This is a genomic window from Streptomyces sp. NK15101 (assembly GCF_020400725.1).
Lineage (GTDB): Bacteria > Actinomycetota > Actinomycetes > Streptomycetales > Streptomycetaceae > Streptomyces.
In genome coordinates this window covers 1-57,255 of record NZ_JAINVG010000041.1, presented here as the reverse complement: position 1 = coordinate 57,255, position 57,255 = coordinate 1, and the positions used below count along the sequence as shown (strand labels likewise).

Genomic DNA, 57,255 nt, shown 5'->3' with positions numbered 1-57,255 from the left:
TTCCGCTTGATGGTGTCGCTGACCTGCAGCCAGGACGGTTCGTCGACCGGGTAGAGCTGGGCGCTGCGCAGTGCGGTCAGGAACTGCTCGGTGCCGGGATCGGCCGAGCCCTCGGACGCCTCGGAGGCGGTCACCGTCGCCGGCAACAGGTGGTAGCGCCCCGCGAACTCGCTGAGGTTCTTGTCCTGGTAGACGAACTCCAGGAAGGAGCCCACCAGTTCGCGATTGCCGTCCCGCCTGAAGCCCATCATCCAGTCGGCGACGCCCGCCGCCGGCGGGGTCTTCCCGTCGCCCAGCGTGTCCGACACCGGCATGCTCAGGGTGCCGACCTTCATCCCCCTCGCCTTCGCCTCGTGGAGGAGCGACGGGTAGCCGTTGACCATGCCGACGTCGCCGCGGAGGAAGGCGTCGAAGGCGTCCTGCCGGTTGAGCTTGGCCGGCGGGACCGGGCCCGTCAGGCCGGGCAGGACCAGGTTGTCCTTGATCCAGCGGAACGTCTGCGTGTTCTGCTCGGAGGCGATGTTGTACTCGCCGTTGAGGTCGGTGTACCCGCCGCCGTTGCTCAGCTCCCATATCAGGGCTTCGGCGTGCGCCTCCTCGGGGCCGAGCGGCAGGGCGTACGGATAGAGCACGCCCTCCTTCTTCAGGGCCTCGGCCGCGTCCTTCAGGTCCGACCAGGTCTTCGGCGGCTTCGCCCCCGCCTTGTCGAACAGGGCCTCGTTGTAGAAGAGCAGTCGGCTGCTGGCCACGAAGGGCAGGCCGTACAGGGTGTTGTCGACCGAGCCCGCCGCCGCGAGCGGCCGCAGGAAGTTCGCCTCCGCCCTGATCGACAGCAGTTCGTCGGCGGGGTAGAGGCGGCCCTGCGCGGCGAAGTCGGAGTACGCGCCCATCAGGGCGACGTCCGGCGCGTTGTCCTCCTGGACCATGCGGATGACCTCGCGGTCGACGTCGGCCCAGGGGTAGAGCGTCACCTCGACCTTCTTGCCGGGGTGGGCGGCGGTGAAGGCGGCGGTCAGCTTCTCCCAGTACGCCTTGGAGCTGTTCGCCGGGCTGTCCCCGTACTCGGGGGCCACCAGGCGCAGCGTCGTCCCGGCGCTCTCGGAGGAGCCGCAGGCGGTGACGAGCGAGCCCAGCAGTCCGAATGCGGCCACGGAGACGGTCATGCCGAAGATTCTTGGTCGCACGGATTTTCCCTCTTGCTTCTCTGGACGGTGCGTCCGGGATTCTCTCCTGGTCAGGGCCGTATTTCGCCCCCCTACCCGACGGTTGTGGCCTACCTCCAGCCGGGCGGACTCCGAATGGTGTCTTCCGATAGGAGGGCGCTGACTCTGACACGCGTAGAACCTTCCACGAAGTCCACCGTGACTCCGGTGAGGAGCATTGACGAGGGGTCGGCCGGCCGTGCGCCAGTCGGGCCGGCGGCCGCTGAGGCCGATCACGCGGTCCAGCAGGGGCGCTGTGTCCGGCACCGCGACGACGGGGCCGAAGAAGCCCTCGCCGGAGGAGCCGTCGGCCGGGGTCGGCAGAGCCTCGGAGACCCTCAGTTCCTCCTCGCTCACCCCGTACGCCTGACCGCTCGCCGGGCCAGGTCCCAGCCGTGGACCAGCAGTTCGTCGCCGGTCGGTCTTTTCCTCCGGATTGCCTGCGTGACGATGTCTTGCCGCAGTCTTGGCGGCGCTTTGGCGGCCGACGTCGTCCCCCGCACCAGCGTTCCCGTCATGCCGTCATACCCCCCACGCCCCGGCACCCTTCGGGTCCTGCCGTACCGCAGGCCCACGCGCGACCGGGACTACTGGATCCTGGACGATGTCCTGCCCGACCCCGACGCCGTACGGGCCCGTGTGCTGGAACGGGACGACTGGGTGGAGAGCCACCCCCACAGGCCCGAGCCGTGGCCGGGCCTGCGCACGATGCCCGGACTCGAACCGGCGGAACTCGCGCACGTGGAGAAGTTGGTGCGCAGGGCCGTCGGGGTGCGGAGGCTCTGGACGGTGGATCCCGCCGGCGGCGGCACCTTCAACCACAACTGCGTCCAGGTCGTCGGCGAGGACGAGTGCGAACCGCGCCCGCACACCGATTCCCGGAGCCTGTGCCGCTACGCGGCGGTGCTGTACCTCAGCCCCGACCTGCCCGAGGACCGCGGCACCAGCTTCCACCGCCAGAACCTGCCCGGCGGTGTGCTCGGCGGCAACCAGGTGCTCGCCCCGCACGACAACCTGGTCGACGCGCTGGGCGCGCGCTTCGTGCCGGAGGACTCCTTCACCGAGGATCTGCGCGTCCCGCCCCGCTGCAACCGCCTGCTGCTGTACTCGGCCAACCTCATCCACACCGCGACCGGTTACACGGGCACCACCTTGCGGGACAAGCGGATGACGGCCGTCTTCTTCTGGATGGCCTGGCGTTCCGGACGGCCTGGCGGATGTCCTGCCGGCCGGGCCGGGCCGGCCCCCGCCGTCAGCGTCCGAGCGAGGCGAGCAGGGGGCGCCAGTCGATGTGGCGCTCCTCCGTGCCCTGGGGGACCAGGGCGAACGTCTCCCGCACCACCGCGGTCAGCCGGTCGGCGTCGACCAGGACGTCGGCACGGTGCCCGGCGGGACCGAGCCGGAGCAGGAGCCTGCCGCCGTCGGCGGGCCGCAGGTGGACCTCTCCGTCACCGGTCGGCGTGAGCGAGCCGGCGAGGACCATCTCCCGGTCCAGGTGCCAGACGACGGGGTCGGGATCCATGAGGTGGAAGGTGACGCTCAGCGCGTGGGGGCTGCGGGAGGTGTAGTCGAGGGTGGTGTCGATCCGGACCGCCGCGTCCGGGGTGAGCAGTTCCATGGGCATGCTCCGCGTCAAGGTCTTCAACGCGGGGAGCGACTGGGACATGAGATCCTCCGGCTTCGTGCCTCGGAAGCGGGTGTGCTGTGCTCCTGACCCCTCCGTCCTTCCTTACTCCTCGCCTTCGTGAGGCGGATGCGATGACCCTGTCGTGATTCTGTGGAGACCGTCCGCGTCCGAGCGCCTCCCGGTCCTCGCCGAGGCCCGCGCGCGCCGCGGGCCGCCGACGGGTCAAGGAGGCGTCAGGTCGTCGAGCCGCGCGGCGAGTTCGGGGTGCGTGGTGAGGTGCGGGCGGGTGGCGGTGAGGGGGTCGACGAGCTCCGCCGGGTCGTTGTGGGCAAGGGCCGCGTGGAGCCGGCTCAGCGGCAGGTCGGCCGCCGTCGGCAGGTCGGTCAGGGCGATGATCCGGCCGGCGATGCTGCGGAGGTCCGCCGCGTTGCGGCGGGCCCAGCCGGCGGTGGTGCGTTCGGCCGCGCGGCGCTCGCGGGTGGCCTGGACGCGTTGTTCGCCGGTCGTGCCGACGGGGCCGGGCCGGTTGCGCAGGTAGCGGCGTTCGGCGGCCTGGCGGCTGGCGACGCCGAGGGGGTGGGCGAGGTCGGCCCAGCTGGCGCCCGCGTGGCGGGCGGTCTCGATCAAGCCGGTCTCCCATCCGGCGAGTTCCTCGCGCACCTGCCGCAGCAGCAGAAGCGAGGCCAGGGCCTGGTCCGTGCCGACGGCGGGAGCCTCACCGGCGCCGGGCGCCGAGTGCCGAGCGGCCCGCAGGGCCTCGTCTATGGCTCGGAGGGCTGCCGCGGCGGCGAGGAACGACGCCGGGCTCTGTGCGTCGGCACCGGACGGTTCCGGTCGGTCGGCCGGGGTCATGGGCATCTCCCTCGGTGGTCATCCTTTGGATGACGTCCTCGCTTGTCATCCATTGGATGACATGTTACAACGGTTTCAGTGAGGCGCATTGGCAGCAACTGCCCGAACCTCTGGAGGTGTTTTCCGGTGTTGATGCGCACTGACCCCTTCCGCGAGCTCGACCGGCTGGCCCAGCAGATGATGGGACCGGGGACCTGGACGCGACCGTCCCCCATGCCCATGGACGCCTACCGCGAGGGCGACGAGTACGTGGTGGCCTTCGACATCCCCGGCGTCGACTCGGACGCGATCGACATCGACGTCGAACGGAACATGCTGACCGTCAAGGCCGAGCGCCGCCCCGTCACGAAGGCCGACGACGTGCAGATGGAACTCTCGGAGCGACCGCTGGGAGTCTTCTCGCGCCAGATCGTGCTGGCCGACACGCTGGACACCGAGCGGATCCAGGCCGACTACGACGCGGGCGTGCTCACCCTGCGCATCCCGATCGCCGAGCGGGCCAAGCCCCGCAAGATCGCCATCGGCGTCGGCGGCGGCCGCAAGGAGATCTCCGGCTGAGCCGGACGCGCAAGGGCCGAACAGCGGCGGAGGACGGGCATTCGATCTCCCCCTTCCCGTCCTCCGCGCCCCTGGAACGAGGAAAGGCGGCGGCCGACGTGACCGTGCGACGGGAAACGTTTCTCGATCAGGTGAAGGAACGCGGTAGGTACGACACCGTGCAGGAGGCCGAACGGGCGGCCCGCGTGGTGCTCGCCCTGCTGGGCGCACACCTGGTGGGCGAGGTGCGCGCGCGGTTGGCCGCACGCCTGCCGGAGGGCTTCGCCCTGATCCTGCTCAACCCGCTGCAGAGCGCCGAGCCGCTCTCGCCCGAGCGGTTCGTACGGGCGACGGCGGCCTGGATCGAGGGCGCGACGGAACGGACCGCGGCCTGGGACGTCAGCGCCGTGCTCTCCACGGCCGCCGACGCCGCCGGCGACGACCTCCTCAAGGAGGTCCTCCTCCAGCTGCCCGCGGGCTACGACCTCCTCTTCGGCCGTCCCCGGCTCACCTGACCACCCCACATCCGGTGGCCGCGCACCGGCCACCACGACCCTGGTGACAGAAAGGCAACCACCGCAGTGATGTCCGACCAGAGCGCACCGGTCCGGCAGCCCTACGGAAGGGCGTACGAGCAGATGCTGGAAAAGGTCCGCTACGACGGCGCCTACCCCGACCGCGAGAGGGCCGAGGAGGCCGTCCGCCTCGTCCTCGCGGGACTGGGGCGCCAGCTGACCGGTGACGAACGCGTCGAACTGGCCGCCTGCCTGCCGTTCGAAGCCGCGTGCATCCTCACCGCCCAGATCCCCGACCCCCGGCCGCTGGGGGGCTGGGCGTTCGTCAAGGACCTCGCCGCCCGCACCGGCGCCTCCCTGGCCACCACCCGCTGGGACACCGGATCGGTCTTCTCGGCCGTCGCGGCCTACGCCGGCCCCGACCTCCTGACCCGCATCCTCCACCAGCTCCCCACCGGCTACGCGCTGTTGTTCGGCCGCGCCGAACTGGCCCCCGCCGCGTAGGGCTCCCCGCGGGTGCCCGGGGCGGACGCGACCCACGTCCGGCTGTCCGCCCCGCGCCGGGCCGGGTGACCGGCGCCGGAACCGGGAGCCCTCACCGGCCGAAGTCCCGTCAGGCCGGGCGCGCCCGCCCGGTGGACTCCAGCACGGCGGCCAGGAAACGGCGCACCGTCTCCAGCTCGCCCGCCTCGAAATCCTCCGCGACCCCCACCACTTCGCCGATCACCGGCCCGAAGAACGCCCACCCGAGTTCCCTGGCCCTCTCCTCCACCCGCAGCAGCACGCGTCGCCGGTCCTCCGTGTCCCTGCTGCGCGAGACCAGCCCGAGCCGCTCCAGCCGGTCCACCAGGGAGGTGGTCCCTGCGGAGTTCAGCCGCAGCTGCTCGCCGAGCCGGCCGGGCGTGGCCCGTACGCCGGCGCGTTCCGCGTCGAGCAGGTGGATCAGCGCGCGCACATCGGTGGGATGCAGCCCGTGGCGCGCCGCGAACTCGGCGCCGAGCAGGTCGAACTCCACGGTGACCGCCCGCAGCAGGTGCACCAGCCCCATCACCGGACTCTGATCGTCCACGCACGCTCCTCGGCCCCGCGGCTAATATCTCGCTGAGCGAGATTATCGCCCAGCGAGAGGAATCGCCGTGTCCCCGTCCGAGTTCGACCGTGCGTACGACGAGCTCCGGGCCCGCTGGCCCGAGTCCACCGAGGAACGCGACGTCGCCACCCCGTACGGACCCACCCGCGTCCATGCCTACGGTCCGCCGGACGGCAGCCCCCTGGTCCTGCTGCCCGGCGGCTCCGCGACCGGCCTCGTCTGGTTCGCCAACGCACCGGCCCTGGGGGAGCGGTACCGGATCCACGCGGTGGACCTGATGGGCGACGCCGGCCGCACCCGGCGCCAGGGCAGGCCGCTGAGGAACGCCGACGACCTGACGGCCTGGCTGGACGCCCTCCTGGACGGCCTCGGGCTCACCCGCACGCACCTGTGCGGCCATTCGTACGGCGCCTGGCTGGCCGCCCGGTACGCCTCGCACGCACCGTCACGGGTGGACCGCCTCGCCCTCGTCGACCCCACCCGGGTCTTCGCCGGCTTCAGGCCCGGCTACCTGCTGCGCGCGCTGCCCGTCCTGATACGCCCGAGCGAGGCCCGCGCACGCGCCTTCCTGGCCTGGGAGACGGCGGGCACCCGCCCGGACGAGACCTGGCAGCGGCTCTACGCGCTCGCCGCCACCGCTCCCGGCCGCAAGCCCGTCACCGGCACCCGCCCCCGTACCGCCGACCTCGACATGCCGGTCCTGGTCCTGCTCGCGGAGGACAGCCGCACCCACCACGCCGCCGAGGTCGCCGACCGGGTCCGCCGGGCGCTCCCGCACGCCGAGGTGGCCCTGCTCCGCGGAGCCACCCACCACTCCCTGCCGCTCACCGCGCCGAAGGAACTCGACGACCGGCTGACGGCCTTCCTGGACGGAGGAACCCGCTGAAGGCCGCTGCTCCGCGCCGCCGCCGGGCCGGCCGGGGGCGCGGAGGCGACGTCTCCGCCGTGGCTCAGCGGCGGAGGAACAGCGGTGCCAGGCTCTCGGCGGCCGCCGCCACCCCCCGCAGGGGAACGGCGTTCATCCCGGGCACGGCCGACAGCAGCGTGCTGGAGAGACAGGTGTTCCGCGGCCGGGAGGCATAGCGGCCGGCGGCCCGGGGGACCGGCTTCACCAGGTCCGCGGGTACGTCCAGGACGCGTGCGATCTCGCGGGCCCACGCCGCCCGGGAGACGCGCTCCGGACCTCCCAGGTGCAGCACGGGAGGAAGATCGCCCTCGTGCGCGAGGAGACGGGCGACCACCAGGGCGACATCGTCCACGAGGACCGGCGTGGTCCACTGGTCGTCCGGCGCCTCCACCGTCTCGCCACGGGCCAGGCGGTGAGCGCAGGACGAGAAGAAGTTCAGCCACTTCCCGCCGTCCGCGGGCTCGTGGCCGTAGACGAGGCTGACGCGCAGGGCCGTCGCCGGAGAGAGCGCCCGGGACAGCAGGAGCTCCTCGGCGGCGCGCTTCGCCGCCCCGTAGGCGTTGGCGGGGGCGACGGGGGTGGACTCGACGTTCTCGGCCCGCCCGCCGTCGAACACGTTGTCCGTCGAGATCATCAGGACGCGGTCCAGACCCGGCAGCGCGGCGAAGTGGGCGGTCGCGGCCCTGTGCGCCGCGGCCGCCTCCTCGGGATGAGCCTCGCACCAGGTGACGTCGGACGGCCCGTGCACCAGGACGACCGTGCGGGGTCCGACCGCCGCCGCGACCCCGGCGCAGGCCCTCGCGTCGGTGGCGTCAAGCGCCCTCCACCGCGCCCCGTACGACTCGGGTGCGAGCGCGGGCCGTCCTCGTGAGCAGAGCGTCACCTCATGGCCCTCGAGGACGAGCCGGCGGGCGATCTCGGAGCCGACGAACCCGCTGCCGACCACCAGCGCCCGGCGGGCCGTGCCGGGCGGCGCGACCGCGGCGGACGCGGAGTCCTCCGTACGGACGGACATCAGAGGGTCACCTTCTCCCGGTGTGCCGCGAGCCGGCGGCCCATGAGCCGGCCGACCCCGATCAGGCCGTGGTCGTCGTCGTCCTCGCCCAGCACGACCATGGCGTCCACCTGGGCGGCCGACAGTCCGAAGCAGCCCTGCCGCACGAGTTCCTCCACCAGCAGCTCCCGGTAGCGCTCGCCGACCGCGAGGGCGAAGCCTCCCATCAGGACGTAGCGGCGGATTCCGATCGAGGCGAACACCGCGCCCACGGCCGCCGCCAGGTGCACGAGGGTGGAGCGCAGCACGGCCGTCGTGAACGGGTCCCCGTTCCGTACGGCCTCCGCGATCTCCGGATTGCCGAGGAACAGCGGATCGGCCGCCCCGGCGCGGGCCGGTGCCGACCGGGCGTATCCCGCCGGGTCGGCCGCCGCCGCCCGGCGCACCGCGGCGAGGACGCCCCGCCCCGAGGCGATCGCCCCCAGGTGCCCGCGCCCCCCGCAGTCGCACGGCGGGGCGTCGGGGGAGCGGTCGCAGGTCCAGTGACCGAGCTCCCCGCCGTACCCCTCGGCGTCGAGGAGCACGTCGCCGTCGCGGAACACCTTGTTCCCGATGCCGGAGCTGACGGTCAGCAGACAGAACGGGACCGCGCTCTCCGTCCCGTACCGCCAGGCGGCCGCCGTGAGGTCGTTGACGACGAGCACCGGCACGGCCAGCCGGGCGCTCAGGATCTCCCGGAGCGGGAGGGGCTCACCGCCTTCGCCCCACACCGTCGGGGCGCCCAGGACGGTCCCGTCCCGGGCGACCGGGCCGGCGAAGGCGACGGCCAGGGCGGCCGGAGCGGGGCCGGGGCGCGCCCCGGCCCGCCGCTCCGCCTCGCGCACGATCTGGTCGACCACCTGCCGCTGGAGCACGGGCACGGGCCTGCCGGGGTGACGGTCCATGCCGTCCACCCGCATCCGGGCCACGTCCGACAGCCGTCCGCCGCCCCGGACGTCGAAGGTGCCGACGCGCAGCGTCGTCCCCCCGACGTCCATGACGGTCAGGGGCCGGCCGGTCTCCGTCACCGCCGGGTCACCGGGCGGGATCGCCATCGGGGTCCTTCCTGTCGCCGGCCTCCACCTCGAAGACGAGAAGCGCCAGTTCCGTGTCCGTGTCGTTGCTCAGGCCGTGCTCGCCGAAGGGCTCGTTGGGGATGACGTCCCCGGTCCCCACCCGGAACGCCTCCCCGTCCCGGTACATCACGCCGCTGCCGCTGAGCACGACGTACGTCTCGCGGTCGTGACCGTGCCGGTGCCGTCCGATGGACGTCCCCGGCGGCAGGACGGCCAGGTCGATGAAGTCGGCGCCGGCCCCCTCGCCCCGGGCGAAGATCCGGTGGGCGAGGATCGTCCCCGTCCCGCCGTGGTCGCGGGGTTTGGGGGACAGCAGGTCCCGCAGGTTCACGAGGGGCCGCGCGGTCCCGGTACCCCCGGTCACGGCCGGGTCCCCTCGGCGACGCCGCCGGCTCTCAGGGCGAGTTCGTCCAGGGCGAGGCGGAGCACGTCACCGGGCACGTCGGCGAGGTCGTCGACGAACGTCGCCTTGCCCGCGGCGATGGGGACCACCAGGTGCAGCCGGCGGCCGCGCCGTTCCCAGGACTCCTCCAGCGCCCGCGTCATCAGTTCCGGCGTGCACGTCTCCGCGTCGAAGACGGGCAGCCCGATGCGGGCGAGGAGGCCGATGATCCGGTCGCACTCCCGCTCCTCGACCAGACCGAGCCGCAGCGCCAGACAGGCCGAGAGCGCCATGTCGACGGCGACGGCCTCGCCGTGCTCGAGGCGGTGGTCGCCGGCCGTCTCGATCACGGGGCTGAAGGTGTGGCCGAAGTCCACCAGGCGGGCGAGCTGGTGCTCCCGCAGGTTCGGGCACAGCTCCTCCATCATCAGCCGCATCGAGGTGCGCAGGACGTACGTCTCGACCTCGGGGGGCGTCGGGGTTCCGCCCCGCCGGAACGCGTCCGGATACCGCTCCAGCGTGCGGAACAGCTCCTCGTCCAGGATCACGGCCATCTTCACGATCTCGGCGAGACCGCACCGGATCTCCCGCACGGGCAGGGTGGAGAGGAACGCGGGATCGCTCAGCGAGGCGTGCGCGGGGTGGTAGGCACCGAACATGTTCTTCGTGTGCAGGGCGTTGACCCCCGTCTTGACGCCGACGCCGACGTCCACCTGGCCGACGAGGGTGGTGTTGACCCGGATGTAGCGGATCCCCCGGGAGTACATCGAGGCGGCGAAGCCCACGACGTCCGAGACGATCCCGCCGCCGAGGGCCAGCATGACCCCGTGCCGGTCGAGCCCCGCCGCCTTGGCCAGCGTGCAGACGCGCTCCGCCATGGCCAGGGTCTTGTTCTTCTCCCCGGTGGGGATCGTGTGCAGCGTCCACGTCCCCGGGGCCAGGTTCGCCCCCAGGTAGTCGCGCAGCGCCCGCCCGTACAGGCGGTCGACGGTCGGCCCCGTGAAGGCGACGACCCGGCGTCCGCCCACGGCGCGGGCGAGTGCGGGATTCCCGGGGGAGAGCACCCCCGGGACGAGGTCCGACCGGTACCCGGTGCCGTCCGGCGCCAGCAGGCTGAAGCCGTCGGCGTCCTCCCACACCCCCGACAGACGTGCCTCGTCAACTAGAACCCGGCTTGACATGCCTCTCCTCGTTGGTCACTCGGTGTGCTTGCGGCCGGCGTGCGTACACCTCGGCCAGGTGGCGGACGAGCGGAGCCTCCGACAGCTCCTCCAGGGACACGGGACGGCCCTGTCCGTCGGCGATCGGCAGGCACCAGTTGGGGTGGACCCCCGCCGTGCCCGGCAGGTTCTGCGGCCGCCGGTCGCCGGTCGTGTCCGGAAGCCAGACGCCGATCATCCGGGCCGGCGTCAGACTCAGGTACGTGTGCAGGGCCGCGACCTCGCCGGCGGGATCGGGCAGGAGCCCGAGGCGTTCCAACTCGTCGAGCCAGCCGTCCCGTTCGGCGGCGGCCTCGGCCTTCTCCCGCTCGGCCGGCCGGGTGAGCAGCCCCAGCGAGGCCCGCAGGTCGACGTGTTCGCCGCTGAGCCAGGCCGCCGTGGTGGGCAGGTCGTGCGTGGTCAGGGTGGCCAGGCAGTGCTCACGCCACCGCTCCGGCGGCAGAGGGCCCACCCGGCCCTCGGAACCGCCCTCGAACTCGAAGCGCTGCACGGCCGTCCCCAGCACGCCCCGGTCCGCGAGCTCCTCGCGGACCTCCGGCTCGACCGTGCCCAGGTCCTCCCCGATGACGAACGCCCCGGCGGCCTCCGCCTCGGCGCCCAGCACGGCCAGCATCGCCGCGCCGTCGTACCGCACGTAGGTGCCGTCGGTCGGGGGCCGCCCCTCGGGCACCCACCAGAGGCGGAAGAGCCCCATGACGTGGTCGACGCGCAGGGCGCCGGAATGCCGCAGCCCCGCACGCAGCAGACGGGCGAAGGGCCGGTAGCCCTCCGCGGCCAGCGCGTCCGGACGCCACGGCGGCTGGCCCCAGTCCTGACCGGCCGGATTGAAGTCGTCCGGCGGGGCCCCCACCGACATGCCCTCGGCCAGACAGTGCTGGAGCGCCCAGGCGTCGGCCCCCTCGGGGGCCACGCCCACCGCCAGGTCGTGCACGAGCCCGACGCGCATCCCCGCCTCCCGCGCGGCGCGCTGGGCACCGGCGAGCTGCTCGTCGGTGATCCAGGCGAGCCACCGGTGGAAGTCGACGGCGCCGGACAGGACCCGTCGGGCGGCGGCCACGTCCGCCGACCGCGGATCGCGCAGTGCGGCGGGCCAGGAACGCCAGGCCGGGCCGTGGACCTCCGCCAGCGCGCACCAGGTGGCGAAGTCCGTGAGGTCGCGGCCCTCCCGCGCCGTGAACGCGGCGAACGCCGCCTCGCGCCCCGGCGGGCGGGGCACCTCGTACACCTCGCGCAGGGCCGCCAGCTTCAGGTCGCGCACCTCCTCGCGGCGGATGAGCGAATCCCCGGCGAGGACGGCGGAGTTGAGGGACGCGGCCCGGTCCGCCAGCTGCCGGACGCGGGTGCGCGACCCCTCCGCCAGGTACGCGAACTCGGGGACGGCCTCGACCCGCACGTGCATCGGGTCGGGGAAGCGCCGGCTGCTCGGGCGGTAGGGCGACGGATCCGGCAGCGGACCGGGCTCCATCGCGTGCAGCGGACCCAGTTGCACGAAGTCCGCCCCCAGGTCCCGTCCCGCCCAGGAGACCAGCTCGGCGAGGTCACCGAGGTCGCCCATGCCCCAGGAACGGCGCGAGAGCAGGAAGTAGAGCTGGACGAGGAAGCCCCAGGAGTACGGTGCCGCGACCGACCGGTCCGGCGCGACCAGCAGCACCGCCGCGTCCTGCCGTCCGTCCCGCTCCACGCTCAGGGTGTGGGACCCCACCGGCAGCGGCTCGTCGAGCCCCCGCGTACGGCCGTCGGCGCAGAGCACCTCGGCCCTGGTTCCGGCCGGCAGCTTCGGGCGGGGACCACGGGGCCCCCGCACCACGACGCACGGCGGAACGAGCCGCCGGTCCCGCTCGGCGCGGTGGGCCGCGAGGGCGGCCTCCGCGGCGGCGGGCGTCGAGGCGTCGACGCCGCACGCGGCGAGCACCGAGACCAGGGTGTCCCGGGGGACGTCGACCTGGCGCCCCCGGTCGGTGCGGTAGCCCGTCGCCACGCCGTGGGCCTCGGCGAGACGGGAGAGCGGGTCGCTCACGCGCCACCTCCCATGGGCGTCACAGGAGTGCCGAAGAGGCGCTCCAGGACCGCCGCCACGCCGTCCTCCTCGTTGCCCGGCGCGATCTCGTCCGCGACGGCCCGCAGCGCCGCGTGCGCGTTGGCGACCGCCACACCGCGGCCGGCCAGGGCGAGCATGGGCATGTCGTTGGGCATGTCGCCGAAGGCCACGGTCTCCTCGCCCGTGGCACCGAGGAGCTCCAGGGCCCGCGCGACGCCGGTGCCCTTGGTGATCCCCCGGGGCAGGACCTCGACCATGCCCCGGACGGAGTGCACGACGGTCACCTCCGCACCGCAGAGCCGGCGGGCCGCCTCGGCCAGCTCGTCGTCCCCGAGGACACGGTGGTGCAGCACCAGCTTGTCGATCGGCGACTCCCACAGCAGCGACCGGTCGGCCGTGACGTCCCAGCCGTGCCGCACCCGCTCGCCGAAGCCCGGTGTGACCTTGAACCGGCTCTCCGGGGGAGAGGTCACCACCCCCAGCTCCAGCGGACCGACGAGGTCCTCGACGCGGGCGACGACCGAGCGGGCGAGTCCGGTGTCGAGCCGCTCCGCGGACAGCAGCCGGTCCGCGCCCGCGTCGTACAACTGCGCGCCCTGTCCGCAGACGGCGAGCCCCGTGTAACCGAGGGAGTCGAGCAGTCGGCGGCACGCGGCGGCCGGACGGCCGGTCACCACGAGGTGCCGGGCCCCCGACGCGGCCACCAGATCGAGCGCGCGCCGGGTCCTCGACGAGACCGTCAGGTCGTCGCGGAGCAGCGTGCCGTCGAGGTCCGTGGCCACGACGCGGTAGGGCGGCGCCTCCGGGAGGGGGACGTTGTCCCAGGTCACGCGGCCGCCGGTGAGCGTGAGCCGGAGGACGAGGCCCGCCCGCAGGCCGTCGGCCCGGACGGGGCCCCGGAAGACGCCGTCGGCGTCCCGCCGCAGCGCGGCGGTCCGGGTCGTGCCGGCCGGCGGCACCGGCTCGTCCGACAGCGCGGCCTCGGCCGCCGATTCGAGGGGTTCCGGACCGGACGGGTCCGTGCCGCCGGGGGCCGTCGTCACCTCCCCCTCGACCACGACGTCGACCGCCGCCACCTCCGGGTGCCGGTACTCCACCAGGAGCGTCCCGTCCGGCCGGGCGGGCGAGACGCGGCAGCGGTGCCGGACCGGGGCCATCAGCGCCTCGCGGCCCGCCGCCTCCGCCAGTTCGGCGCAGCGCGGGAAGTCCGCCCGTCGGAACGCGGCGGCGAACAGGGCCTCGTACGCGGCACCGTCGAGCTCGGCGCACCGCCCGTAGGCGGTGGCGTCCCCCAGTTCGAGGGCGCGCCGGGCGATCGCCTCCCGGTGCTCGGCCCACTCCGCCCCGTCGAGCAGATCGAACCATCCGTACCGGATCGCGTCCCCCGCCGGCAGCCGGCGGGGGACGTCGTCGAGGAGCTCCCGGAACACGGCGAGGCGGCGGCGCGCGCTCTCGCCCCAGGTGAAACCGCGGGCGGTCTCGGAGGCCGCGGCGGACAGGCGCGCGTACTCCTCCGGTGCCCCGCGGAACATCCGCTCCGCGGCACGGATCCGGTCCGCGAGCAGCGACGCGAGTTCGCGGTCGTCGTCGCGGAACGAGCCGCGGACCGCGAAGCCCGTCGCCGCCGGGTCCTCGTGGGGGAGCGCGTGCCCGAAGTGGGCGGTGGTCCGCTGCGAGGTGGCGATGGGCACGGCGCCGCAGGCCATCGCCTCGGCCTGCGCGATGAGGAATCCGTCGAGCTCGAACTTCGACGGATAGACGCAGAAGTCGGCGCAGGCGGCCTCCGCGAAGAGCGCGTCCTCGTCGACGAGCCGCCAGTCCAGCCGCACCCGGTCCGGATACGCGTCCGCCACCCGCTGGAAGTACGCGTTGGCGGGCGACACCTCGGCCACCCCGCCCGCGCCCGTCGCGCACCGCAGGAGGAAGCTGACCTCCGCGCCGCCGGCCAGGACCTCCTCCACGGCCCGGATCAGCTCCAGCTGCCCCTTGTGGTGCACGGCGTACCGGGCCGCGTGGTAGAAGACCGGCCGGGCCGGATCGAGCCCCAGGGAACGCAGCACCGCGTCGCGGTCGACCTCCCCCGGGTCCCTCTCCAGCCACGACCCGGAGACTCCGCAGCCCCCGTCGAACAGCTTGCCCGCCTGCTCCCGGAGCAGGCCGGAGACGGGCAGCGAGGCGACGTACCGCTCCATCGGGGTGTCGGCGAAGGTGCTGTAGTGGTCGCGCTGGCCGGGGGAGACGAAATCCACGAGGTCGGCGTGGGCGAGGAGCTGCGGGAAGAGGCCCACGTGGTCGGGGCCGTACTCGGTGTGCAGGCGCGTCGCCGCGAGGGCCCGCACCATGGCGGCGGCCGGCGAGTCCTCCGGCGGCGGCACCTCGTCCCAGGCGTCGAGGGGGACCGCCCCGCCCGCCCCGGCCCCGCCCGCCCCGGCACCGGCCGGTTCGGAGGGCCCGTCGAAGAGGCCCAGCAGGGCGTCGAGCTGGGGCCGGTAGACCTTCTGGGTGATCGGGGCGTTGGCCGCCACCGTGCTGACGCAGCGCCACCGGGGGTCGTCGCGCAGCACCAGCGGGACGCGGTGGTGGTAGGACGGCTCGAAGCCGTGGACGATCGCCGGCTCCTCCCCGCCGAGCCGCTCCCGCAGGAAGCGCAGTCCGGCCACCTGGAAGACCAGCGGCTTGAAGAACGACAGGTCCCGTCCCTCGGAGTCCGGCGGGGGGTACAGCCGGTCGGGCAGCAGGTCCAGCTGGGCGTCGGACAGGAAGTACACGTCCACGCCGTCGAGCCGCAGCAGATGGGCCCGGGTCGTCAGCGACAGCGCCGTCTCGGCGGGCCGCCCGGGCCAGGTCTTCGGATCGAGCACCAGCGGCACCGTGTGGTCGAGCCGGAAGTCCAGGTCCTCGATCGCGTACGACTCGCGCAGCCGGTCGAGGTGCCCGTGCGCGGGGGTGACGACCGACACCCGGTGCCCGAGGGAGGCGTACTCCCGGGACAGGTTCCACACCAGCGGCGAGAGGCCCCCGCGCATCAGCCGGGAGTCGAAGCCGCCGCATTCGTAGGCGAAGTTGACGATGTGCATGGGTGTGCTCCCTCAGCGTGCGGCGTTCGGTGCGGGTTCGACGTGCTGGACGAAGCCGTTCTCCAGGACGACCGCGGAGTCGACGTCGGCTCCGTCGGGCACGACGGCGCCGGGCAGCACCACACTGCGCCGCACCCGCGCCCCCTCGCCGATCCGGACACCGGGGAAGAGGACGCTGTCCTCGACGTGTCCCCGGCTGACCATGTCGAAGGGGACCACGGAGCGGCGGACGCCCGGCGAGTCGACCCAACGCCGGTGCAGATAGGGCGAGATGGTCCAGGGCAGGGCCTGGACCGGCAGGCCGGCGTCGGGGCGGGTCATCGCGAGATGCGCGCGGTGGTAGCGCTCCACCGTGCCGATGTCCTCCCAGTGGCCCTCGACGCGGTGCCCCCGGATCCGTTCCCCGGCCGCGAGCATCGCCGGGATCACGTCCCGGCTGATGTCGTGCTGCCAGTCCGTGCCCTCCAGCTCCTCCAGGTACCGCCGGAGCACCGTGGCGTCGAACACGCAGAAGGCGGCGAACACCAGGTCGGACGTGGGGTGTTCGGGCTTCTCCACGAAGGTGGTCAGGGAGCCGTCCCGGTCGAACGCGACCATGCCGAAGAGGTGGACCCAGCGCGGGTCGATCCGCTGGTAGGCGATGGTGAGCGCCGCCCGCGAGGCGATGTGCCGGCGGATCAGCGGGCCGTAGTCGAAGCGGTAGACGTGGTCGGCGTGGAGCACCATCACGTGCTCGGTCCGGGGGCCGAAGATGTACTCCCCCTTGCGGATGAGGGCGTCGGCCGTCCCCTTCTCCAGGGGCCAGGTGCGGTCGGGAAGCCGTGGGGGCAGCTCCTCGCCCGCGGCGCGGTACGCCGCGTCGTACGGCCCGAAGTGGACCCGGAAGCCGGGCGACGCGCCGTTCCAGGCGGAGTGCAGGTCGTCCATCAGGAGGCGTTCCTCGTACTGCGAGAGCAGGAGCACCTCTCCGAGGCCGGAGTCGCGGGCGTTCGCCAGGCTGAAGTCGATGAGCCGGCAGGCGCCGCCGTACGGCACGAGCGGCTTCAGCCGGCCCGTCCCGAGCCGCCCCATGCGCTCGCCCCGGCCGCCGGCGAGCAGGACGGTGCGGACGGTGTCGAACTCAGCCACGACGCACCTCGTCCCAGGCGATCCGGCCGTTCGAAAGGGTCAGGAGCAGCCGGGCGGCCGTGCCCGCCGGCGGAGCGGCGCCGACGAACTCCCCGGCCGCCCCGCGGGCCCACTCGGTGATCTCCGCCTCCGCCCGGCCCCCGGGATCCCGGACGCCGGGGACGACCAGCTCGACGCGCTCCGCGTGGGCGAGCCGGTACCGCAGGCCCTCGCCGTGGGGCGCGCACCGGTCGTCGAGGCGGGCCACCCGCTCCGGGGGTATCGCGTCCGGCCACCGTCCCGCCACCTCCTCGCACACGGTGAAGTCGGCGCGCTCCCAGGCGGCGTCGAAGAACCGGAGGGCCAGGGCCGAGGCGACGGGACCCAGCCGCTCGGCGGCGGCCAGGTCACCGGCCGCCACGGCCGCGTCGAGCACCTCCCGGGGGCGCTCCTCCCAGGTGCGGGACGGCAGGACGTCGAACCAGCCGTGCCGCAGGGCCGTGTCCGCCGTCGGCCGGGGCGTGACCCCGTGCCAGAGGTCCCGGAAGACCTCCAGGTGGAGATCGGCGCAGTGGTCCCAGGTGAAGGCGCGTGCCACCTCCCGGGCGCGGGCCGACAGGGCCCGGTACTCGTCGGGCTCGTCGTGGAAGAGGCGCACGGCCCGGTGGAAGCGGTCGGCGAGCCCGTCGACGAGGAGCGCGTCGTCCTCGGCGAACGACCGGTTGACCGAGAAGCCGGTCCGCGTCGCGCCCTCGTCGGCGTGCCGGAAGTGGGCCATGCCCCACTGGGCTGTGGCCACCGGCACCGCCCCGCACGCCATGGCCTCGCCCTGGGCGATGAGGAAGGTGTCCATCTCGAACTTGGACGGGAACACGCAGAAGTCGGCGGAGGCGGCGTAGGCGAAGACCCGGCTCTCGTCGACCCGTTCCCACTCCAGGTGCACCCGGCCCTTGTGACGTTCGGCGACGTCGTGGAAGTACGGGTCGTCGATGCCGGTGCCGGTGATGCACCGCAGGACGAAATTGGCCGCGAGACCCTCGGTGAGGACCCGGTCGATCGCCCGGACCAGTTCGACCTGGCCCTTGTGGTGGACCGCGTAGCGGGCGTTGTGGAAGAACGTCGGCAGGGACGGGTCCAGGCCGAGCCCGGAGAGGACGGCGTCCCGGTCCACCGCGTCCGGGTCCGAGGCGAGCCAGCCGTCCGAGATCGCACAGCCGCCGACGAACTGCTTGTGCGCGTTGCGGCGGACCGTCCGGGAGACCGGCAGCGCCGCGAACAGCTCCTCGAACGGGGTGTCGCGGAACCCGTTGTAGAAGTCCCGCTGGCCGGGGCAGAGGAAGTCGATCCGGTCGGAGTGGTCGGCGACCAGACCGTAGACGGTGAGGTGGTCGGCCGGGTACTCGTAGTGCAGGTGGGTACGCGTCTGGTACTGGCGCTGGGCCTCGCGCTCACCGGCCGGAAGCGACGGCTCCTCGTCCGGCAGCGGCGGCGCGCCGAGGAGTTCGAGGAGCCTGCGGACCTCGGGGCCGTACACCTTCTTGGTGATCGGCATGTTGCTCTGGACGGTGGTGACCACGCTCTTCAGCGGGTCGCCGCTCAGTGCCGGCGGCAGCAGGTAGTGGTAGTAGGGCTCGTGGGCGTGGACGATCGCCCGCTCGTCGCCGAACCAGCCGCGCAGGAAGCGCACGCTGTCGACCTGGAAGACCAGCGGTTTGAAGAAGGTGAGGTCCCGGCCCTTCGCCGAGTACGGCGGGTAGAAGGTGTCGGGCAGCCGGTCCAGGTGGTCGTTCGACAGGAAGTAGAGGTCGACGCCCTCCAGGCGTATCCGGTGCGCCGTGGTGCGCAGCGCCACGGGCACCTCGGCCGGGAACCCGCGCCACACCTCGGGGTCGAGGACGAGGGGGAGGGTGTAGCGGTCCTCGTAGTCGAGGTCCTCGACCGTGTGGCGGCGGCGCAGGTCGTCGAGGCGCCCGTGGGCGGGCGTCACGATGGACACCCGGTGGCCCTTGCGGGCGAAGGCGCGGGAGAGGTTCCAGAGGTACACCGAGGTGCCGCCCTGGAGGAAGGTGTGGTCGAACCCGCAGCATTCGAAGTACGTCTCGATGACGTGCAGCGGTTCGTCGGTCACGTCACTCACGTCAGGTCCTCGTGGTCAGGGTGCGGGAGAGCGGGGAGGGGAGACCGAGCGCCATGGCGTGGCGCAGGTCGATCGCGGCGTGGTAGGGCCGGGCGTGCGCGAAGTTGTAGTCCAGTTCGTGCAGCAGCCGGCGCAGGTAGAGCAGCCGCCGCAAGGGCTCGTCGGGGAGGCCGGGCCCGGCGGGGGCCCCGTCGGAGCCGGCGGGCGCGAGCAGCAGGCCGGCGACGTGCCGGCGCCATGTGTCCGCCGCCTCGAACACGAGCAGGAGCACGGACCGCTCGCGCGGCGGCAGGCCGGCGCCGCCGTCGAGCGAGGCGAGCATCGTCTGCGTCGGGTCGACGCCCAGGAGCCGGGCGCTCTCGTACGCGGCCTCGTCGGCGCCGAAGTACTCCAGGGCGCGTTCCAGCGCTACCAGGTCCTGCAGCGGGGACTGCTCGGCCCAGCCGGGGTCGTCCGGGCCCGTGCTCGGAGTGGAGATGTCGATGAGCCGCGGCGGGTCCCACAGCAGGTGCGACAGGTGGAGGTCGCCGTGGCAGGGCCCCGCGGGGTGCGGGCCGGCGTCGTCGAACGCGGTCCGCAGCAGCGCGATCTCCCGGGCGAGGGAGCCGAAGGCGGAGTCCAGGGCGGCCGCGGGGAGGAGCGCCTCCCGGCCGGCCCGCTCGGCGAGCGCGCCGCACCGCTCCTCGGCGGCGCGCAGGGCGCGCTCGACGGGGTAGTCCGGCGGGGGAGTCCCCCGGCCGAGGCGGGTGCGCAGCTCCTCGTGGAATCCGCCGAGGAACGAGCGGGCCGTGCGAAGGGGGGCGGCGAGGGGAGCGAGGTGGTCCCGGACGAGGCCCTCCAGGTCCCCGGCCCCGCCGCCGGCGCGGTGGGGAGCGGATGCCTGGGAACCCGTCAGGCCGGGCCAGAGCGCGCGCAGGTTCGCGCGCAGCGGGGTGTCGATCCCGCTGCCCGGCGCGTACGCGTAGACCACCCCGAGCGCCAGTCGCTCCGCCCCGCCCGGAGGCACGTAGCCGTAGTCGCCGAACCACCGGGGCGTGTGGGCGCAGCCGTCCAGCAGACGCAGCAGCTCGGGCTCCCGCACCTCGGCACCGAGGGAGCGGTAGGTCTTGTGGAGGTGGGGGCGGCCGTCGATGTCGAGCAGCGAGAGGGAGTTCGAGGACCAGCCCTGGGCGAAGGGGAGCGGCGAGACCGCGCGGGCGGCCGGTCCGCCGCCGCGGAAGTCGACGTGACCGCCGCGGGCGGTGCGGATCCGGCCTCCGGCCGTCATCAGCCGCACACAGGCGAGGTCGAAGCCCTCGGAGCCCTGGGCGTCCGCCAGGCGGCCCGTCCCGTCCCTGTGGGCGGGGGCGAAGAGGAGCCTGCCGTGCGCCGGGCCGCCGACGACGGACACCACGAACAGCGTGGTGCCGGAGCCGAGGGGGGCCTCGTCGATCGGCGCGTAGCGGTCGGCCCGGCGGACGTCGTCCGGTAGCCAGGCCGCGCCGCGCAGCAGTTCATGGAGCTGGGTGTCGCTGGTCACGCAGTTCGTCAACTCCCGGTCATCTCGTATCTGGAAAGGCCACGCCGCCAGAGCGACAGCGCGGCGAGCAGGGAAAGGCCGGTCACGACCGGAAGCCACCGGATCAGCCCGGTGGAGCCGTGCAGCAGGTAGACGGCCGGTGCGTACGACGTGAAGGCGAAGGGCAGCACCCAGGTGAGGAGCATCCGCAGCGACGGGTGGTACAGGTCGAGCGGATAGCCGGCGAACTCGGACACCTGGGTGGCCGTCTGCATCGCCGGCATGCTGGTCACCGTCCAGAACGACAGGGACGCGAAGAAGAGCTTCACGGCGGCGTGGACGAGCGCTCCGCAGAGGATCAGCGGCACCACGAGCGCCCACTGCAGGGCGGTGGGGTCGAGCCCCAGCTCGGCTCCGGACCAGAGCACCAGGACGGCGCCGACGGCCAGTTCGCCGAATCCGTCCGGGTGGAAGAAACGTTCCGACAGGAGCGAGAAGAGAGGGTTCACCGGACGGATCAGATAGCGGTAGAACTCGCCCCGCTGGATCAGCTTGCGGCTCAGCTCCCACAGCTGGTCGGTGAAGAGGTGGTCGAGCCCGCGCGGCAGCAGGGAGCAGCCGAGGAGGAAGAGCACCTGGTGGTAGGACCAGCCGGCGACGGCCGGGACGTGGGTGAAGACCACGCCCACCGCCAGGGTCTGGAGTCCCACCCGGACGAGGAAGGCCCCGGAGCCGAGGAGGAAGTCGAGACGGTACGCGGTGAGCCGGTGCAGGCCCACGCCGCCGAGGAAGAGGGCCAGGCGCAGATGGCCGCCGAGGGTCCGGTTCATCCGCCCAGCACCTCCAGCCGGCTCGCCGCGGCGCGCCACAGCACGGCGCACAGCAGGACGAGCCCCACGGCCCAGCCGAGCTGGTGGCCGAGGACGGCGGACGCCCCGCCGACCCCCTCGTACCGGCCGAGCAGCAGGGTGAGGGGTCCGTCCGCCATGGCGCGGAAGGGCAGGACCATCGCCAGGGCGTGCAGGGGGGCGGGCAGCAGGGCCAGGGGGACCATCTGGCCCGCGAAGAAGGCGACGATCCCCTGCTTGACCATGCGGACGCCCCAGGTGTTGGTGGTGACGAACCCGGCCATGCCGGTCAGCAGGTTCACGCAGAAGGCGATGACCGTCGATAAGACGGTGGACAGGACGAAGAGCGCCGCGTCCACCGGCGTGGGGGCGGTCAGCGGGACGAGGGCGGCGAAGAGCACGAGCAGCGGGACGCCCACGAGGAGCGCGTTGGCGGCGATCACGGGGAGACAGGCGGCGAAGCGGACCAGGGGGTAGCTCACGGGGCGCACGAGCATCACCGCGATGTCGCCGCGGTAGACCTCGGCCGCGACCTCGTCGTCGACCCGGTTCGCGTGGACCACGGCCAGGACCTGGGCGACCACCAGGTAGGTGGTGACGCCCGCCGGGGTGAAGCCGCCGGGCCCGGGGCCCGGCGAGCCGGCGTAGACCGCGCGCCACAGGAAGACGGTGACGGCGGCGCCCGCCGCGGCGGTGACGCCGGTGATCAGGAAGGTGGAGCGGTACTGCAGGAGGGACTGCAGCCCGCTGGTGGCGAAGGGCACGTAGGCGCCGGCGCGCAGCGGGGCCCTCACCCGGCACCGCCGTCCCGCGCGGCGGGGACGCCGCCCCGGTAGGTCTGGCGGAGCACGGTCTCCAGGTCGGGCTCGGGGGCGTAGCAGTCGGCGAGCTCGAAGTGGTCCAGGAGGAACCCGAGCACGTGCCGGGAGGTGAAGGACTCCGCGGGGTAGTCGACCCGGATCCGTCCCTCGTTGGTGAGGCCCGCCGTGGCGCCCGGGAGTCCCGTCTCGATGCGGTGCACGGTGTCCGCCACGCCGGGACCGCCGCGGTGGTCGAAGACGACCGACCGGCGGTCGGCGCGGCGCAGCAGCTCGTGGAGCGTTCCCTCGTGCACGACCCTGCCGCCGTCCACGACGAGCGCGTCGTCGCAGATGGCCGAGATGTCGGAGAGGTCGTGGCTGGTGAGCAGCACGGTCGTGCCCAGTTCGGCGTTGGCGCGGTTGACGAGGGTGCGGACGGCCTCCTTGAGCACCATGTCCAGGCCGATCGTGGGCTCGTCCCAGAAGACGACCTTCGGGTCGTGCAGCAGGCTCGCCGCGATCTCGGCCCGCATCCGCTGCCCCAGGCTCAACTGGCGCACCGGGGTGGTCCCCAGGGCGTCGATGTCGAGGAGCTCGCGGTAGAGCGCCAGGTTCCGCTCGTACACCGCGTCCGGTATCCCGTAGATCCTGCGCAGGATCTGGAAGGAGTCCGGCACGGAGAGGTCCCACCACAGCTGGCTGCGCTGCCCGAAGACCACGCCGATCGAGCGGGCGTTGTCCCGGCGCTGCCGGTAGGGCTCGACGCCGTTCACCAGGCACCGGCCGGAGGTGGGGGTCATGATGCCGGTGAGCATCTTGATCGTGGTCGACTTGCCGGCCCCGTTGGCGCCGATGTACGCGGTCTTGGAGCCGGCGCGGAGGCGGAAGGAGATGCCGTCCACGGCGCGCACGGTCCGGTACTCGCGGGTGAGGAGGGTGGAGAGGCTGCCGAGGAGACCCGGCCGCCGCTCGGCGACGCGGAAGTCCTTGGTGAGCCGTTCGGCGACGATCACGCCGTCACCACCCGTTCGAGGGCCTGCCCGAGGATCCGCACGCCTTCGTCGAGGAGCGCCTCGTCCAGCGTGAAGGGGGGCGCGAGCCGGATGATGTGGCCGCCGACCGACGTACGGAGCCCCAGGTCGAGGGCGGCGGCGTACACGGCGCGGGCCGTTTCGGGGGCCGGGGCGCGGGTGGCGCGGTCGCGGACGAACTCGAGGCCGTGGAGCAGGCCGACGCCCCGGACCTCGCCGAGCACGTCGAACCGGGCGTGCAGGGAGGCGAGCTGCTCGCCCAGCCGGTCTCCCAGCACCCGGACCCGGCCGATGAGCCGGTCCCGCTCCACGACCTCGAGCGTCGCCCGCGCGGCGGCTATGCCCAGGGGGTTTCCGGCGTAGGTGGACGCGTAGGCACCGGGCGGGGCGGCGGCGGGGGAGTGCAGCAGGTCGTGCCGTCCCGCGAGGACGGCGAAGGGGAAGCCGTTCGCCATCCCCTTCGACATCGCCACGAGGTCCGGCTCCACGCCCATGAGCTCGGAGGCGAGGAAGGCTCCCGTCCGGCCGCCGCCGGTCGCCACCTCGTCGGCGACCAGGAGGACGCCGTTGTCGCGGCAGGCCTCCGAGACGCGCTCCCAGTAGCCGGGGGGCGGCACGATGACTCCCGCCGCGCCGAGCACCGGCTCGAAGACCAGGGCGGAGACGTTCGGCTTCGACGCGATGTGCCGGTCGACGAGGGCGGCGCACCGGACGTCGCAGGCGGGGTACTCCAGTTCCAGCGGACATCGGTAGCAGTACGGCGCGTAGCCGAGGACGCTGTTACCGGCGAAGGCCTGATGGCCGACGTCCCAGTGGACCAGCATGCGGGCGCCCATGGTCTTGCCGTGGAAGCCGTGCCGCAGCGCGCCGATGCGGTTGCGGCCCGGCTCGGCCGTGGACTGGACGACCCGGAGTGCGGCCTCCACCACTTCGGCGCCGGTGGAGAACAGCGCGTACGTGTCGAGGTGTTCGGGCAGCAGCCGCGCCAACAGCTCGAAGAAGGCGGCCCGTTCGGGGGTGGCGCTGTCGTGCACGTTCCACAGCCGCTCGGCCTGGCGGGTCAGTGCCGCGACGACCTCCGGATGGGTGTGTCCCAGCGACTGCGTGAGCGTGCCGGCGGCGAAATCCAGATATTGGTTGCCGTCGAGGTCCGTGAGGACGGCCCCCCGTCCGTCCGCGAAGACGCGCCTGGCGAGCGCGGCCTCCTCGGAGGCGCCAGGAGCCAGATGCCGTGCCTCTCTGACCAGCAGTTCTCGCTGGTGACCTGCCACCTGTGCCCCCATGGGTCGGACGAACTGAAGTGCGTGGAAAGCCAGTTGATCGTTCCGATGTGCGAGTGAAGCACTTTCGGACGAGGGGTAGCAAGAGATTTCAGAAACTTTCAGACATGGCTTGCAGTCCGGGGCGCGGCTCTGCTTGAGTCGCCGGTGCGACCGCCGACAAGGGCCTCGAAGAGCGAGGAGGGACCGTGCACAGACATCGTCAGGCCGCACCCGACCGAAGGCAGCCGAGGTGAAAGCCCTGGTCCTGGCCGGCGGGACCGGCAGTCGACTGCGCCCCTTCACCCACTCCGGGACCAAGCAGCTCCTGCCGATCGCCAACAAGCCGGTGCTCTTCTACGGACTGGAGTCCATCGCCGACGCCGGCATCAGCGAGGTGGGCCTCGTCGTGGGCGACTACGCGGACGACATCCGACGGGCCGTCGGCGACGGCGGCCCCTTCGGGCTCGACGTCACGTACATCAGCCAGAGCCGCCCGCTGGGCCTCGCCCACGCCGTGTCCACCGCCCGCGCCTTCCTCGCCGACGACGACTTCCTCGTCTACCTGGGCGACAACTACCTCCAGGACGGCGTAAGGGACTTCATTGCCCACGCGACGCTCCACCCCGCCGCCGCCCGACTGCTCGTCACCTCCGTTCCCGACCCCAGCGCCTTCGGCGTGGCGGAGGTCGAGGCGACCGGCCGCGTGACGCGGGTGGAGGAGAAGCCCGCGTACCCGCGCAGCGACCTCGCCCTCATCGGCGTCTACGCCTTCACCCCCGCGCTGCACGAGGCGGTACGAGCCATCCGCCCCTCCGCCCGGGGCGAACTGGAGATCACCCACGCGGTCCAGTGGCTGATCGACGACGGGCAGGACGTCCGCGCCGAGGAGACCACCTCCGTGTGGCGCGACACCGGCAGCGTCGACGACATGCTGGAGGTGAACCGCCACGTCCTGGACGGTCTGAGCGGGCGGCTCGACGGAAAGGTGGACCCGGACAGCGCCGTCGTGGGCCGCGTCAGCCTCGGCGAGGGGGCCGTGGTCCGGGGATCGCGGATCACCGGACCCGTCGTCATCGGCCCGGGCAGCGTCATCAGCAACGCCGTCATCGGCCCCTACACCTCGATCGGCGCCAACTGCCGCGTCCACGACAGCTCGATCGAGGCCTCGGTCCTCCTCGACGGGGCGGACGTCGAGTGCGCCGGCCGCATCGAGCGCTCCTTCATCGGCCGTGACGCCGTCGTGGCGGCCCCCCGATTCCCGTACGCCCACCGCCTCGTCCTCGGCGACCACAGCAAGGTGCAGCTCCATCCATGACCCGACGCATACTCGTCAGCGGCGGCGCCGGATTCATCGGCTCGGCCCACGTCCTGCGGCTCCTCGGCCCCGACGGGCCGCCGGGGGTCTCCGTGACCGTCCTCGACGCCCTGACCTACGCGGCAGGCCCCGTCCATCTCGACCCGGTGCGCGACCACCGGCTCTTCCGGTTCGTCCACGGCAGCGTCACCGACGCGGCGCTCGTCGACCGGATCGTGCCCGGACACGACGAGATCGTGCACTTCGCGGCCGAGTCCCACGTCGACCGGTCGATCGAGAACGGTTCGCTCTTCGTCCGCACCAACGTCCTGGGCACGCAGACCCTCCTGGACGCGGCCGTCCGGCACGGGGTACGGACCTTCGTGCAGATCTCCACCGACGAGGTGTACGGCTCCATCGCCGAGGGCGCTGCCGCGGAGGACGCCCCGCTCCGGCCCAGCTCGCCCTACTCGGCCTCCAAGGCCGCCGCGGACCTGATGGCACTCGCCTACCACGCCACCCACGGCCTGGACGTCCGGATCACCCGCTGCTCCAACAACTTCGGACCGCGCCAGCACCCCGAGAAGCTGATCCCCCGCTTCGTCACCGCCCTCCTGAGCGGCCAGGACGTGCCCCTGTACGGCGACGGCTCCCAGGTCCGGGACTGGCTCCACGTGGAGGACCACGTCACCGCCGTCGAACTGGTCAGGAACGGCGGACGCCCCGGCCGGATCTACAACATCGGCGGCGGGACCTCCCTGACCAACCTGGACCTGACCCACCGCCTCCTCCGGCTCTGCGGTGCCCGGCCCGACCGGATCGTCAGGGTGACGGACCGCAAGGGCCACGACCAGCGGTACGCGGTGGACGACACCCGCATCCGGCGGGAACTGGGCTACGAGCCCCGGGCCGACTTCGCCACGGCCCTCGCCGACACGGTCCGCTGGTACGCGGACCGGCACCCGCGGACGTCCGACGACCGCCCTGCCGACGGGGACGCCCGACCCGCCGACGGGGACGTCCGACCCGCCGACGGAACCGTCCGCCGCTGAGCCCCGTCCGCCGCTGCGCCCCGGCCGGCGCCCCGCCGAGCCGCTTCCGCCTCCCCGGCGCCGGGCCGCGCCGGGCCCGGCCACCCCTTCCGTACGCACGCCCGTCCACGCTCCCGAGGAGCAGCACACCCGTGACCGGACCTCTCCGGCGCTCCGCCATGACCCTGGCGGCCGCCCTCCTGGCGACGGCCCTCACCGGCACGCCGACGACGGCGTCCACGACACCGGCACCGTCGTCGCCCCCACCGCCCCCGTCGGACCGGGCGCTCGCCGCGCAGCCCGCCCGACACGACCTGACCCGCGAACAGTTCTACCTGGCCCTGCCCGACCGTTTCGCCAACGGCGACACCACCAACGACCGTGGCGGGCTCACCGGAACCCGTCTGGAGACCGGCTTCGACCCCACCGAGAAGAAGTTCTTCCAGGGCGGCGACCTCAAGGGCCTGACCCAGCGGCTCGACTACATCAAGGGCCTCGGCACCACCGCCCTGTGGCTGGCCCCCGTCTTCACCAACATCCCCGTCCAGATCAGGGGGGACGCGAAGGACGCCACGGCCGGCTACCACGGGTACTGGATCACCGACTTCACCCGGGTCGACCCGCACTTCGGCACCAACGAGGACCTGAGGACACTGGTCGCCGCCGCCCACGCCAAGGGCATGAAGGTCTTCTTCGACGTCATCACCAACCACACCGCCGACACCGTCGACTACGCCGAGAAGAAGTACGGCTACCGCCCCAAGGGCGCGTTCCCCTACCTCGACAAGGACGGCCGCCCCTTCGACGACACCGCCGAGAGCCCCCCGGTCGACGCCGACTCCTTCCCGTACACCCCCGTCGCCACAGGACGGACCAAGGTTCCCGGCTGGCTCAACGACCCCACGATGTACCACAACCGCGGTGACTCCACCTTCGTCGGCGAGAGCGGCCTCAACGGGGACTTCTTCGGCCACGACGACCTGTGGACCGAACGCCCCGAGGTCGTCGAGGGCATGAAGAAGATCTACGAGAAGTGGGTCGAGGACTTCGCCGTCGACGGCTTCCGCGTCGACACCGCCAAGAACGTCGACATGGAGTTCTGGACCCAGTGGGCCACCGCACTCGACGCCTACGCCGCGACACGGGGCCGCGAGGACTTCTTCATGTTCGCCGAGGCCTTCTCCGCCGACGCGACGATCACCGCCCCGTACGTCACCCGGGGACGGCTCGACTCGACGCTCGACTTCCCGCTCCAGGCCGCCGTGCGCAACTACGTCTCGCGCGGCGGACCGGCCGGAGACCTCGCGCACGTCCTCGCCCAGGACCACCGTTACACCACCGACAAGGCCAACGCCTACGAACAGGTCACCTTCCTCGGCAGCCACGACATGGGCCGCATCGGCGCCTTCCTCACCCAGGACAACTCCGGCGCCACCGACGCCGAACTGCTCCGCCGCGACCGGCTCGCCCACGAACTGCTCCTCCTGAGCCGCGGCAACCCCGTCGTCTACGCCGGCGACGAACAGGGCTTCACCGGCGCCGGCGGCGACGCCGACGCCCGCCAGACCCTCTTCGCCTCGCGGGTCCCCGACTACCTCGACGACGACCTCATCGGCACCGACCGCACCCACGCCACCGACGCCTACGAGCCGAGCCACCCCCTCTACCGCGCGATCGCCCGGCTCTCCCGCCTCACCAAGCACCACCCCGCACTGCGCGACGGCGTCCAGATCGAGCGCCACGTCGCCGACGGACAGGGCGTCTACGCCTTCTCCCGCGTCGACCCCCGGGACCGCACCGAGTACCTCGTCGCCGTCAACAACGCCGAGGAACCCCGCACCGCCGCCGTCCCCACCGGCGCCGCCCACCAGGACCTCCTCCCCCTCTACGGCACCCGCGGCCCCCTGCGCAGCGGACCCACCGGCATCGCGACCGTCACCGTGCCCGCCCTGTCGGCCGTCGTCCTCAAGGCCCGCACCCCGCTTCCCCGCGGCCCGGCCGCGCCCGCCCTCACCCTCTCCGTCCCCCCGGCCGGCGCCCGCGGCACCGTGGAGATCGGCGCGGCCGTCTCCGGAGACCCCCTCAGCCGGGTGGTCTTCGCCGCCCAGGTCGGCGACGGACCCTGGCGGGTCCTCGGCTCCGCCGACCACGCCCCGTACAAGGTCACGCAGAACCTGCCCGGTGACACGCCCGCCGGCACCACGGTCCGCTACAAGGCCGTCGCCGTGGACGGCTCCGGCCGCACCGCCGCCGCCCTCGGCGCCACCACGACCGGAGAGAACCCGTCCCCGGCCAGGCCGAAGGCGGAACGCCGGCACCTCGTCGTGCACTACCGGCGGTCCGACGGCGACCACGACGGCCTGCGGCTGCGCACCGGTTCCGTCACCGCGGAGTTCGCCGGCCGGGACGCGTACGGCGCCTTCGCGTGGGTGACCCCGCCCGAGGGAACGACGAGCCTCTCCTTCACCGTGGAGAAGGACGGCGTCCCCGACGGTCCCGAACGCGTCCTCGACGTCACCGCGGCCGGCGAGGTCTGGACCCACCAGGGCACCACCCTCGTCGACGCCGTCCGCCCCGCCGCCGAGGCCCCCCAGGACCCGGGCAAGGCCGTGATCCACTACCACCGGCCCGACGGCGACTACGACGGGTGGGGACTGCACGCCTGGACCGGCGCCGCCCACCCGCCCGAATGGAACGACCCGATCCGGCCCGCGCGCCGCGACGCCTTCGGCCTCGTCTTCGAGGTCCCCCTCGGTGAGGGAGCCGGCTCCCTGAGCTACATCCTCCACAAGAAGGAGGAGAAGGACGTCCCCGCCGACGAAGCCCTCGACTTCCGCCTCCACGGCCGCGAGGTCTGGCGCCTCGCCGGAGACCCCGCCTACCTGTCGCCCTCCCTCGCCGGAGCCTTCCCGCTCGACCTGAGCCGCAGCGACGCCGCCTGGCTCGACGACACCACCGTCGTCTGGCGCGGCACCGGCACCGGAGTCGCCAGTCAACAACTCGTCTACGCCCCCGGCGGGATCACGCTCGCCGACGGGGCCCTCTCCGACGAGGGCCGGTGGCTGCGTCTCACCCCCACCGTCCTCACCGCCGACCAGCGAGCACGCCATCCCCGGTACGAGGGCTGGTCGGCCTTCGCCCTCGATCCCCGCGACCTCGACCGAGCCGCCGAGGCGCGACGAGGACAGCTGATCGCCACCCAGCGGGCCGCCGACGGCGCTCTCCTGGGCGCGACAGGCGTCCAACCGCCCACCCACTGAACCGCCCCTCTGGAAGGGACCCAGACGTGCACGAGCCAGCCACCCCCACTTCCGCCGCACCGCGCATCGCGTCCGCCCTCGCACGCCCCGGAGCGCGCGTCGCCCTCGCCACCGCCGTCGCGCTGATGGCGACGGCCGTCGCCGCCCCCACGCCGGCGGCGGCCGACCACCGGCCCCCGCCGCCGCCGTCGGACCGGGCACTCGCCGCGCAGCCCGCCCGGCACGACCTCACCCGCGAGCAGTTCTACTTCCTCCTGCCGGACCGCTTCGCCAACGGCGACGCCTCCAACGACCGGGGCGGTCTCACCGGCACCCGTCTGGAGACCGGCTTCGACCCCGCCGACAAGGGCTTCTACCAGGGCGGCGACCTCAAGGGCCTGACCGAGCGGCTCGACTACATCAAGGGCCTCGGCACCACCGCGATCTGGATGGCGCCGATCTTCAAGAACAAGCCCGTCCAGGGCACCGGCAAGGACGCCTCCGCCGGCTACCACGGGTACTGGATCACCGACTTCACCCAGGTCGACCCCCACTTCGGCACCAACGACGACCTCAGGAAGCTGATCGCCGCCGCCCACGCCAAGGGCATGAAGGTCTTCTTCGACGTCATCACCAACCACACCGCCGACGTCATCCGGTCGGGCGAGAACCGGTACGCCTACCGCAGCAAGGGCGCCTACCCGTACCTCGACGAGGACGGCCGCCCCTTCGACGACACGAAGACCGCCGCCCCCGTGGACGCCGACGGCCTCCCCTACACCCCCGTGGCCGCCCCCGCGGAACAGGACGCCAAGAAGCCCGCCTGGCTCAACGACCCCACGATGTACCACAACCGCGGCGACTCCACCTTCGTCGGCGAGAGCGGCCTCTACGGCGACCACACCGGCCTCGACGACCTGTGGACCGAACGCCCCGAGGTAGTGCGCGGGCTCGCCGAGATCTACGAGCGATGGGTCGGGGACTTCGCCGTCGACGGCTTCCGCGTCGACACCGTCAAGAACGTCGACATGGAGTTCTGGACCCAGTGGGCCACCGCCCTCGACGCGTACGCGAAGAAGCAGGGCCGCGAGGACTTCCTCATCTTCGGCGAGGTCCTCTCCTCCGACCCCGCCGTCACCGCGCCCTACGTCACCCGGGGACGGCTCGACTCGACGCTCGACTTCCCTCTCCAGCAGGCCGTCCGCGACGTCGTGTCCCTCGGCCGCCCGGCGTCCGCCCTCGCCGACGTCTTCGCCCAGGACTACCGCTACACCACCGACAAGGCCAACGCCTACGAGCAGGTCACCTTCCTCGGCAACCACGACATGGGCCGTCTGGGCGGCTTCCTGCGCAAGGACAACCCCGGCGCCGACGACCGCGAACTCCTCGACCGGGCGCGCCTCGCCAACGAGATCCTCTTCCTCTCCCGCGGCAACCCCGTCGTCTACGCCGGCGACGAACAGGGCTTCACCGGCGCGGGCGGCGACAAGGACGCCCGCCAGACCCTCTTCGCCTCGAAGGTCCCCGACTACCTCGACGACGACCTCATCGGCACCGACCGCACCCACGCCACCGACTCCTACGACACCACCCACCCGCTCTACCGCTCCATCGCAGCCCTCTCCCGCCTGACGAAGCAGCACCCCGCCCTCCGCGACGGCGTGCAGATCGAGCGGTACGCGGACACCCGCACCGCGGGAGTCCACGCCACCTCCAGGATCGACCCGAAGCGGCGGACCGAGTACCTGGTCGCGGTCAACAACGCCACCACCCCACGGACCGTCACCTTCCGCACCGGGACGTCCCGTACCTCCTTCACCCCGCTCCACGGCCACACCACGGCGGTCCGCAGCGACGCCGACCGTGAGGTCACGCTCACCGTCCCGGCCCTGTCCTCGGTCGTCCTCAAGGCCGGCCGCCCCCTGGACACCCCCCGCACCGCCCCCGCCCTGACGCTCGAGGCCCCGGCCGCCGGAGCCACCGGCACCGTCGAACTCTCCGCCGACGTCCAGGGCGGAGAAACGAGCCGCGTGGTCTTCGCCGCCCAGGTCGGCGACGGACCCTGGCGGGTCCTCGGCTCCGCCGACCACGCCCCGTACAAGGTCACGCAGAACCTGCCCGGCGACACGCCCGAGAGCACCCCCCTGCGCTACAAGGCCGTCGTCGTCGACGCCCGCGGACGCCTCGCGAGCAGCAGCGCCGCCTCCACCGCCGGCGCGCCCGCCGCGCCCACGCGGCCCAGCGCCTTCGCACGCGACTACGCCGTCGTCCACTACCGGCGCCCCGAGGGGGACTACACCGGCTGGAAGCTCGTGTCCGGCGGCACCACCGCCGAGTTCACCGGCCGCGACGCCTACGGCGCGTTCGCCTGGGTCAAGGTCGACCCCACCACCGGCAGCGTCCCCTACACCGTCGAGAAGGACGGCGTGACGGACGGGCCCCGGCGGACCGTGGAACTGCGGCGCACCGGCGAGGTCTGGGTCGAGGCCGGCGCCGACGGCCAGTCCGAGACCGCCCCGGCCGGGGTCTACCCGCCGCAGGACGAGCGGAAGGCCGTCATCCACTACTACCGCCCGGACGGCGACTACACGGGCTGGGGACTGCACACCTGGACCGGCGCCGCCGCTCCGACCGACTGGTCCCGGCCGCTCGCCCCGGTCCGCAGCGACGCCTTCGGCGCGGTCTTCGAGGTCCCGCTGGCCGAAGGAGCCACCTCCCTCAGCTACATCGTCCACCGGGGCGACGAGAAGGACGTCCCCGGCGACCGCTCGCTCGAGTTCGGCTCCCACGGCAAGGAGGTGTGGCTCGTCGGCGGCGACACCGGCTACCTCCTGCCGGGCATCCGCACCACGCCGGACCTCGACCTCTCCCGCTCGGAAGCGACCTGGCTCGACGCCACCACCCTCGTGTGGGACGTCAAGGCCACCGACTCCACCAGCCAGCAGCTCGTCTACGGCCCCTCGGGAAGCATCGCGATCGAGGACGGCGCCCTCACCGACGAGGGGCGCTGGCTGCGGCTCCTGCCCACCGACCTCACGGAGGAACAGCGAGCGGCCCGGCCCGACCTGGCACGGGGCCGGGCCTTCACCGTCGACCCGCGCGACCGCGACCGGATCCAGGAGGCGCTGCGCGGCCAGCTCGTCGCCACCCAGCGCAACACCGCGGGCGCCCTCCTCGCCGCCACCGGGGTGAGCGGCACGGCCCCGCGCTGACCCGACCCGCACCGGAACGCGCCGTGCCCCCGAGCCCGAGGCCCGGGGGCACGGCGCGTCCGCCGGCGCCTCGGCGTTCAGTCCAGCGGGCGCGCCGGGCGGCCGGACGGATCCCCGGCACGACGCAGGGCCTCGCCACGGAGCCGTACGAGTGCGGGGTCCCGCAGTTCGCGGGCGAGGAGCAGTCCTGCCAGCTCCTCGGCCGGCACGTCGGAGCGCAGGGCGCGCACCGCGTCGATCAGCGCCGCGACCGACGGCACGTCGGCGGCCGGGGCCCCGTCCAGGAGCCGGTCGAGCGCGCGGGCGGAGGCTCCTGGCGTCCCGGCCGTCGGGAGCGCCGCCCCGAGGAGCGGGGCGGCCGCGTCGGGCGGGAGCAGCGTCGCGTACGCCGCGAGTTCCCCGTCGGGGGCGACCAGGAGCAGGTGCTTGGCGAGCAGCGCGGCCTCCGCGAACGGCTCGGGGGAGGCGAAGGGGGCGAGCTCGGCCGCCGGGAGGCCGAGCACGCACCCCGCGTGGAGCAGGATCTGCCGGACGCGCGTGGACTCGGGAGCCGTGGGCAGCAGTTCCCCGGTCCGCGCCAGGAACCGGGCGACCACGCCGTCGGCCTCCCGGGTGCACAGCTCCTCGCCGCCCCGGAAGTACCGGCCGAGGTAGGACCGCCACCAGGCGAGCTGGACCCCGTACAGCCCGGCCACGACCTCCTCGTACGCCTCCCGGGACACCGGACCCCGCGCCGCGAGGTCGCGCAGCAGGGGCACGAGCTCGCGGTAGACCAGCCGTATCCACAGGTGGGGCGAGCGCTGCACGCCCCAGCACTGCTCCCGCACGTGGTCGGCGAGGACCTCCTCGACGCCCGTCCCGCCGGCGACGAGGTCCCTGCGCAGTCCGGTGGGAGTGACGTCGAAGCGGTAGAGGTGGTCCTCGGCCGACGGCTCGCGGACGCCCGGCAGCCGGGTGTCGATGAACCGTTCCAGCTCGGCGAACTCCGCGAGCAGCGGTTCGGGAGCGACCGCGAGGCGGGGGTGGAGCGGGTCGGCGAACCGGCTCTTGATCTTGGCGATCTCCTCGGACAGCGCCTGGTAGAGGAAGACCTTGTCGAAGCGGTAGCTGAAGGAGAGCCCGACGTACGGGAAGACCGTGCACCCCCGGCACTCCGGACGGAAGCCCACCTCCTCGTCCCTCACCCGCACGAACTCCTCGTCCCGGACCGCCTCGGCCAGCTCCCGGTCCCACGGCACCGAGTTGTCGAAGGCGTGGTAGCAGGGCAGGACGAGCCGCCCGTCGGGACCGACCGTCAGGATCCGCTTGTTGGCGTAGCACTGCGTCGGCGCGCCCGGGTCCTGCGTCTCCACGTACTTGCGGAAGTGCAGGTTGATCAACGAGAAGGGCGCGTACAGCAGGCCGAGCAGCAGATCGGGAAGGGAGCCGTCGTCGGGGCCGGGCACCGCGGCGCGGGCCGGTCCGCAGGAGTCCCCGCCGGCCACCGGCCTGCCGTTCTGCTCCACCAGTTTCAGTTTGCGGGCCGTCCTGCGCACGTCCCGGACGGTGTCCTGCTCGTCGAAGTACTCGAACATGGTGGAGAAGTAGACGGTCACCCGGTTCTCCTGGGCGAAGCGCAGCAGGTCCGGCACCTCGTCCACGTTCTCGCGCGTCACCACGCAGATGAGTTTCAGGTTCCCGGCGCCGGAGGCGACGATCCCCCGGATCACGTCCAGCGCCCGGTCGAGCGTCGGCACGCCCCGGATCGCCCGGTAGCGTTCGGGCCGCAGCGTGTCCAGGGACACGTTCATGGTGTCGACGTGCGGCACGATCGCGTCGATGTGCTTGGCGAACCGGATGCCGTTGCTGGTGATCTCGACGGTCATGCCGAGGGACTTCGCGTACTGGACGATGCCGTCGATGTGCGGGTGGAGCACCGGCTCCCCGCCGGTGAAGTCGACGTAGCGGACGCCGAGCGCGTGCAGTTCGTCCAGGATCCGGCGGCCCTGTTCGAGGGTGAGTTCCTCGTACCCCTTGAACTTGTCGTCCTGCCAGACGTTGCAGTAGCCGCACAGCGAGTTGCAGCGGAAGGTGATGTAGAACCGGGCCGACTCGAAGGAGCCCGCCACGGTCGCGGCGGTGGTGGTCACGGTGTTTCTCCGTCCAGGGATGCGCCGGGAGGGCCGGGCGCGCAGGGAAAGGCCCGGCGCCGGAGCGGCGCCGGGCTGCGAGCGGTGCGGGTGCGCGAGTTCACGGGGGCGGTGCGGATGCGGGGGTTCACGGGGCGGCGCCGGGTGCCGGCGGCTCACGGGAGCGGTGCGCCCCGCGCGGCCGTCCACAGCGCGTACCACTCCTCGTGGCCGAGGCCGGGCGCCCGTCCCACCGCGTCGCGGCAGGCCCGGATCCGCTCCGGCCGGGAGGTCCCGACGACCGGGACGATCCCCGCCGGGTGACGCTGGAGCCACCACAGCACCACGGCCTCCGGGGTGGTGCCCTTGGCCTCGGCGAGCCGGGCCACGAGCGCGCCCGCCGGACCCGCCTGCGGATCGGAGAAGCGTCCGCCGGCGAGCGCGCCCCAGGCCTGGAGCTCGATGCCCCGCTCGCCGCAGTACTCCACGGTTCCGGAAGGGAAGCCGACCCCGGCCCCTGCCGGGGTGTTGACGAGCACCGCCTCCTCCACCCAGTCCCTGCGGTGCAGGCTCATCTCCAGCTGGTCGACGGTCAGCGGTACGTCGAGGAAGGACTGGAGCCGCGCGATCTGGGCGGCGTTCATGTTGGACACGCCGAACCGGCGCACCAGACCCTGCCGGTGCAGGGAGGCGAGCGCCCCCGCGAGCTCTTCGGGGTCGGCCAGGGGATCGGGCCGGTGCAGCAGCAGGACGTCGACCGCGTCGGTCCGCAGCCGGACCAGGCTCTCCTCCACCCGGCGCAGCACGCTCGGGCCGCGCAGGTCGTACAGGCCCGGCCGGCCCTCCTCCGGAAGCCGGATGCCGACCTTGGTCTGGAGCGTGATCCGGTCGCGCAGTCCCGGGGCCCGGGACAGCACCTCGCCGAACACGGCCTCGGACTTGCCGTACCGGTAGATGTCCGCGTGGTCGAACGCGGTGATGCCGGCGTCCAGCGCCGCCTCGACCGCGGCCTCGGCGCGGGCGACGTCGGCGGCCCGGTACGGCAGGGTGTCCCAGTCGCCGCCGAGTCCCATGCAGCCGTACACCAGACGTCCGCCGCGGGCGGCGGGACTCTCCGTCATGCTCGTCGATCCTCCGGGGGCGGTGCGGTCGTGGGTCATGAGGCGGGCGCGGCGGCCATGGCGGCCGCCAGCATCTCGGCGGCGGCCAGGACGGGCAGCTGGGTGTTGGCGGCCGGGACCGTGGGCAGCACGGACGCGTCCGCCACCCGCAGGTTCGCCACGCCGTGCACCCGGCCCTCGCCGTCCACCACCGCGGACGGATCGTCGGCGGGCCCCATCGCGCAGGTCCCCACCGGATGCCAGTACGTGCCGAGGCGGGCCCGCAGCTCCGCCTCGGGCAGCTCGTGCGCGGCCGTCCCCTCCGGCAGCGCGGCGAGCCCCTTCAGCGCCGTGGACCCGGCGAACAGGCGGGCGGTCGCGAGCCCCGACCGGAGCACGGCCGCGTCGCGGCCGTCCGGGTCCGACAGGAACGCCGGATCGATCACGGGCGACTCGTCCGGGTCGGTGGACCGCAGCCGCACCCGGCCCCGGGAGACGGGCTTCATGAGGAAGGCCGACACCCCCGCCTCGTACCGGCCCGGCGGCAGGGACCCGAAGAGCGGCGGCCCGGCGGAGGGAAGGATGTGCAGGTCCCAGCCGCCCTCGGGGGCGTACTCGCTCGCCGCGCGGACGAGGACCCGGCTGACGTACAGCTCGCCCTCGCGCTCCTTCTCCGCGAGGGCGGCGTTCAACTCCGGTGTCGGCACGAGCGGCAGGAAGACGCCGGGCTGGTCGCTCAGGTTCGCCCCCACCCCGGGCAGGTCCACCGCCGGGGAGACGCCGACGTCCCGCAGCGGGTCGGCGGGGCCGATGCCGCTGCGCATCAGCAGGGCCGGGGAACCGAAGGTGCCGCCGGCCACCACGTACAGTCCCGCGCGGAGCGTGCGGGACGTGCCGCCGGCGTGCACGACGACACCCTCCACCCGCCCGTCGCGCAGGATCATCCGGTCGGCCACGGTGTTCCCGAGCACCGTGAGGTTCGGCCGCCCGCGGGTGTCCGCGTCGAGATAGGCGAGCGCGGCGTTCCAGCGGCGGCCGTTCACGGCGTTGATCAACGGGAAGCCGTGGCCGGGCGCTCCGGGCAGGCCCGTGTCGACCTCGCCGTACCCGAGTTCCCGGGCGGCCTCGACGGCGGCCCGGCTCCACGGGGACAGTTCGCGGTCGGGCACCCCGCGCAGGCCCATGCGGCGCACGGCCGCGGCGCGGTACGGCTCCATGGCCGCGAAGCCCCAACGAGGACCGCCCGCACGCTCCCACTCCTCGTGGTCCGCCGCCGAGCCCCAGGTGTTCCAGCAGCCGTTCACGCAGGACGAACCGCCGATCACACGGCCGCGGAACCGATGGACGGGCACGTTCCGCTCCCACATGTCCTCGCGCGGGAGCGCGCGGGCGTCGAGCGCCCCGGCCGGCCAGCCGCCCGGGTCCGGGCCGTGGTCGGGCCCCGCCTCGACGAGGCACACGGAGCGCCCGACGTCCTCGCTGAGCCGGGAGGCGAGCACACAGCCGGCCACGCCCCCGCCCAGGACGACGACGTCGTAGGAGTCGGCGGTCACTCGGCGTCCCCCGCGGCGGATCGGGACCCGGCGAGCGCGGCGACCTCGTCGATCAGGGCGGCGCGGTCGATGGCGTCGCTCCCGGTGGCCGGTACGGTGCAGGCGTAGGCCCCGGCGACCGCGCCGTGGAGGGCGCACCGCAGAGGGTCCTCGCCGGCGAGCCGGGCGAAGAGGAAACCGGCCGCGTAGGCGTCGCCCGCGCCGTTGGAGTCCACCACCGGTGCGCGCGGGGCGACGGCCGGGACGTGGACCGGGTCCTCGTCGGCGGCGGTGAGCAGATAGGAGCCCTCGGCTCCCGCGGTGGCGACGACGACCTCGGCCCGGCCCCGTTCCAGGATGCGGCGCATGGTCGCCTCGGGGTCCGTCAGGGCGGTGGTGGAGACGAAGACGACGTCGGCGCCGTGGGCGAAGGCCTCGTGGTAGGGGTTCTCGCCGTCCCAGTTGTGCAGGTCCGTGGAGACGGTGAGGCCGGCCTCGTGCAGGAGGGGAAGGGCGAAGGCGCACGGGTAGGTGATGGAGACGTGCGCGTGGCGGCTGACCGCGGCCAGCTTGCGGACCAGGTCCTCGGGGAGGCGGTCGGACTCCTGCGAGCGGCTGTCGTCGTAGAGCGACAGCCTGCGGCCGTCCGGGCCGACGAGGTTGACGGCCCGCTTCGTACCGCCCGGCAGGGGGACCTCGGTGAAGTCGATGCCCCTGTCGCGGTGGAAGGCGCGGATGAGGTCTCCGGACGGGTCGTCGCCGATCATGTCGACGTGGTGGGTGCGCAGCCCCAGGGAGTGGAGGCCGAGGGCCACGAAGTCGCCGGTCTGGCCCGCCCGGGTCTCGATGCCCGGTCGGATCATGTAGCTGTCGGCGTAGGGGAGCGGGAGTTCGGGGACGTAGACGATCGTGTCGACGCCCGACCCTCCCAGGACGAGGACGTCGTAGTCGCTGCTCATTGCTGTTCCTCTCGCGTGCGGGTGCTGTCGGCCACCGTGGATCGCGGGTGGGTCCGGTCCGGCACGGCCGGACCGGACCCACCGGCGGTGTGGGACGGGTCAGTCGCGCCAGGTGTCCGTGAGGGACACGCCGCCCTCCGCCGGCACGGTGGCCGTGCGGTCGGCTCCGCTCTCCCAGGTGACGTTGCCGGCGGCGTCCTTGCGGACGTACTTGTAGGCGAAGGTGGTGCCGGCGGGCAGTTCCAGGCCGAGCTTCCAGACGGGGTGGCCCGCCGGGTCCAGCTTGAGGGCGGCGGCCGGCGACCAGGCGCCGAGGGCGGGGACGTCGCCGACGACGTAGACGTTCTGGCCCGGGACGGTGGTCGCCGTGACCGCGAAGGAGGCCCCGGACGGGGTCTGCCCGGCGGAGCAGGGATTGCCCGTCGTGACGACCCCGCCCTTGACGGTGACGTCCCCGGAGCCCAGGGAGTAGTCGGCGCCGTCGTTGTTGTCCCAGGTGCCGGAGCCGTTGTTGAACGCGGCCTTCAGGCCGGTGGCGGAGCCGGGCGCGACGCTCTTCTTCACCCAGCCGGCGCAGGCGGCCTCCATGGCGGTGCCGGGGGCCGTGGTCCACGCGCCGCCGGCCGGGGCGTAGTGGAGGCGGTAGGCGGACCAGTTCTTGTCGGTGCTGTAGTAGACGGTGGTCGCGTCGTCCGCCGGCCGGTCGCCCCCGACCGCGCCGACGTGCAAGGCGATCGCGTCGTCCCCGCCCACCGTGGCCGTGAACGTGCCGTCGGAGCCGACGGTGTACGCGGGACCCGTGCAGCCGCCGCCCGGGACCGGGTCGCCGTGCTGGACGTCGCAGTACGTGCCGGCCGGCAGCGAGGTCTGGAACGTCCGGGTGATGCCGCCGGCCTCGCGGTTGACGGCGACGAACGCCTTGTCGCCGCGGCCGAAGGCGATGGCGTCGTCGCCGTCGTCCCACCAGTTCGTGATGCCGGTGCCCTCGGCGGCGTTGCGGAACGCGACCATGTTGGCGATCTGGCGCCAGGCGTGCTGGCAGGACCATCCGCCGCTGAAACAGGCGGTGACGTCGTGCCCGTTGGGCGCGCCGTCGTCACGGCTCCCGAACGCGTAACCGGAGTGGACCGACGGGGTGCCGTAGGGGTGGGCGAGCATGAAGACGTGGGCGAGGGTGTACCTGGCGCCGTCGCGGTAGTTCAGGCTGTTTCCGTTCCGCTCGGTGTCATGGTTGGCGACCATGCTGCCGCTCTGGCCGGAAGGCATGTATCCCCAGGCCTCACCGAAGTTCTTGAGGTAGGAGAGCTTCTCGTCGGTGAAGATCCGCTTGAGGTCGGTGGTGTAACGGAACTCCTGGACGTCGCCGTTGCCGAGGTATTCCGCCGGCGAGACGGCCTCGCCGGCGCCGAAGATCGCCTCCTGGACCCAGTAGGCGTTCGGGTTGCTCAGCCTGGAGCGGATGGCGGCGAGGTCGCGCGCGGGGACGTGCTTGACGGCGTCCACGCGGAAGCCGTCGACGCCCAGGGACGCGAGGTCGTCGAGGTACCCGGCGATCTTGCCGCGGACGTGCTCGCTGCCGGTGTCGAGGTCGGCGAGGGACGGGTTCCCGGCCTCCCCGAGCTCGCACTCCTGGACGTTGTAGCGGTCTCCGTAGTTGCTGCCGATCGGGCGGCGGCATCCGTGGAAGTCCCCGTCGGAGTAGACGCCGGGATAGTCGTACTTGCCGTACCGCGTACCGGCGGTGCCCGTGCCCGAACCGGACGTCATGTGGTTCAGCACGGTGTCGACGACGACCTTGACTCCGGCGCCGTGGCAGGTGTCGACCATGTTCCTGAAGGCGGTGCGGTCGCCGAGCGGTCCCTGGATCTTGTAGCTGACCGGCTGATAGGCGGTCCACCAGGCGCTGCCCTGGACGCGTTCCTGCGGCGGCGAGACCTGGACGAATCCGTAGCCCTTCGGGCCGAGGGTCCGCGTGCACTCGCGGGCGATGGAGTCGAAGTTCCACTCGAACAGGACCGCGGTGACCTTCTTGGCCCCGTTGGCGCCGGGGGAGGCCGCCGCGGGCGGGGCGGACACGGCGAGCGTGGACGTGAGACCGAGCGTCAGGGCGGCGGACGCGAGTAACGCGGTGGTGCGCCTGGACGCGGCGGTGAGACCGATCGTCATGGGGTTCCTCATGCGGGTGCGGGTGCGGGTGCGGGGAGGGGAGGGGACGAGGCTCGTACGTCCCGAGGATGCTGGAAAGTCTTGCTGTAAATTTCCGCAAGAACTTGAGCAAGCTAGGCGTGAACTCCCGGGAGAGTCAAGGGTTCTGACAGGGCGTCCCGGTGCCCGCGGTGCGCGATCCGCCGACCGGCGCCCGCCGTCCGTCGGTGGTCAGCGCTCGGGTTCCCACGGCCGGAACCACGGGTCGGGCCACGCCTCGGCCGCGGCGAGCAGCGGGTAGAGGGTCGCGCCGTCGATGCCCTCGCGGATGAGGTCGGCGTGGCCTCCGTGCCGCGCCGTCTCCTCGATCAGGTGCAGCAGGACCCAGCGGACCGACCACTCCTTGACCTCGGCGGGAAACCAGGGGAGTCCCTGCGGCACCGGAACGGCCTGCCCGAGGTCCCGAACACCGGCGATCGCCGCGTCCGTCCGCTCGGCCGCCTCCGCGTGCGCGGCCAGCGCCCAGGCCAGGGTCTCGTCCGGAGCGAGCCGGAACTCGTCCTCGTCCGACTCGTCCGCCTTCCGCCGCGGCTCGCTCTGCTGCTGAAGGACGAGGTCGGTCCAGAAGGTCTCGCACCGTGCGGCGTGCTTGATCAGTCCGCCGATGCTCAGCTCGCCGGCGGAGGCCGTCATGCGGGCCTGTTCGTCGGTCAGACCGTGGGCGGTGACGCGCAACGCGCGCCGCTGGTGGGCGAGATAGGCGGTCAGTGCCGTGCGCTCATCGGCGACGGGCGGGGCGAATCCCGGCATGGCTGGTCCCTCTCTGAATTGCAAATGCTTGCAGAAAGTTTCGGCCGGACTCTACTGCCACACCCCGCCCGCGTACACCGGGTCGGCCGCCCCGCCCCGCCCCGATCCCGTCCGGGTGCCGAGTGCTCACATCGCGCTCACGATCGCGCCGCGCTCCCTTCGGGGGCCTTCCTGGCGTCCACGGCGACCGGGAGGGCGCCGGCTTCGAGTTCGTCCGCCGGGACGCCGTCGGCGGTGCCTTCCCCGAACCGCTGACGGTCGGCACCGGTTCCTTCGACCCGCGCGAGGCCGGCTGACGCCGCCGGCCCATCACCTGAGACGGCGTCATACCGCCTCGGTGAGGCGTGCGACCATCAGCCGCACCTCATGATGTCCAGGGGTGGGGGAGCCCGACCGCTCCCTCGCCCGAGGACGTGACCACCCCCCGGGGAGGACGGAGAGTGCAGCAGTGATCGGGACCGTGTTCCGCACCGAGGACGCCCCTGCCGGTGAGCGGTTCGACCGCTGGCGAGAGCTGATCGGCCACAGCCGCGCGAACGACACGAGCAGCCCCCACGCCGCCGACTTCCGGGCGGAGTTGCGCGTGATGGAGCTGGGGCCCGTGACGGTGTGGCAGACGTCGTTCTCGCCCGCGCGCTTCCGGCGGAGCCCGCGCCGGATCCGCAGGAACGACGCCGAGCTCTACCACCTGTCCCTGCTGACCGAGGGCGGGCTGACGCTGGCGCAGGAGCACGGGGGGACCGCCACGATCGGCCGCGGCGGTCTCCTCGTGGACTCCAGCTGGCAGGCGTGCGAATCCCACACCTACGCCCCGGACCCCACGGCCGAGGGACGGCCGGGCGTCGTCGCCGGTGTGGGCGTGGACCTGCCCAAGGCCCTGCTGCCCCTGCCCCCGCACCAGGCGGAACGGCTCCTCGGACACGGGCTGTCGGTACGTGACGGCACGGGAGCGCTCCTGGCGGACTTCCTCATCGGCATCGGCCGGCAGGCCGACACCCTCCGGCCGGCCGACGCGCCCCGGCTGGGCACGGTCACGCTCGACCTGGTCTCCTCCTTCTTCGCCCAGGCCCTGGACGCCGAGACCGGCCTGCCGCCGGAAACCCGGCACGAGGTGCTCGGCCGACGCATACGGGCCTTCATCCGGCAGCACCTGTCCGACCCGGAACTGACCCCGGCAGCGGTCGCCGCCGCGCACCACATCTCCCTCAGCCACCTGCACCGCGTCTTCGGCGAGCGGTCGCCGGGCGAGACGGTCGCCGCCTGGATCCGTTCCCAGCGGCTGGAGAGGATCCGCGCCGACCTGGCGGACCCCGCGCTGCGGACCGTACCCATCCACGTGCTCGCAGGCCGGTGGGGCATGCCCCGCGCCTCCCACGTCACCCGCGCCTTCCGGGCCGCCTACGGGGTCTCCCCGCGGGACTACCGCCACCAGGCCCTGTCCGAGCAGGCCTGAGACGCCGCACGGGGAGGCATCCTCCGGTCAGGACGCGGTGGACACGAGGGGCCGGAGACGGTTCGCGAAGACGGTGCGGACGGATCGGCAACACGGCCGGACGAAGATCGGGCATTCTCGCCGTGCGCCGCTCCGAGGGCGGCGCACGAAAGCCGAGGAGGGGGATTGAACACGCAAGATCCGACGTCGGGCCTGCCCGCCGGGAAGGTGTGGCTGATCACGGGGGCCACGTCCGGCTTCGGCCGGTGCATCGCCGAGGCCGCGCTCGCGGCGGGGGACACGGTCGTCGCGGCGGCCCGCCGGCCCGCGGTCCTGGACGACCTCGCCACGGCGTACCCCGGCCGACTGGTCCCGGTCGCCCTGGACGTCACGGACGCCGCCGGCGCCGACGCGACGGTCGCCGCCGTGGTGGCGCGATTCGGCAGGATCGACGTCCTGGTGAACAATGCCGGCCGGGGTCTCGTGGGGGCGGTGGAGGAGACCACCGACAGGGAACTCCGGGACCTGATGGAGCTGCACTTCTTCGGGCCCGCCCGGCTCACGCGCGCGGTCCTGCCGCACATGCGCGAGCAGAAGTCCGGTGCCGTGGTGCAGATGAGCAGCATGGGCGGGCGGCTGTCCTTCCCCGGGGTCGGCGCCTACTCGGCGACCAAGTTCGCCCTGGAGGGGCTCACGGAGGCGCTCGCCGCCGAGGTCGCTCCGTTCGGCATCAAGGCGCTCATCGTCGAACCCGGCTCGTTCCGCACCTCCTTCGCCGGCGGGGACGCCCTGCGGCAGACGGCCGAGATGCCGGAGTACGCCGGGACGGTCGGCGCCGTGCGCAAGGGCCTGCCGGACAGCGACGGCAAACAGGCAGGCGACCCGGTGAAGGCGGCCGCGGCCATTCTGAAGGCGCTGGACAGCGAGGACACCCCGCTCCGGCTCGCCCTGGGCAACGACGCGCTCGACGCGATCACCGCCCACGCCGAGGCCGCACGGGCGGAAGCCCGGACCTGGGAGTCGGTCAGCCGGGGCACCGACTTCGACGCCTGAGCGCGACGCGGCACGGGCACCCCGGTCCGACGAAGCCCCGCCCGCCCGGTCGCGGTGACGCGACAGGGACCGGGTGACGAAGAGCGGAGCCCCTCGCCTGTGGCGAGGGGCTCCGGCCGTGAGGTCTAGGCGGTGGCCGCCCGCATCAGCTCCGCCGTGCGGGGATCGGCCGGGAAGAACGTCTCGATGGCGATCTCGTCGAGCGTCACGTCCCGCGGCGAACCGAAGACCGTCGTGGTGTAGAGCAGCGCGAGTTCGCCGTACTCGCTCGCGAGTCGCAGCGGAACCACCAGGTCGTCGGCCGGACCGTACCCGGACGGTCCGGCCGCGTCCTCCGGCGGGGCGGGGTAGCCCTCCAGTTCGGCGAGGAGTTCCGCGAGGCCGTCGGCCGCCGTCCGCTCCAGCTGGCGACGGACCCGGCGCAGCACGTGCGCCCGCCACTGCGCGAGGTTCCGGATGCGTCCCGCCAGGCCGTCGGGGTGCAGCGTCGCCCGCAGGACGTTGAACGGCTGCTCCGTGCCCCCGCCCGCGCCGCCGAGGAACAGCCCCGCGGCACGGTTCGCGGCCACCAACTCCCAGCGCACGTCGACCGCGAGCGCCGGATGCGGCTCGTGCCCGGTCAGGACGGCGTCCACCGCCGCGCGCGCCGCGCCCAGGTCGGCGAGGGCCCGCTCGGTGTGCACCGGCGCGAAACCCCCTGCCAGATAGAGCGCGTTGCGTTCCCGCAGGGGCACCTCCAGCTCGTCGCACAGCCGCCGGATCATGTCCCGGCTCGGCTGCGCGCGCCCCGTCTCGATGCAGCTCAGGTGCCGGGTGGACAGCTCCGCGGCGAGCGACACGTCGAGCTGGGAGCGGCGGCGGCGCTCACGCCAGCGCCGCAGCAGCGCTCCGACCGGTTCGGTCGTGGTCGTCGTCATGGCCCCCAGACTGCCCCTTCCGCCGGAGTGACGGCAATGACCTCACAGGTCATCGACACCCCGCGCCGGCGCCCGGCACAGTCATGGACCGGAGCCACGCCGCCCCACGGCGGCGCCACACCGCAGTGACCGACCGAAAGGACACCGGCCATGACCGAGACGACCGTCCAGGACTTCGCCTTCGCCCAGCTCGTCGAGGAGTACGTGCGGTTCTGGAACACCGGCACCGGGCAGGAGCGGCACCGGTCCGCGGCGGCGGCCTTCGCCGGCGACGTCGAGTACCGCGCGCCCGTCGGAGTCCTCAGCGGCACGCAGGCCCTGACGGACTTCCGCGACCGGTTCGTCGGCCACATGGGCACCGTCGAGTTCCGCCTGCGCGAGCGCCCCCAGACCCACCACGCCGACGCCCGGCTCGCCTGGGAGATCCTCACCGGGGACGGCACGTCCTTCGCCACGGGCACGGACATCCTCCGGCTCGACGAGGACGGCCGCATCAGGACCGTGACCGTGTTCCTCGACCGGGCCCCCGAGGGCTTCGGCACCGCGGCGCACGACCGGGCCGAACCCTGAGGACCGCCCCGGCCGGTGGCCCGCCCCGGACGCTGCCGCGGCGGGCCACCCCGGGGGGACCGGTGTCGGCTCATTCCGCTCCGGGGCGCGGGAACGCCGTACGGTGGGCGGCGGCCCACTGGCGGAAGGTGCGGGGCGGTCTGCCGGTCACCTGCTCGACGGTCGGGTAGACCTGGGACTCGTCGAGGGTGCCGTCTCCGTAGAAGCCGAAGAACGCCTGGATGTACGGCTCCGGCACGCCCGCCGCGGCCATGTCGGCCCGGCCCTCCTCGTCCGAGAGGGCGTGGAAGCGCAGGTCGCGGCCGAGGACCTCGGGAGGACGGCCAGGCGCTGGGCGGGCAGCAGCGGTTCGGGTCCGCTCAGCGGGTGGACGCGTTCCTCGTGACCGGGGTCGAGCAGGGCGCGGACGGCGACGGCGGCGATGTCGTACGGGTCGACCGACGCGACCGGCACCGTGCCGAACGCGTCCCTGACGACGTCGCCGGCGCGGAGCTGCGGCAGCCATCGCAGGGCGTTCGACATGAAGGCGTTGGGCCGCAGGAACGTCCAGGCGAGGCCGGACTCCCTGACCGCGGTCTCCGAACCGATCATGTACTCGGACAGGACGTTGCGGGTGTCGGTGGCGACGGTGGCGAGGCTGGAGAGCAGGACGACGCGTTCCACCCCGGCCCGGCGCATGCGGTCGAGCAGCCCGGGCATGTCGCGGTGGCCGGGCAGCAGGAACACGCCCCGCACGCCGTCGAGGGCGGGCGCGAGGGAGTCGGGGTCGTCCAGGTCTCCGACGACCTGCTCGGCCGGTACGTCGGCGGGCCGCCGGACCAGTGCGCGTACGGGTTCGCCGGCGCGGCCCAGGGCCTGGACGACCTCTGCGCCGACGTTTCCGGTGGCTCCGGTGACGAGGATCACGACAGCGTCCGCGCGAAGTGGGCGGCCACCGTGTCGACGGCGACGGTGACCTGGGGTTCGGAGTCGTAGAAGTCGAACTGCGTGCCCTGCGTCCACAGGAGGTCCCTGGGGCCGGCGAGACCGGCGTGGAAGCGGCGGGCTCCGTCGGGGATCGCGGCGTCCTCGCTGTGCACCAGCAGGGTGGGCCGGTCGATGCGCGGCGCGAGGGCGACGGCGTCATAGGTGAGCCAGTCCGCCCAGGACATGACGGCGAACCGGTTGGGCCAGGCGGGGATGCCGCCGCGGGCGGGGTTGAGGTAGAAGTCGATGTCGTACGGCATGGCCGCGCGTTCGTCGGTGGCGGAGACCACGGGCACGTACTCGACCTCTCCGGTCTCCTCGTAGCGGGCGCGGGCCTCCCGGCCCGCCTTGATCCGTTCGGCGACCGCTTCCGCGCCGCCGTAGGCCGCCTCGCAGATGTCGGCGTCGTGCAGCCAGGGGGCCACGAGCGCCAGCGAGCGGACCCGGGGGTCGTCGGCGGCGTTGTGGGACATGTACATCGCGGCCGCGCAGATGCCCAGGGCGCCCAGCCGGTCGCCGTCGACCGCCTCGTGGGCGGCCAGGAAGGTGAGCGCGTGGTGGATGTCGCGGACCTTGCGGGCCGGGTCCTCGACGTCCCGCGGCTCGCCCCCGGACTCGCCGAAGCCGGTGAAGTCGAAGGACAGCGCGGCGTGTCCACGGGCGGCGAGCCGCTCGGCGTACCGGTCGGCCATCAGCTCCTTGACACTGGTCCACGTGCCGGCGACCACGACCCCGGGCAGCGGCCCCGGGGCGTCCGTGCTCTCCGGAAGGAAGAGGTTGCCGGTCAGGGTGACGCCCTCGCTGTCGAAGGTGACCTTGCTCTTGCGCGTCATGCGTACTCCAACGTTGCTGTGGTGATCAGTCCATCGGTGAGGTCGAAGGCGTCGGCCCTCTCATCGCTCTCCGTCGCTCCAGACGGTGGTCATCACCACGCCGGTGATGCGCCAGCCGTCGTCCGTGCGGGCCAGGGCGAAGCGGTAGGTGCCGCCCAGCGTCCACAGGGAGTCGTCCGCCTTGCGGTGGGTGGCCTGGAAGGTGGCGGTGCACACCGCGCCGTCGCCGTCGACGGCGACCAGGTGGTTGCCGAGGAGGTGCTGGGTGGCGGTGTACGCGCCGAGGCCCGTGCGCCAGCCCTCGACGATCTGCGCCGGTGTGAGGGTGACGGGCTCGCCGCCGTTGAGACTGGTGTAGTCCAGCAGGGTCTTGTCGGCGAACACTCCGGCCAGCGCGTCCCATTCGCGCTGGTCGGCGTACCAGGCCATGCGGTTGCAGGTGTCGATGACGTCCAGACGGTCCATGATGATCTTCCTTGGTGCGGCCCTCGGCCGTGGTGGGTGACAGCCGTCGGGCGGTCTGCCCGACGGCACGGTGTGTCGGTCACAGCGCGCTGCGTGCCCTTCGATGATGCCGTCCCCGCGCTGAACCGCGTTGTCGTCGCGTCCGCGATTTCCCGACGCCGCGTCTCAGGAACGCCGCCGGGGTCTCGGGCCGTAGGTGAGACGGCGCAGCACGGTCTCGGCGGGACCGGGCCGGTCGCGGTCGTCCAGGCGGAGGGCGATCAGGACCGTGCAGAGCCAGACGGCCACGGCGATCACGAGGACGGCCGCCGTGGGGTCGGCGTACCGTCCGGCCAGGTCGAGGGTGAAGGGGAGCAGGAGGACGAGCCAGGCCACCGACTGGAACAGGTAGCCCGACAAGGACCGGCGTCCCAGCGCGGCCAGGGCGCGGACGACCACGGCGTCGGGCCGGGTGACGCGGGCGGCGAGGAGCCCGAAGAGCGCCACGTACCCCGGTCCGGCGAACATGCCGCTTCCCCCGTGGAGCAGGAGGGCCGTACGCGCGGTGGGCTCGTCGACGTCGAGCCACCCGGCGCCGATCAGCGCCGCCGGAAGCCCTCCGGCGATCGCGATGCCGGTGCCCAGGACGGCGGTCCGGACGAGCAGGGGCCGGTGCCGGTCCGGTCGTTCCAGGACGCGCCGGCGGGCTGCCCACATGCCCAACCACGCGATGACCACGAAGGGAAGGGTGGTCAGGGTGTGAGCCGGCCACTCGGCGAGGCGAGCGGTCAGCGAGTCGGCGTAGGAGGAAGCCGAGAGGGAGCCGACGTGGCCGACGGGAAGGGGCGAATGGCCCGCCCCGGTGAGGATCCCGTGGACGACGATCCCGCCGGCGACGAGCAGTTCGACGAGCGACAGCGCCCAGATCACGAGCACGATCCGGTGGAAGCGGTCACCGCGGCGCAGCAGCAGCAGGGTCATGGCGACGCAGACGATCCCGTAGGCGCCGAGGAAGTCGCCGTAGTACAGCAGCGCGGCGTGCGCGAAGCCGAGGACGGTGAGCCAGGCGCCGCGCCGGAGCAGGAGGGCGCGGACCTGTCGCGGTGAGCTGCCGGACGCGTCCTGGCGGCGGGCCAGTTGCACGATGCCGTATCCGAACATGAAGGCGAAGACGGGATATCCGCGCGCGTGGGCCAGCTCGAACAGCAGGAAGGTCAGCCCGCGCCCGGCGCCTCGGGGCGCGCCGTCGAGGCCGGGTTCGCCGGCGAAGGCGACGCCGGCGGAGTTCGCCAGCGCGATGATCAGGAGCATCGCTCCGCGTGTCAGGTCCGGAGCCAGGGCGCGATCGGCGCGTCGGACCGGGCCGCTCGGTGTGCGGCCGGTGGTGTCCACGAGCATGTGTCACCCCCCTCAGGGTGCGGGGGACGCCCCCGCACCTTTAATTTATCCGAGAAACTATCAGAGGTAAACTAATGATGCCTCTGGCATGATGAGGGTTCACGCTCCGGGGGCGCCGAGGGGACCATGACCAGCGAAGACACCGTTCCGGCAGCACTGCGGCGGCTCTGGCGGCTCGCGGAGTCCCCACGGCTGGGCCGCCCCGCGGCCCTCGACGTCGACCGCGTCGTCACCGCGGCCGTCGAGACCGCCGACCGGGACGGCCTGGACGGCGTGACGCTCCCCAAGGTCGCCAAGGGCCTCGGCGTCACCGGCATGTCGCTCTACCGGTACGTCGGCTCCAAGGACGAACTCCTCGTCCTCATGGGCGACCACGCCCTCGGCGCACCGCCCCGCTTCGACGCCGCCGACTGGCGTGAGGGGCTGCGCGCCTGGGCCCGCGCCCAGCGCGCCGTGTACCGGCGGCGGCCGTGGCTCGCCCAACTGCCCGTGGCCGGACCGCCCTCCGGACCCCACCGGATCGCCTGGATGGAAGCCGCGCTGGAGATCCTGGCCCGCACCCCGCTCGACTGGGCGCACAAGATCGGCACCCTCTCGCTGATCGGAGGGTACGTGGTCCAGACGGTGCGGCAGGACCACGAGCTCGCCCGGGGCCGGGCCGAGGGGCAAGGGCAGTCCGACGCCGAACGTGCCTACGGCCGCGCCCTGGCGAAGCTCGTGGACCCGGAACGCTTCCCGGAGACGGCCCGGTTGTTCTCGTCGCCCCTGTTCGAGGCGGGGCCGGCGGACACCTCCGACGCGGCGATCGGCGACGCCGATTTCACGATCGGACTCGAACTGATCCTCGACGGCATCGCGACCCGGATCGAGCGCCTCGAACCCTGAGAACCGCCCCCCGGAAGATCGCCGGGACGCCGGCACCGCCACGCGCCCGCGCCCCCTTCCTGTTTCCGGAACAGGAAGGGGGCGCGGGCGACGAGCACCGGGCCGAGGGCGCGGCGGGGGCGGGGCGAAGGGCGGCGGGCCGAAGGGCGTGCGCATCGGGCGCGCCGAGCGCGATCGCGCCTCCACCCGGCTGAACACCGTCAGCGTGGGCTTCAGGCCGCCTGTTCGTGCTCGCAGGCGTCTTCGACGCCGTACGTCTCCCACGCCGGGAAGTCGTCGTCGGCGGGGACGGTCTCGCCCGGCACCAGCAGGCAGGCCTCCAGCGCCGCGTGCAGGGCGTCGGCGCGCAGTCCGGTGCCGATGAAGACGAGTTCCTGGCCCTGCGTGCTCTCCGGGCCGCGGGCGCCGGACGGTTCGAACCGGGCGACGGCGCCTGCCTGGGACCACAGGCCCGTCACCCGGGGCCGGCTGGCGAGCAGGAAGAACCCCTTCGAGCGCAGGACCCGACCGAAGGCGCCGCTGTCCAGCCCCTCGGTGACGAAGGTCCACAGGCGCCCGGGATGGAACGGCAGGCCGGAACGGAAGACGAGCGAGGAGATGCCATACTCCTCGGTCTCCGGCACGTGGTCTCCGTTGAGCTCCTTCACCCAGCCGGGGGCCTGCTGCGCCCGCTCGACGTCGAACAGGCCGGTCCCCAGGACGTGCTCGAGAGGAACCCGTCCCCGGACGGCCGGGACGATCCGTGCCTCCGGGTTGAGCCGGGACAGCGTGGCGCGGAGCCGGCGCGCCTCTTCCGGGCCGACCAGGTCGAGCTTGTTGAGGACGATGACGTCCGCGAACTCCACCTGGTCCACGAGGAGGTCGCTCACGGTCCGCTCGTCGTCCTCGTACTGATCCAGGCCGCGGGCGACGAGTTCGTCGCCGCCGTCCAGCTCCGGCAGGAAGCCGGCGGCGTCCACGACGGTCACCATCGTGTCCAGGCGGGCGAGGTCGCCGAGGGTGGCCCCGTCGTCGCGGGGGAAGGAGAAGGTCGCGGCCACGGGCATCGGCTCGGAGATCCCGCTCGACTCGATCAGCAGGTGGTCGAAACGGTCTTCGCGGGCGAGCCGGTCGACCTCTTCGAGGAGGTCGTCGCGCAGGGTGCAGCAGATGCACCCGTTGGTCATCTCGACCAGGCGCTCCTCGGTGCGGGACAGGGCCGCCTCACCGCCGCGGACGAGCGCGGCGTCGATGTTGACCTCGCTCATGTCGTTGACGATGACCGCGACGCGCAGCCCTTCGCGATTGCCGAGGACGTGGTTGAGCAGGGTGGTCTTTCCGGCCCCGAGGAATCCCGAGAGGACCGTGACCGGCAGACGGTCGCTGGGGGGCATGGGCGCTCAGCCCTCCGGCTGGACGAGGCCGCGCTCGTACGCCTTCACCAGGCGCTGCGGGACCCGGTGGACGACGCCGTCCACGGTGACCGGCACCAGCCGGGGCGTGGTCGCCTTCCACTGGGCGCGGCGGTGACGGGTGTTGCTGCGGGACATCTTCCGCTTGGGGACGGCCATCGTGAGACTCCTCGGTCCGGTTGTTGACACGCGGAGGTTATATGGAAATGGTTGTCATTACCAAACCTGCTCCGCGAGGCGTGCCGCCGCTGGGTGGTCGTCGGACGGCTTCCGGGTGCGGGCCGGGGCGACGCCCCGGCCCGCACCCGGGTCCTCGTCTACCAGGACGACTTGATCACTCCCGGCAGGAAGCCGGCGTGCGCCTGCTGTCGCGTCCGTACGCGCGAGAGGCCGAACTTGCGCAGGTAGCCGCGGGGGCGGCCGTCCGCGCTGTCGCGGTTGCGCACGCGCGTGGCGCTGGCGTCGCGCGGCTGCCGGCGCAACTCCGCGAAGGCGGCGTCCCGTTCGGCCGTCGTGGAGGACGGGCGGCGGATGACCTCCTTGAGCTCGGCCCGCCGGGCGGCGTACCGCTCGACGGTCTCCTTGCGCTTCTCGTTCTTCGCGATCTTGCTTCGCTTCGCCATCAGACCTTGCCTCCCCGTGCGCGGATGCGCGCCACGGCGGCTTCGACGCCGATCGCGTCGACCGTCTTGATCGCCCTGGCGCTGAGCGTCAGGCGCACATGGCGCCCCTCGCTGGGCAGCCAGTAGCGCTTGCGCTGGATGTTCGGGTCGAATCGGCGCGAGGTGCGCCGGTGGGAGTGGGAGATGGTGTTGCCGAATCCCGGCTTGGCGCCGGTCAGTTGGCAGTGGGCCGACATGGGTGCTGCCGCCTCTCTCGCTGGCTGGGTGTGATGCTCACCGTACGGTATCGGAAATGAAAACCATTCTCATGTAGTGTGCGGCACGGCACGCGACGAGATCCGCCCGGCCGTCGTCCCGCCGGACTCCGAACCATCGAAAGGTCATGACATGAAGCCCGGAATCCACCCCGCCCGTGAGCCCGTCGCCCTCCACGACGGCGCCGGCCGCACCGAGCAGTTCCAGCGCCGCCACGGAGCCCGTTGATGGACCACGAACACCGCCTCCCCGTCGTGATCGTCGCCGGGCTGCACGCCGACGCGCGGAAGCAGGTCGTCGAACGACTCCTGCGGACCGTTCCGGACAGCGTCGCGCTGCACCACGACCTCGGCGGAGGGCCCGACGGCACGGTGCTCCGACTCGTACGGGACGCCTCCGGCACCCTCTCCTCCGGCGAGACCCCGCTGATCGGCGACTGCGCGTGCTGCGCGCTGCGCGAGGACCTCGTACCGGAACTGGAGCGACTGGCGGACGGCGGCCTGACCCGCCTCGCCGTGGTCGAGTTGTGGGACTCGGTCGAGCCGAAGGCCATGGCGGAGGTCATCGCCGGCCACGGCGGAGACCGCCTGGCGCTGACGAACGTGATCACCGCCGTGGACCCCGCACTCGTCCTGCCCTGCCTGGCCAACGGCGACGACCTGGCCGAGGCCGGCCTGGCCGCCGCCCCCACCGACCAACGGACCGTCGGCGACACCTGGGCCCGTCAGCTGGAGTACGCACCCGTGCTCGCCGTCGTCGACAACGACGAGGCCGACGACGAGGACCGCGCCCTGCTCGCGCAGCTCCATCCCACCGCGCGGCACGTGGCAGCCGGTTCCGGCGAACTCGCCGAAGCCGCGTTCGCCGGCTTCGACGTCGAGGCCGCGGCGGCCGCCCAGCACCCCGCGTGCGCGCTGTTGCCCCAGGACGCCGACGAGGCCGGCGTCACCACCTTCGTCTGGCGCCGCCACCGGCCCTTCCATCCGGAGCGGCTGTACGAGGCGCTCGAGGACCTGTGCTGCGCGGCGGCCCGCAGTCGTGGCCGGTTCTGGCTCGCCGACCGTCCCGACACGCTCCTCGCCTGGGACGCGGCCGGCGGAGCGCTGTGCGTGGAGAGCGCCGGCCCCTGGCTGGCGTCACTGCCCGACGCCGCATGGGAGATGGTCCCGCCCGTGCGCCGCGCGGCGGCCGCCCTCGACTGGCACCCCGAGCACGGCGACTGCTGCCAGCACCTCGTCTTCACCTCGCCCGGCCTCGACCGGGACGGGATCGAGCGACTCCTCGACTCCTGTCTGCTCACGGACGCCGAGTACCGGGCGGGACGCGAGGCGTGGAAGCACCTGCCCGCCGCCTTCGACTCCCTCCTCGACGCCGCCTGACCCCGTACGACTCCACTGAAACGCTCCCTCGAAGGAACCGAGACATGGCCCGACGCCCCGACCCCCGCAAGCCCGTGAAGTCCCGCCCCAACCCGCTCGACGCGGCCGGCATCACGTACATCGACTACAAGGACACCGACCTGCTGCGGAAGTTCATCTCCGACCGGGGCAAGATCCGCAGCCGCCGCGTCACCCGCGTGACCGCCCAGCAGCAGCGGGCGCTCGCCACCGCGATCAAGAACGCCCGGGAGATGGCCCTGCTGCCGTACGCCGGTCGCTGACGACCGGCCCCGCCGTCCCGCGGAGAAGGGACCGACGGCCGGGACGGCCATGGAAGGGGCGGCCCGCCACGGCGGGCCGCCCCTTCCATGCCGGACGCGGTCCGCGCGCCCAGGGCTCAGTGCTTGAAGACGTCCTTCGCCTTCTCCTTGGCGCCGCGCGCATCGCCCTTGGCCTGTTCGGCCCGGCCCTCCGCCTCGAGGCGCTCGTCACCGGTCATCCGCCCGGCCGCCTCCTTGATCTTGCCCTTGGCCTGCTCGCTCTTGGCCTTCATCTTCTGCTCACCGGACACGGACGATCACTCCTTCTCCGCTCGGCACATCTGACGAGAAGGCGCCTGGCCGGGAAGCGCGACGGTAAACCCGGAAAGGGCGATGAATCGTCCCGTCCCGTCCCGTCCGAGGCCGGGTGCGGGGGGCCACCGAACGGGCCCCGCGCCGTGCGACCGCACCGCCCTCGGCGGCGTCGTGCAAGCCGTTCAGGAGGCGAACCGGTCCGGGTGGGCCGCGTTCCAGTCGCCCGCCCACGACGGCGGAACCGATGCCGACGAGAGGAGCTGCCCGGCTTCGAGCGGGGCGTACAGGTCGGCATGGGACCGGATGGTGTCCGGGCCGACCCGGCGCAGCAGCATCCCGGGCGCCAGGCCGCCCGGCTCGTCGACGCCCATGGCGGCCATGATCTGCAGAGCGCTCTTGACGGTCGCCTCCTGGAAGCGCTGGACGCGGCGCGCCTTGTCCTCGACGTCCAGGGCCCGGGCGCGCCGGCGGTCCTGGGTGGCGACCCCGACGGGGCAGGTGTTGGTGTGGCAGCGCTGGGCCTGGACGCAACCGAGGGCGAACATCATGGCCCGGGCGGAGTTGGTGTAGTCGGCCCCCTGGATCAGCCGCTTGACGATGTCGCCGCCGGTGGCGACCTTGCCGGAGGCGCCGATCCGGATCCGGTCGCGCAGTCCCGCGCCGACGAGGGACCGGTGGACCGTCGTCAGGCCCTCGGTGAGGGGGAGTCCGACGGTGTCCGCGAACTCCAGCGGCGCGGCCCCGGTGCCGCCTTCGGCCCCGTCGACGACGATGAAGTCGGGCGTGACGTCCTCCTCCAGCATCGCCTTGCAGACTGCGAGGAACTCGCGGCGCGATCCGACGCACAGCTTGAACCCGACCGGCTTGCTCCCGGCAAGCTCCCGCATCCGGCCCACGAAACGCACGAGTTCCCTGGGGGTCCGGTAGACGCGGTGGTACGGCGGGGAGATCACGGTGCGGCCCTCGGGGACGCCCCGGACCGCGGCGATCTCCCGGCTGACCTTGGAGCCGGGCAGCACGCCCCCGATGCCGGGCTTGGCCCCCTGGCTGATCTTCAGCAGTACGCAGACGACCTGGTCGAGGGCGGCCTTCTCGGCGAACCTCCGCGGGTCGAAGCCGCCGTCCTCCGTGCGGCAGCCGAAGTAGCCCGTGCCGATCTCCCACACGAGGTCCCCGCCGGGGGCCAGGTGGTGCTCCGATATCCCGCCCTCACCGGTGTCATGGGCGAAGCCGCCGCGCCGGGCGCCCTCGTTCAGGGCACGGACCGCCCGGTCCGACAGGGAGCCGAAGCTCATCGCGGACACGTTGAGCAGGGCCATGTCGTAGGGCCTGGCGCAGCCGGGGCCGCCGATCCGGACCCGGGGCGGTTCCGTGGGCACCGGGCACGGGGCCATGGAGGGGACGAGGTGATCGGTGCCCGGCCGGTCCAGCTCCAGCTCCGTCCCGAAGGGGTCCTCGGCGTCGGTCCCCTTGGCCCGTTCGTAGACGATGGAGCGGGTGTCCCGGTCGAAGGGGGCGCCGTCGACGTTCCGCTCGACGAAGTACTGCTGCACCTCGGGACGGATCGCCTCCATCGCGAACCGCAGGTGCCCCAGGAGCGGATAGTTGCGCAGGATCGAGTGGCGCCGCTGGAGCAGGTCGTACGACGCCACCGCGGCGATCAGGAGTGCGGGGCCGGCCGCGCACCACCACCACGGGGACACCAGGACGGCCAGGAGGCCGGTGGCGAGGGCGGTGATGGCCGGGAGGCCCGCGAGGAGAAGCGTCACCATGCGGGGCCGTCTGTCCCGGATCGAAGCGGCCAAGCGCACCGCGGGAAGGGAGCCGGACAGGGCGCCGGGCGCGACGAACGAGGTTTGCGACGGCCGGGTCCGGCGAGACGGGCCTCATGAGTGCTTCGGAGAAGAGTGGCCGGATCCCGTTCCGTCGGTGCGGCCCGTAACCCCTTCCCCGGCCGGCGGTACATCCCGTCCGTCCGTCCCTGAGCACCCGTCATTACTGGAGGTCGATACGCATGGTTCCCCTGCTGCTGGTTCTTCTTCTCGCGCTGCTGCTCTTCGGCTTCGGCTTCGCGGTCAAGGCGCTCTGGTGGATAGCCGTGATCGTGCTCGTCCTGTGGCTGCTGGGCTTCGTGGCCCGGCCGAAGGGGAGCACGGGCCGCTGGTACCGCTGGTAGGCGGTTCCCCCGCGGCACGAGCGAGCCCGGCACCCTCCGGAAGGAGGGTGCCGGGCTCGTCCGCGTGCTCAGGCGGTCACCACGGAGTCGTCCTCGGGGCGCGCGCCCGGCAGCCGATGGCGGGCCGCGATCAGTGCCGCGTCCACGTCACACGTACCGGTGGAGACGCACAGGGTGTACGCCAGGTCGTCCATGCGCCGCCGCACCTCGGCGCTGCCGTTCTCCGCCCGGAGCACCTCCAGCGTCTCGTACTCCTCGATGAGGTTGCGCAGGACCACGGGATGGGCCATCAGCACGTGCTACTCCCTTCTCGTCAGGGCGTCGGGCGCCCGGCTCGGCGCGCCGCCTACCCGGCCTCCGGCGTCGCATGCCGGAGAACGCCCGGAAGTCGTCCGACGGCGTGTTCCGGCCGCTTGACGCGGCACCGCCCTCCTCCTGTCGATCACGTGGGGGTAGGGTCGTCATCATTGCCGTACGGCAACGGTCGAGGCCGGGGCCGTCATGGAGCACGGGCGGTGCGGCACGTGAGCGTGACCGCATGGCCCGTAAGCGTATGCCTGAGGGCGGACGAGGATGGGGCATGTCTGAGACGACGATCAAGGGCTCCTCGATCGGGGAGCGGCCGGAGGTGGGGGCGGTGGCGGAACCCGAGCTCCGACAGCTCCTGGCCGGTCTCACGGCGGTGCGGG

General features: G+C 73.2%; 49 protein-coding genes and 3 pseudogenes (1 of these 52 only partly in view). 17 read left to right on the top strand and 35 right to left on the bottom strand.

Features of this window, described 5'->3' with window-relative positions; translation table 11 throughout:
• Positions 1-1,163, bottom strand: the 5' portion of a protein-coding gene (locus tag K7G60_RS22205; protein WP_225802687.1) for an extracellular solute-binding protein. 91 nt of this gene lie to the left of the window's left edge; 1,163 of the gene's 1,254 nt are visible here — the first part of the coding sequence; the start codon lies at positions 1,161-1,163; its stop codon lies off the left edge, out of view.
• A 555-nt stretch (positions 1,164-1,718) separates the two neighbouring features.
• Here K7G60_RS22205 and K7G60_RS22200 point away from each other — a divergent pair.
• A pseudogene (locus K7G60_RS22200) lies at positions 1,719-2,396 on the top strand (DUF6445 family protein); the annotation flags it as partial.
• Positions 2,397-2,454: 58 nt separating this feature from the next.
• Here K7G60_RS22200 and K7G60_RS22195 read toward each other — a convergent pair.
• Both K7G60_RS22195 and K7G60_RS22190 read right to left on the bottom strand, forming a co-directional pair.
• Positions 2,455-2,820 (bottom strand): SsgA family sporulation/cell division regulator, encoded by a 366-nt coding sequence (locus tag K7G60_RS22195; RefSeq protein ID WP_225802686.1) that lies wholly within the window; start codon positions 2,818-2,820, stop codon positions 2,455-2,457.
• Between the two features lie 231 nt (positions 2,821-3,051).
• On the bottom strand, positions 3,052-3,681 hold the full coding sequence (locus K7G60_RS22190; protein WP_225802685.1) for a type III effector protein: 630 nt from the start codon (positions 3,679-3,681) through the stop codon (positions 3,052-3,054).
• A gap of 126 nt (positions 3,682-3,807) precedes the next feature.
• Here K7G60_RS22190 and K7G60_RS22185 point away from each other — a divergent pair, with 126 nt between their 5' ends.
• From K7G60_RS22185 to K7G60_RS22175, 3 genes are all read left to right on the top strand, one after another.
• The gene (locus tag K7G60_RS22185) at positions 3,808-4,239 is read left to right on the top strand and encodes an Hsp20/alpha crystallin family protein (RefSeq protein ID WP_225802684.1); all 432 of its coding nucleotides are present in this window, start codon (positions 3,808-3,810) and stop codon (positions 4,237-4,239) included.
• Between the two features lie 98 nt (positions 4,240-4,337).
• Complete coding sequence (locus K7G60_RS22180) at positions 4,338-4,733, top strand: DUF2267 domain-containing protein (RefSeq protein WP_225802683.1); 396 nt, start codon at positions 4,338-4,340, stop codon at positions 4,731-4,733.
• A 69-nt stretch (positions 4,734-4,802) separates the two neighbouring features.
• Positions 4,803-5,237: a DUF2267 domain-containing protein gene (locus K7G60_RS22175; RefSeq protein ID WP_263986171.1), complete on the top strand. Its 435-nt coding sequence runs from the start codon at positions 4,803-4,805 to the stop codon at positions 5,235-5,237.
• 109 nt (positions 5,238-5,346) lie between these two features.
• On the opposite strand, the gene K7G60_RS22170 is transcribed toward K7G60_RS22175, so the two are convergent.
• Positions 5,347-5,781, bottom strand: a complete 435-nt coding sequence (locus K7G60_RS22170; protein ID WP_225802712.1) for a MarR family winged helix-turn-helix transcriptional regulator — start codon at positions 5,779-5,781, stop codon at positions 5,347-5,349.
• A gap of 88 nt (positions 5,782-5,869) precedes the next feature.
• Here K7G60_RS22170 and K7G60_RS22165 point away from each other — a divergent pair, with 88 nt between their 5' ends.
• Positions 5,870-6,709: an alpha/beta fold hydrolase gene (locus K7G60_RS22165; protein WP_374115660.1), complete on the top strand. Its 840-nt coding sequence runs from the start codon at positions 5,870-5,872 to the stop codon at positions 6,707-6,709.
• 64 nt (positions 6,710-6,773) lie between these two features.
• Here K7G60_RS22165 and K7G60_RS22160 read toward each other — a convergent pair whose 3' ends face one another.
• The 13 genes from K7G60_RS22160 to K7G60_RS22095 are packed head-to-tail and all read right to left on the bottom strand — an operon-like array spanning position 6,774 to position 24,248.
• Positions 6,774-7,745 (bottom strand): sugar nucleotide-binding protein, encoded by a 972-nt coding sequence (locus K7G60_RS22160; RefSeq protein ID WP_225802681.1) that lies wholly within the window; start codon positions 7,743-7,745, stop codon positions 6,774-6,776.
• Positions 7,745-8,818 carry an ROK family protein gene (locus K7G60_RS22155; protein WP_225802680.1) on the bottom strand — a complete coding sequence of 358 codons (1,074 nt, stop codon included), beginning with the start codon at positions 8,816-8,818 and terminating at the stop codon, positions 7,745-7,747. The genes K7G60_RS22160 and K7G60_RS22155 overlap by 1 nt, the downstream gene beginning before the upstream one ends.
• The gene (locus K7G60_RS22150) at positions 8,799-9,203 is read right to left on the bottom strand and encodes a cupin domain-containing protein (RefSeq protein WP_225802679.1); all 405 of its coding nucleotides are present in this window, start codon (positions 9,201-9,203) and stop codon (positions 8,799-8,801) included. Before K7G60_RS22150 ends, K7G60_RS22155 begins: the two co-directional genes overlap by 20 nt.
• On the bottom strand, positions 9,200-10,402 hold the full coding sequence (locus K7G60_RS22145) for a sedoheptulose 7-phosphate cyclase (RefSeq protein ID WP_225802678.1): 1,203 nt from the start codon (positions 10,400-10,402) through the stop codon (positions 9,200-9,202). The genes K7G60_RS22150 and K7G60_RS22145 overlap by 4 nt, the downstream gene beginning before the upstream one ends.
• Positions 10,380-12,458: a 4-alpha-glucanotransferase gene (gene malQ / locus K7G60_RS22140; RefSeq protein WP_225802677.1), complete on the bottom strand. Its 2,079-nt coding sequence runs from the start codon at positions 12,456-12,458 to the stop codon at positions 10,380-10,382. The genes K7G60_RS22145 and malQ overlap by 23 nt, the downstream gene beginning before the upstream one ends.
• A complete protein-coding gene (locus K7G60_RS39200) occupies positions 12,455-15,556 on the bottom strand; it encodes an HAD hydrolase family protein (protein ID WP_308081837.1) in 3,102 nt (1,033 codons plus the stop codon). Before K7G60_RS39200 ends, malQ begins: the two co-directional genes overlap by 4 nt.
• Positions 15,557-15,568: 12 nt before the next feature.
• On the bottom strand, positions 15,569-16,684 hold the full coding sequence (locus K7G60_RS22125; RefSeq protein ID WP_225802676.1) for a sugar phosphate nucleotidyltransferase: 1,116 nt from the start codon (positions 16,682-16,684) through the stop codon (positions 15,569-15,571).
• Positions 16,677-18,800 carry a glycosyltransferase gene (locus tag K7G60_RS22120; RefSeq protein ID WP_225802675.1) on the bottom strand — a complete coding sequence of 708 codons (2,124 nt, stop codon included), beginning with the start codon at positions 18,798-18,800 and terminating at the stop codon, positions 16,677-16,679. The genes K7G60_RS22125 and K7G60_RS22120 overlap by 8 nt, the downstream gene beginning before the upstream one ends.
• Before the next feature lies 1 nt (position 18,801).
• Positions 18,802-20,319: a phosphotransferase gene (locus tag K7G60_RS38895; protein WP_308081834.1), complete on the bottom strand. Its 1,518-nt coding sequence runs from the start codon at positions 20,317-20,319 to the stop codon at positions 18,802-18,804.
• Positions 20,320-20,327: 8 nt separating this feature from the next.
• Positions 20,328-21,128: an ABC transporter permease gene (locus tag K7G60_RS22110; RefSeq protein ID WP_225802674.1), complete on the bottom strand. Its 801-nt coding sequence runs from the start codon at positions 21,126-21,128 to the stop codon at positions 20,328-20,330.
• A complete protein-coding gene (locus tag K7G60_RS22105; protein WP_225802673.1) occupies positions 21,125-21,940 on the bottom strand; it encodes an ABC-2 family transporter protein in 816 nt (271 codons plus the stop codon). Before K7G60_RS22105 ends, K7G60_RS22110 begins: the two co-directional genes overlap by 4 nt.
• Positions 21,937-22,959, bottom strand: coding sequence for an ATP-binding cassette domain-containing protein (locus tag K7G60_RS22100; RefSeq protein ID WP_225802672.1), 1,023 nt, complete (start codon positions 22,957-22,959; stop codon positions 21,937-21,939). The genes K7G60_RS22105 and K7G60_RS22100 overlap by 4 nt, the downstream gene beginning before the upstream one ends.
• Complete coding sequence (locus K7G60_RS22095; RefSeq protein WP_225802671.1) at positions 22,956-24,248, bottom strand: aspartate aminotransferase family protein; 1,293 nt, start codon at positions 24,246-24,248, stop codon at positions 22,956-22,958. The genes K7G60_RS22100 and K7G60_RS22095 overlap by 4 nt, the downstream gene beginning before the upstream one ends.
• Before the next feature lie 241 nt (positions 24,249-24,489).
• Between K7G60_RS22095 and K7G60_RS22090 the strand changes: the two genes are divergently transcribed.
• From K7G60_RS22090 to K7G60_RS22075, 4 genes and pseudogenes are all read left to right on the top strand, one after another.
• Positions 24,490-25,554: a glucose-1-phosphate thymidylyltransferase gene (locus K7G60_RS22090; RefSeq protein ID WP_225802670.1), complete on the top strand. Its 1,065-nt coding sequence runs from the start codon at positions 24,490-24,492 to the stop codon at positions 25,552-25,554.
• Positions 25,551-26,585 carry a dTDP-glucose 4,6-dehydratase gene (gene rfbB / locus K7G60_RS22085; RefSeq protein WP_225802669.1) on the top strand — a complete coding sequence of 345 codons (1,035 nt, stop codon included), beginning with the start codon at positions 25,551-25,553 and terminating at the stop codon, positions 26,583-26,585. The genes K7G60_RS22090 and rfbB overlap by 4 nt, the downstream gene beginning before the upstream one ends.
• A gap of 158 nt (positions 26,586-26,743) precedes the next feature.
• A pseudogene (locus K7G60_RS22080) lies at positions 26,744-29,809 on the top strand (alpha-amylase family glycosyl hydrolase); the annotation flags it as partial.
• A 140-nt stretch (positions 29,810-29,949) separates the two neighbouring features.
• Positions 29,950-32,994: pseudogene (locus tag K7G60_RS22075) on the top strand (alpha-amylase family glycosyl hydrolase); the annotation flags it as partial.
• Positions 32,995-33,092: 98 nt separating this feature from the next.
• Here the strand turns inward: K7G60_RS22075 and K7G60_RS22070 are convergent.
• From K7G60_RS22070 to K7G60_RS22045, 6 genes are all read right to left on the bottom strand, one after another.
• Positions 33,093-35,144 (bottom strand): radical SAM protein, encoded by a 2,052-nt coding sequence (locus K7G60_RS22070; RefSeq protein ID WP_225802668.1) that lies wholly within the window; start codon positions 35,142-35,144, stop codon positions 33,093-33,095.
• Positions 35,145-35,299: 155 nt separating this feature from the next.
• Positions 35,300-36,244, bottom strand: coding sequence for an aldo/keto reductase family oxidoreductase (locus tag K7G60_RS22065; protein WP_225802667.1), 945 nt, complete (start codon positions 36,242-36,244; stop codon positions 35,300-35,302).
• A 35-nt stretch (positions 36,245-36,279) separates the two neighbouring features.
• Positions 36,280-37,776, bottom strand: coding sequence for a GMC family oxidoreductase (locus K7G60_RS22060; RefSeq protein ID WP_225802666.1), 1,497 nt, complete (start codon positions 37,774-37,776; stop codon positions 36,280-36,282).
• Entirely contained in the window at positions 37,773-38,714 is a 942-nt protein-coding gene (locus K7G60_RS22055; protein ID WP_225802665.1) for an adenosine kinase, read from the bottom strand. The genes K7G60_RS22060 and K7G60_RS22055 overlap by 4 nt, the downstream gene beginning before the upstream one ends.
• 99 nt (positions 38,715-38,813) lie before the next feature.
• Positions 38,814-40,880 carry a carbohydrate binding domain-containing protein gene (locus K7G60_RS22050; RefSeq protein WP_225802664.1) on the bottom strand — a complete coding sequence of 689 codons (2,067 nt, stop codon included), beginning with the start codon at positions 40,878-40,880 and terminating at the stop codon, positions 38,814-38,816.
• 210 nt (positions 40,881-41,090) lie between these two features.
• On the bottom strand, positions 41,091-41,669 hold the full coding sequence (locus tag K7G60_RS22045; RefSeq protein ID WP_225802663.1) for a DinB family protein: 579 nt from the start codon (positions 41,667-41,669) through the stop codon (positions 41,091-41,093).
• Positions 41,670-41,791: 122 nt separating this feature from the next.
• On the opposite strand from K7G60_RS22045, the gene K7G60_RS22040 reads away from it, so the two are divergent.
• From K7G60_RS22040 to K7G60_RS22030, 3 genes are all read left to right on the top strand, one after another.
• A complete protein-coding gene (locus tag K7G60_RS22040; protein ID WP_225802662.1) occupies positions 41,792-41,965 on the top strand; it encodes a hypothetical protein in 174 nt (57 codons plus the stop codon).
• Positions 41,966-42,117: 152 nt separating this feature from the next.
• Positions 42,118-43,122: an AraC family transcriptional regulator gene (locus tag K7G60_RS22035; RefSeq protein ID WP_225802661.1), complete on the top strand. Its 1,005-nt coding sequence runs from the start codon at positions 42,118-42,120 to the stop codon at positions 43,120-43,122.
• A 165-nt stretch (positions 43,123-43,287) separates the two neighbouring features.
• The gene (locus K7G60_RS22030) at positions 43,288-44,154 is read left to right on the top strand and encodes an oxidoreductase (protein WP_225802660.1); all 867 of its coding nucleotides are present in this window, start codon (positions 43,288-43,290) and stop codon (positions 44,152-44,154) included.
• A 125-nt stretch (positions 44,155-44,279) separates the two neighbouring features.
• Here the strand turns inward: K7G60_RS22030 and K7G60_RS22025 are convergent, their stop codons facing one another.
• A complete protein-coding gene (locus K7G60_RS22025) occupies positions 44,280-45,071 on the bottom strand; it encodes a helix-turn-helix transcriptional regulator (RefSeq protein ID WP_225802659.1) in 792 nt (263 codons plus the stop codon).
• 150 nt (positions 45,072-45,221) lie between these two features.
• Here K7G60_RS22025 and K7G60_RS22020 point away from each other — a divergent pair, with 150 nt between their 5' ends.
• Positions 45,222-45,641, top strand: coding sequence for a nuclear transport factor 2 family protein (locus K7G60_RS22020; RefSeq protein WP_225802658.1), 420 nt, complete (start codon positions 45,222-45,224; stop codon positions 45,639-45,641).
• A gap of 147 nt (positions 45,642-45,788) precedes the next feature.
• Here the strand turns inward: K7G60_RS22020 and K7G60_RS22015 are convergent, their stop codons facing one another.
• The 4 genes from K7G60_RS22015 to K7G60_RS22000 form a co-directional block, all read right to left on the bottom strand.
• Positions 45,789-46,547, bottom strand: a complete 759-nt coding sequence (locus K7G60_RS22015; RefSeq protein WP_225802657.1) for an SDR family oxidoreductase — start codon at positions 46,545-46,547, stop codon at positions 45,789-45,791.
• Complete coding sequence (locus K7G60_RS22010; protein WP_225802656.1) at positions 46,544-47,440, bottom strand: alpha/beta hydrolase; 897 nt, start codon at positions 47,438-47,440, stop codon at positions 46,544-46,546. Before K7G60_RS22010 ends, K7G60_RS22015 begins: the two co-directional genes overlap by 4 nt.
• Positions 47,441-47,500: 60 nt before the next feature.
• Entirely contained in the window at positions 47,501-47,905 is a 405-nt protein-coding gene (locus K7G60_RS22005; RefSeq protein ID WP_225802655.1) for a nuclear transport factor 2 family protein, read from the bottom strand.
• A 165-nt stretch (positions 47,906-48,070) separates the two neighbouring features.
• Positions 48,071-49,282, bottom strand: coding sequence for a DUF418 domain-containing protein (locus tag K7G60_RS22000; RefSeq protein ID WP_225802654.1), 1,212 nt, complete (start codon positions 49,280-49,282; stop codon positions 48,071-48,073).
• A gap of 126 nt (positions 49,283-49,408) precedes the next feature.
• Between K7G60_RS22000 and K7G60_RS21995 the strand changes: the two genes are divergently transcribed.
• A complete protein-coding gene (locus K7G60_RS21995; protein ID WP_225802653.1) occupies positions 49,409-50,167 on the top strand; it encodes a TetR/AcrR family transcriptional regulator in 759 nt (252 codons plus the stop codon).
• A gap of 212 nt (positions 50,168-50,379) precedes the next feature.
• Here the strand turns inward: K7G60_RS21995 and K7G60_RS21990 are convergent, their stop codons facing one another.
• The 4 genes from K7G60_RS21990 to rpmB form a co-directional block, all read right to left on the bottom strand.
• A complete protein-coding gene (locus K7G60_RS21990) occupies positions 50,380-51,540 on the bottom strand; it encodes a GTP-binding protein (RefSeq protein ID WP_225802652.1) in 1,161 nt (386 codons plus the stop codon).
• A gap of 6 nt (positions 51,541-51,546) precedes the next feature.
• Positions 51,547-51,717, bottom strand: a complete 171-nt coding sequence (rpmF, locus tag K7G60_RS21985; RefSeq protein WP_225802651.1) for a 50S ribosomal protein L32 — start codon at positions 51,715-51,717, stop codon at positions 51,547-51,549.
• A gap of 158 nt (positions 51,718-51,875) precedes the next feature.
• Positions 51,876-52,181: a 30S ribosomal protein S14 gene (gene rpsN / locus K7G60_RS21980; RefSeq protein WP_225802650.1), complete on the bottom strand. Its 306-nt coding sequence runs from the start codon at positions 52,179-52,181 to the stop codon at positions 51,876-51,878.
• Positions 52,181-52,417 carry a 50S ribosomal protein L28 gene (gene rpmB, locus K7G60_RS21975; protein ID WP_225802649.1) on the bottom strand — a complete coding sequence of 79 codons (237 nt, stop codon included), beginning with the start codon at positions 52,415-52,417 and terminating at the stop codon, positions 52,181-52,183. The genes rpsN and rpmB overlap by 1 nt, the downstream gene beginning before the upstream one ends.
• Positions 52,418-52,663: 246 nt before the next feature.
• Between rpmB and K7G60_RS21970 the strand changes: the two genes are divergently transcribed.
• The gene (locus K7G60_RS21970; protein WP_225802648.1) at positions 52,664-53,815 is read left to right on the top strand and encodes a GTP-binding protein; all 1,152 of its coding nucleotides are present in this window, start codon (positions 52,664-52,666) and stop codon (positions 53,813-53,815) included.
• Between the two features lie 44 nt (positions 53,816-53,859).
• A complete protein-coding gene (gene rpsR / locus K7G60_RS21965; protein ID WP_225802647.1) occupies positions 53,860-54,096 on the top strand; it encodes a 30S ribosomal protein S18 in 237 nt (78 codons plus the stop codon).
• Positions 54,097-54,212: 116 nt separating this feature from the next.
• Here rpsR and K7G60_RS21960 read toward each other — a convergent pair whose 3' ends face one another.
• Positions 54,213-54,386 (bottom strand): CsbD family protein, encoded by a 174-nt coding sequence (locus tag K7G60_RS21960; RefSeq protein ID WP_225802646.1) that lies wholly within the window; start codon positions 54,384-54,386, stop codon positions 54,213-54,215.
• Between the two features lie 186 nt (positions 54,387-54,572).
• The gene (locus K7G60_RS21955; protein ID WP_225802645.1) at positions 54,573-56,162 is read right to left on the bottom strand and encodes an FMN-binding glutamate synthase family protein; all 1,590 of its coding nucleotides are present in this window, start codon (positions 56,160-56,162) and stop codon (positions 54,573-54,575) included.
• A gap of 242 nt (positions 56,163-56,404) precedes the next feature.
• Between K7G60_RS21955 and K7G60_RS21950 the strand changes: the two genes are divergently transcribed.
• The gene (locus tag K7G60_RS21950; protein ID WP_030690925.1) at positions 56,405-56,566 is read left to right on the top strand and encodes a DUF5670 family protein; all 162 of its coding nucleotides are present in this window, start codon (positions 56,405-56,407) and stop codon (positions 56,564-56,566) included.
• Positions 56,567-56,634: 68 nt separating this feature from the next.
• On the opposite strand, the gene K7G60_RS21945 is transcribed toward K7G60_RS21950, so the two are convergent.
• The gene (locus tag K7G60_RS21945; protein WP_225802644.1) at positions 56,635-56,862 is read right to left on the bottom strand and encodes a DUF5133 domain-containing protein; all 228 of its coding nucleotides are present in this window, start codon (positions 56,860-56,862) and stop codon (positions 56,635-56,637) included.
• Positions 56,863-57,255 lie beyond the last annotated feature (393 nt).

Coding starts and splice junctions, on each gene's coding strand:
- K7G60_RS22005 (WP_225802655.1), bottom strand. CDS start 47,905: ATGGACCGTCTGGACGTCATCGACACCTGCAACCGCATGGCCTGGTAC.
- K7G60_RS22175 (WP_263986171.1), top strand. CDS start 4,803: ATGTCCGACCAGAGCGCACCGGTCCGGCAGCCCTACGGAAGGGCGTAC.
- K7G60_RS21950 (WP_030690925.1), top strand. CDS start 56,405: ATGGTTCCCCTGCTGCTGGTTCTTCTTCTCGCGCTGCTGCTCTTCGGC.
- K7G60_RS22155 (WP_225802680.1), bottom strand. CDS start 8,818: ATGGCGATCCCGCCCGGTGACCCGGCGGTGACGGAGACCGGCCGGCCC.
- K7G60_RS22020 (WP_225802658.1), top strand. CDS start 45,222: ATGACCGAGACGACCGTCCAGGACTTCGCCTTCGCCCAGCTCGTCGAG.
- K7G60_RS21990 (WP_225802652.1), bottom strand. CDS start 51,540: ATGCCCCCCAGCGACCGTCTGCCGGTCACGGTCCTCTCGGGATTCCTC.
- K7G60_RS22065 (WP_225802667.1), bottom strand. CDS start 36,244: ATGACGGAGAGTCCCGCCGCCCGCGGCGGACGTCTGGTGTACGGCTGC.
- K7G60_RS21970 (WP_225802648.1), top strand. CDS start 52,664: ATGGACCACGAACACCGCCTCCCCGTCGTGATCGTCGCCGGGCTGCAC.
- rfbB (WP_225802669.1), top strand. CDS start 25,551: ATGACCCGACGCATACTCGTCAGCGGCGGCGCCGGATTCATCGGCTCG.
- K7G60_RS22000 (WP_225802654.1), bottom strand. CDS start 49,282: ATGCTCGTGGACACCACCGGCCGCACACCGAGCGGCCCGGTCCGACGC.
- K7G60_RS22195 (WP_225802686.1), bottom strand. CDS start 2,820: ATGGAACTGCTCACCCCGGACGCGGCGGTCCGGATCGACACCACCCTC.
- rpmF (WP_225802651.1), bottom strand. CDS start 51,717: ATGGCCGTCCCCAAGCGGAAGATGTCCCGCAGCAACACCCGTCACCGC.
- K7G60_RS22050 (WP_225802664.1), bottom strand. CDS start 40,880: ATGACGATCGGTCTCACCGCCGCGTCCAGGCGCACCACCGCGTTACTC.
- K7G60_RS22170 (WP_225802712.1), bottom strand. CDS start 5,781: ATGGGGCTGGTGCACCTGCTGCGGGCGGTCACCGTGGAGTTCGACCTG.
- K7G60_RS22160 (WP_225802681.1), bottom strand. CDS start 7,745: ATGTCCGTCCGTACGGAGGACTCCGCGTCCGCCGCGGTCGCGCCGCCC.
- K7G60_RS22110 (WP_225802674.1), bottom strand. CDS start 21,128: ATGAACCGGACCCTCGGCGGCCATCTGCGCCTGGCCCTCTTCCTCGGC.
- K7G60_RS21995 (WP_225802653.1), top strand. CDS start 49,409: ATGACCAGCGAAGACACCGTTCCGGCAGCACTGCGGCGGCTCTGGCGG.
- rpmB (WP_225802649.1), bottom strand. CDS start 52,417: ATGTCGGCCCACTGCCAACTGACCGGCGCCAAGCCGGGATTCGGCAAC.
- K7G60_RS22055 (WP_225802665.1), bottom strand. CDS start 38,714: ATGAGCAGCGACTACGACGTCCTCGTCCTGGGAGGGTCGGGCGTCGAC.
- K7G60_RS22010 (WP_225802656.1), bottom strand. CDS start 47,440: ATGACGCGCAAGAGCAAGGTCACCTTCGACAGCGAGGGCGTCACCCTG.
- K7G60_RS22025 (WP_225802659.1), bottom strand. CDS start 45,071: ATGACGACGACCACGACCGAACCGGTCGGAGCGCTGCTGCGGCGCTGG.
- K7G60_RS22045 (WP_225802663.1), bottom strand. CDS start 41,669: ATGCCGGGATTCGCCCCGCCCGTCGCCGATGAGCGCACGGCACTGACC.
- K7G60_RS21955 (WP_225802645.1), bottom strand. CDS start 56,162: ATGGTGACGCTTCTCCTCGCGGGCCTCCCGGCCATCACCGCCCTCGCC.
- rpsN (WP_225802650.1), bottom strand. CDS start 52,181: ATGGCGAAGCGAAGCAAGATCGCGAAGAACGAGAAGCGCAAGGAGACC.
- K7G60_RS39200 (WP_308081837.1), bottom strand. CDS start 15,556: ATGCACATCGTCAACTTCGCCTACGAATGCGGCGGCTTCGACTCCCGG.
- rpsR (WP_225802647.1), top strand. CDS start 53,860: ATGGCCCGACGCCCCGACCCCCGCAAGCCCGTGAAGTCCCGCCCCAAC.
- K7G60_RS22190 (WP_225802685.1), bottom strand. CDS start 3,681: ATGACCCCGGCCGACCGACCGGAACCGTCCGGTGCCGACGCACAGAGC.
- K7G60_RS22145 (WP_225802678.1), bottom strand. CDS start 10,402: ATGTCAAGCCGGGTTCTAGTTGACGAGGCACGTCTGTCGGGGGTGTGG.